General features: G+C 54.1%; 50 protein-coding genes (2 of these 50 cut by a window edge). 21 read left to right on the top strand and 29 right to left on the bottom strand.

Features of this window, described 5'->3' with window-relative positions:
* The 7 genes from SPI6313_RS20845 to SPI6313_RS20880 form a co-directional block, all read right to left on the bottom strand.
* Positions 1 to 976: the 5' portion of a glycosyltransferase gene (locus SPI6313_RS20845; protein WP_072622726.1), read on the bottom strand. The gene continues 182 nt to the left of window position 1, outside the view; the window shows 976 of its 1,158 coding nt (coding positions 1-976); it begins with the start codon at positions 974 to 976; the stop codon falls past the left edge of the window.
* A 284-nt stretch (positions 977 to 1,260) separates the two neighbouring features.
* A complete protein-coding gene (locus tag SPI6313_RS20850) occupies positions 1,261 to 2,424 on the bottom strand; it encodes a GuaB3 family IMP dehydrogenase-related protein (RefSeq protein ID WP_072622727.1) in 1,164 nt (387 codons plus the stop codon).
* Positions 2,425 to 2,550: 126 nt separating this feature from the next.
* On the bottom strand, positions 2,551 to 2,979 hold the full coding sequence (locus SPI6313_RS20855) for a DUF5615 family PIN-like protein (protein WP_072622728.1): 429 nt from the start codon (positions 2,977 to 2,979) through the stop codon (positions 2,551 to 2,553).
* Positions 2,976 to 3,674, bottom strand: coding sequence for a DUF433 domain-containing protein (locus SPI6313_RS20860; protein WP_072622729.1), 699 nt, complete (start codon positions 3,672 to 3,674; stop codon positions 2,976 to 2,978). The genes SPI6313_RS20855 and SPI6313_RS20860 overlap by 4 nt, the downstream gene beginning before the upstream one ends.
* Positions 3,675 to 3,750: 76 nt before the next feature.
* Entirely contained in the window at positions 3,751 to 4,539 is a 789-nt protein-coding gene (gene hypB, locus SPI6313_RS20865) for a hydrogenase nickel incorporation protein HypB (protein WP_072622730.1), read from the bottom strand.
* Positions 4,540 to 4,667: 128 nt separating this feature from the next.
* Positions 4,668 to 5,438, bottom strand: a complete 771-nt coding sequence (locus SPI6313_RS20870) for a class I SAM-dependent methyltransferase (RefSeq protein ID WP_072622731.1) — start codon at positions 5,436 to 5,438, stop codon at positions 4,668 to 4,670.
* 627 nt (positions 5,439 to 6,065) lie between these two features.
* Entirely contained in the window at positions 6,066 to 7,217 is a 1,152-nt protein-coding gene (locus SPI6313_RS20880) for an NAD-dependent epimerase/dehydratase family protein (protein ID WP_072623262.1), read from the bottom strand.
* Between the two features lie 212 nt (positions 7,218 to 7,429).
* Between SPI6313_RS20880 and SPI6313_RS20885 the strand changes: the two genes are divergently transcribed.
* The 4 genes from SPI6313_RS20885 (at position 7,430) to SPI6313_RS20905 (ending at position 11,591) form a co-directional block, all read left to right on the top strand.
* The gene (locus tag SPI6313_RS20885; RefSeq protein ID WP_072622733.1) at positions 7,430 to 7,726 is read left to right on the top strand and encodes a hypothetical protein; all 297 of its coding nucleotides are present in this window, start codon (positions 7,430 to 7,432) and stop codon (positions 7,724 to 7,726) included.
* A 3-nt stretch (positions 7,727 to 7,729) separates the two neighbouring features.
* Positions 7,730 to 9,043 carry a glycerol-3-phosphate acyltransferase gene (locus SPI6313_RS20890; RefSeq protein WP_084669137.1) on the top strand — a complete coding sequence of 438 codons (1,314 nt, stop codon included), beginning with the start codon at positions 7,730 to 7,732 and terminating at the stop codon, positions 9,041 to 9,043.
* A 59-nt stretch (positions 9,044 to 9,102) separates the two neighbouring features.
* A protein-coding gene (locus SPI6313_RS22555; RefSeq protein WP_139276489.1) for an IS1 family transposase occupies positions 9,103 to 9,931 on the top strand; the annotation gives its coding sequence in 2 pieces (ribosomal slippage) (positions 9,103 to 9,453 and positions 9,455 to 9,931; 828 coding nt in all).
* Positions 9,932 to 9,962: 31 nt separating this feature from the next.
* Positions 9,963 to 11,591 (top strand): PEP-utilizing enzyme, encoded by a 1,629-nt coding sequence (locus SPI6313_RS20905; RefSeq protein ID WP_072622735.1) that lies wholly within the window; start codon positions 9,963 to 9,965, stop codon positions 11,589 to 11,591.
* 21 nt (positions 11,592 to 11,612) lie between these two features.
* Here the strand turns inward: SPI6313_RS20905 and SPI6313_RS20910 are convergent, their stop codons facing one another.
* On the bottom strand, positions 11,613 to 12,491 hold the full coding sequence (locus SPI6313_RS20910) for a rhomboid family intramembrane serine protease (RefSeq protein WP_072622736.1): 879 nt from the start codon (positions 12,489 to 12,491) through the stop codon (positions 11,613 to 11,615).
* 255 nt (positions 12,492 to 12,746) lie between these two features.
* Between SPI6313_RS20910 and SPI6313_RS20915 the strand changes: the two genes are divergently transcribed.
* Both SPI6313_RS20915 and SPI6313_RS20920 read left to right on the top strand, forming a co-directional pair.
* Positions 12,747 to 13,928: a glycosyltransferase family 4 protein gene (locus SPI6313_RS20915; RefSeq protein WP_084669138.1), complete on the top strand. Its 1,182-nt coding sequence runs from the start codon at positions 12,747 to 12,749 to the stop codon at positions 13,926 to 13,928.
* Positions 13,929 to 14,042: 114 nt separating this feature from the next.
* Positions 14,043 to 16,142, top strand: a complete 2,100-nt coding sequence (locus SPI6313_RS20920) for an ABC transporter ATP-binding protein (protein WP_072622738.1) — start codon at positions 14,043 to 14,045, stop codon at positions 16,140 to 16,142.
* A gap of 175 nt (positions 16,143 to 16,317) precedes the next feature.
* Here the strand turns inward: SPI6313_RS20920 and menA are convergent, their stop codons facing one another.
* Positions 16,318 to 17,244 (bottom strand): 2-carboxy-1,4-naphthoquinone phytyltransferase, encoded by a 927-nt coding sequence (menA, locus tag SPI6313_RS20925; protein ID WP_084669139.1) that lies wholly within the window; start codon positions 17,242 to 17,244, stop codon positions 16,318 to 16,320.
* A 299-nt stretch (positions 17,245 to 17,543) separates the two neighbouring features.
* Between menA and SPI6313_RS20930 the strand changes: the two genes are divergently transcribed.
* A complete protein-coding gene (locus SPI6313_RS20930) occupies positions 17,544 to 18,959 on the top strand; it encodes an isochorismate synthase (protein ID WP_072622739.1) in 1,416 nt (471 codons plus the stop codon).
* Between the two features lie 333 nt (positions 18,960 to 19,292).
* On the opposite strand, the gene SPI6313_RS20935 is transcribed toward SPI6313_RS20930, so the two are convergent.
* The 8 genes from SPI6313_RS20935 to SPI6313_RS20975 all read right to left on the bottom strand — a co-directional run bounded on the left by SPI6313_RS20935 (position 19,293) and on the right by SPI6313_RS20975 (position 26,276).
* Complete coding sequence (locus SPI6313_RS20935; protein WP_072622740.1) at positions 19,293 to 21,080, bottom strand: ABC transporter ATP-binding protein; 1,788 nt, start codon at positions 21,078 to 21,080, stop codon at positions 19,293 to 19,295.
* A 226-nt stretch (positions 21,081 to 21,306) separates the two neighbouring features.
* Positions 21,307 to 21,636, bottom strand: coding sequence for a type II toxin-antitoxin system PemK/MazF family toxin (locus tag SPI6313_RS20945; RefSeq protein ID WP_072622742.1), 330 nt, complete (start codon positions 21,634 to 21,636; stop codon positions 21,307 to 21,309).
* The gene (locus tag SPI6313_RS20950; protein ID WP_072622743.1) at positions 21,620 to 21,817 is read right to left on the bottom strand and encodes a hypothetical protein; all 198 of its coding nucleotides are present in this window, start codon (positions 21,815 to 21,817) and stop codon (positions 21,620 to 21,622) included. Before SPI6313_RS20950 ends, SPI6313_RS20945 begins: the two co-directional genes overlap by 17 nt.
* 263 nt (positions 21,818 to 22,080) lie before the next feature.
* The gene (locus SPI6313_RS20955) at positions 22,081 to 23,139 is read right to left on the bottom strand and encodes a HaeII family restriction endonuclease (protein ID WP_072622744.1); all 1,059 of its coding nucleotides are present in this window, start codon (positions 23,137 to 23,139) and stop codon (positions 22,081 to 22,083) included.
* A complete protein-coding gene (locus SPI6313_RS20960) occupies positions 23,129 to 24,124 on the bottom strand; it encodes a DNA cytosine methyltransferase (RefSeq protein ID WP_072622745.1) in 996 nt (331 codons plus the stop codon). Before SPI6313_RS20960 ends, SPI6313_RS20955 begins: the two co-directional genes overlap by 11 nt.
* A 377-nt stretch (positions 24,125 to 24,501) precedes the next feature.
* Positions 24,502 to 24,846 carry an endoribonuclease MazF gene (gene mazF, locus SPI6313_RS20965; RefSeq protein ID WP_072622746.1) on the bottom strand — a complete coding sequence of 115 codons (345 nt, stop codon included), beginning with the start codon at positions 24,844 to 24,846 and terminating at the stop codon, positions 24,502 to 24,504.
* Positions 24,840 to 25,082 (bottom strand): AbrB/MazE/SpoVT family DNA-binding domain-containing protein, encoded by a 243-nt coding sequence (locus SPI6313_RS20970; RefSeq protein WP_072623264.1) that lies wholly within the window; start codon positions 25,080 to 25,082, stop codon positions 24,840 to 24,842. The genes mazF and SPI6313_RS20970 overlap by 7 nt, the downstream gene beginning before the upstream one ends.
* A gap of 144 nt (positions 25,083 to 25,226) precedes the next feature.
* Positions 25,227 to 26,276 (bottom strand): NAD(P)-dependent alcohol dehydrogenase, encoded by a 1,050-nt coding sequence (locus tag SPI6313_RS20975; RefSeq protein ID WP_217650694.1) that lies wholly within the window; start codon positions 26,274 to 26,276, stop codon positions 25,227 to 25,229.
* Positions 26,277 to 26,403: 127 nt separating this feature from the next.
* On the opposite strand from SPI6313_RS20975, the gene SPI6313_RS20980 reads away from it, so the two are divergent.
* The gene (locus tag SPI6313_RS20980; RefSeq protein WP_072622748.1) at positions 26,404 to 27,066 is read left to right on the top strand and encodes a TetR/AcrR family transcriptional regulator; all 663 of its coding nucleotides are present in this window, start codon (positions 26,404 to 26,406) and stop codon (positions 27,064 to 27,066) included.
* Positions 27,067 to 27,178: 112 nt separating this feature from the next.
* Here SPI6313_RS20980 and SPI6313_RS20985 read toward each other — a convergent pair whose 3' ends face one another.
* Genes SPI6313_RS20985 through SPI6313_RS20995 form a run of 3 tightly spaced genes read right to left on the bottom strand, consistent with a single transcriptional unit; the run spans position 27,179 to position 30,522 of the window.
* Positions 27,179 to 28,048: a PhzF family phenazine biosynthesis protein gene (locus SPI6313_RS20985; RefSeq protein WP_217650695.1), complete on the bottom strand. Its 870-nt coding sequence runs from the start codon at positions 28,046 to 28,048 to the stop codon at positions 27,179 to 27,181.
* Between the two features lie 46 nt (positions 28,049 to 28,094).
* Complete coding sequence (locus SPI6313_RS20990) at positions 28,095 to 28,970, bottom strand: ABC transporter permease (protein WP_072622749.1); 876 nt, start codon at positions 28,968 to 28,970, stop codon at positions 28,095 to 28,097.
* 31 nt (positions 28,971 to 29,001) lie between these two features.
* Positions 29,002 to 30,522 (bottom strand): bifunctional ADP-dependent NAD(P)H-hydrate dehydratase/NAD(P)H-hydrate epimerase, encoded by a 1,521-nt coding sequence (locus SPI6313_RS20995; RefSeq protein WP_072622750.1) that lies wholly within the window; start codon positions 30,520 to 30,522, stop codon positions 29,002 to 29,004.
* Positions 30,523 to 31,094: 572 nt separating this feature from the next.
* Between SPI6313_RS20995 and SPI6313_RS21000 the strand changes: the two genes are divergently transcribed.
* Positions 31,095 to 35,234: a PAS domain-containing hybrid sensor histidine kinase/response regulator gene (locus SPI6313_RS21000; protein WP_084669140.1), complete on the top strand. Its 4,140-nt coding sequence runs from the start codon at positions 31,095 to 31,097 to the stop codon at positions 35,232 to 35,234.
* On the opposite strand, the gene SPI6313_RS21005 is transcribed toward SPI6313_RS21000, so the two are convergent.
* The 4 genes from SPI6313_RS21005 to SPI6313_RS21020 form a co-directional block, all read right to left on the bottom strand.
* A complete protein-coding gene (locus tag SPI6313_RS21005; RefSeq protein WP_084669141.1) occupies positions 35,212 to 37,962 on the bottom strand; it encodes a CHAT domain-containing tetratricopeptide repeat protein in 2,751 nt (916 codons plus the stop codon). The two genes, SPI6313_RS21000 and SPI6313_RS21005, sit on opposite strands and share 23 nt — an antisense overlap.
* Before the next feature lie 99 nt (positions 37,963 to 38,061).
* Entirely contained in the window at positions 38,062 to 38,724 is a 663-nt protein-coding gene (locus tag SPI6313_RS21010) for a class I SAM-dependent methyltransferase (protein ID WP_072622752.1), read from the bottom strand.
* A 10-nt stretch (positions 38,725 to 38,734) separates the two neighbouring features.
* Positions 38,735 to 40,411 (bottom strand): GTPase HflX, encoded by a 1,677-nt coding sequence (gene hflX / locus SPI6313_RS21015; protein WP_072622753.1) that lies wholly within the window; start codon positions 40,409 to 40,411, stop codon positions 38,735 to 38,737.
* 411 nt (positions 40,412 to 40,822) lie between these two features.
* Positions 40,823 to 42,052, bottom strand: coding sequence for a glycosyltransferase (locus tag SPI6313_RS21020; RefSeq protein ID WP_342751659.1), 1,230 nt, complete (start codon positions 42,050 to 42,052; stop codon positions 40,823 to 40,825).
* A 287-nt stretch (positions 42,053 to 42,339) separates the two neighbouring features.
* Here SPI6313_RS21020 and SPI6313_RS21025 point away from each other — a divergent pair, with 287 nt between their 5' ends.
* The 3 genes from SPI6313_RS21025 (at position 42,340) to SPI6313_RS21035 (ending at position 46,369) form a co-directional block, all read left to right on the top strand.
* A complete protein-coding gene (locus SPI6313_RS21025) occupies positions 42,340 to 43,521 on the top strand; it encodes an RNA-guided endonuclease TnpB family protein (RefSeq protein WP_072622754.1) in 1,182 nt (393 codons plus the stop codon).
* Positions 43,522 to 43,670: 149 nt separating this feature from the next.
* Positions 43,671 to 44,525 carry a class I SAM-dependent methyltransferase gene (locus SPI6313_RS21030; RefSeq protein ID WP_072622755.1) on the top strand — a complete coding sequence of 285 codons (855 nt, stop codon included), beginning with the start codon at positions 43,671 to 43,673 and terminating at the stop codon, positions 44,523 to 44,525.
* Between the two features lie 188 nt (positions 44,526 to 44,713).
* A complete protein-coding gene (locus SPI6313_RS21035; RefSeq protein WP_072622756.1) occupies positions 44,714 to 46,369 on the top strand; it encodes an ABC1 kinase family protein in 1,656 nt (551 codons plus the stop codon).
* A 190-nt stretch (positions 46,370 to 46,559) separates the two neighbouring features.
* Here the strand turns inward: SPI6313_RS21035 and SPI6313_RS21040 are convergent, their stop codons facing one another.
* Positions 46,560 to 48,122 (bottom strand): SpoIID/LytB domain-containing protein, encoded by a 1,563-nt coding sequence (locus tag SPI6313_RS21040; RefSeq protein WP_072622757.1) that lies wholly within the window; start codon positions 48,120 to 48,122, stop codon positions 46,560 to 46,562.
* Positions 48,123 to 48,369: 247 nt separating this feature from the next.
* Positions 48,370 to 48,891: a pentapeptide repeat-containing protein gene (locus SPI6313_RS21045; RefSeq protein ID WP_072622758.1), complete on the bottom strand. Its 522-nt coding sequence runs from the start codon at positions 48,889 to 48,891 to the stop codon at positions 48,370 to 48,372.
* Positions 48,892 to 49,279: 388 nt separating this feature from the next.
* Here SPI6313_RS21045 and uraH point away from each other — a divergent pair, with 388 nt between their 5' ends.
* A complete protein-coding gene (uraH, locus tag SPI6313_RS21050; protein WP_072622759.1) occupies positions 49,280 to 49,639 on the top strand; it encodes a hydroxyisourate hydrolase in 360 nt (119 codons plus the stop codon).
* A 166-nt stretch (positions 49,640 to 49,805) separates the two neighbouring features.
* The gene (locus SPI6313_RS21055) at positions 49,806 to 50,177 is read left to right on the top strand and encodes a VOC family protein (RefSeq protein ID WP_072622760.1); all 372 of its coding nucleotides are present in this window, start codon (positions 49,806 to 49,808) and stop codon (positions 50,175 to 50,177) included.
* 54 nt (positions 50,178 to 50,231) lie between these two features.
* On the opposite strand, the gene SPI6313_RS21060 is transcribed toward SPI6313_RS21055, so the two are convergent.
* Entirely contained in the window at positions 50,232 to 50,675 is a 444-nt protein-coding gene (locus tag SPI6313_RS21060) for an Rrf2 family transcriptional regulator (RefSeq protein WP_072622761.1), read from the bottom strand.
* Positions 50,676 to 50,924: 249 nt separating this feature from the next.
* Between SPI6313_RS21060 and SPI6313_RS21065 the strand changes: the two genes are divergently transcribed.
* From SPI6313_RS21065 to SPI6313_RS21080, 4 genes are all read left to right on the top strand, one after another.
* Positions 50,925 to 51,320: an AbrB family transcriptional regulator gene (locus SPI6313_RS21065; RefSeq protein WP_072622762.1), complete on the top strand. Its 396-nt coding sequence runs from the start codon at positions 50,925 to 50,927 to the stop codon at positions 51,318 to 51,320.
* A 275-nt stretch (positions 51,321 to 51,595) separates the two neighbouring features.
* Positions 51,596 to 52,378 (top strand): radical SAM protein, encoded by a 783-nt coding sequence (locus tag SPI6313_RS21070; RefSeq protein WP_072622763.1) that lies wholly within the window; start codon positions 51,596 to 51,598, stop codon positions 52,376 to 52,378.
* Between the two features lie 68 nt (positions 52,379 to 52,446).
* On the top strand, positions 52,447 to 53,040 hold the full coding sequence (gene recR / locus SPI6313_RS21075) for a recombination mediator RecR (protein WP_072622764.1): 594 nt from the start codon (positions 52,447 to 52,449) through the stop codon (positions 53,038 to 53,040).
* A 99-nt stretch (positions 53,041 to 53,139) separates the two neighbouring features.
* Entirely contained in the window at positions 53,140 to 53,721 is a 582-nt protein-coding gene (locus tag SPI6313_RS21080) for a Uma2 family endonuclease (protein ID WP_072622765.1), read from the top strand.
* A 69-nt stretch (positions 53,722 to 53,790) separates the two neighbouring features.
* Here SPI6313_RS21080 and SPI6313_RS21085 read toward each other — a convergent pair whose 3' ends face one another.
* Positions 53,791 to 54,324 (bottom strand): TolB family protein, encoded by a 534-nt coding sequence (locus SPI6313_RS21085; protein WP_072622766.1) that lies wholly within the window; start codon positions 54,322 to 54,324, stop codon positions 53,791 to 53,793.
* Positions 54,311 to 54,589: a photosynthetic electron transport-dependent transcriptional regulator PedR gene (gene pedR / locus SPI6313_RS21090; RefSeq protein WP_072622767.1), complete on the bottom strand. Its 279-nt coding sequence runs from the start codon at positions 54,587 to 54,589 to the stop codon at positions 54,311 to 54,313. The genes SPI6313_RS21085 and pedR overlap by 14 nt, the downstream gene beginning before the upstream one ends.
* A 197-nt stretch (positions 54,590 to 54,786) precedes the next feature.
* Here pedR and SPI6313_RS21095 point away from each other — a divergent pair, with 197 nt between their 5' ends.
* From SPI6313_RS21095 to SPI6313_RS21105, 3 genes are all read left to right on the top strand, one after another.
* On the top strand, positions 54,787 to 56,058 hold the full coding sequence (locus tag SPI6313_RS21095) for an RNA-guided endonuclease InsQ/TnpB family protein (RefSeq protein ID WP_072622768.1): 1,272 nt from the start codon (positions 54,787 to 54,789) through the stop codon (positions 56,056 to 56,058).
* Between the two features lie 97 nt (positions 56,059 to 56,155).
* A complete protein-coding gene (locus tag SPI6313_RS21100) occupies positions 56,156 to 57,127 on the top strand; it encodes a carbohydrate kinase family protein (protein WP_072622769.1) in 972 nt (323 codons plus the stop codon).
* Positions 57,128 to 57,235: 108 nt separating this feature from the next.
* Positions 57,236 to 57,671 carry the beginning of a dihydrolipoyl dehydrogenase family protein gene (locus SPI6313_RS21105; protein ID WP_072622770.1) on the top strand. The gene runs 1,001 nt beyond the window's last position, so 436 of the gene's 1,437 nt are visible here — the first part of the coding sequence; the start codon lies at positions 57,236 to 57,238; its stop codon lies off the right edge, out of view.

The following is a 57,671-nucleotide window of genomic DNA, read 5'->3' on the forward strand; positions in this document are numbered from 1 at the left end:
CATCCCGCTCTGGGGTGAGGAATCCCGTTTCACCGTGAATCACCGCCTCCGGAATCCCTGCATGGAGGGTACTCACCACGGGCAACCCCATCGCTTGCGCTTCGACGATCACCGTGGGCAATCCTTCGGAATCGCCATTGGCGGCGGTGACACTGGGGGCGGCAAAAATACGAGCGCGATTCATCCAGGTTTTCACCATTTCCGGCGGCTGCATCCCTAGGAATTGATAGCGTTTTAATTGTTGCTGGGCTTGGGTTTCCAAGGACTCACGGAGGGGGCCGTCACCGATGAAAATCAGTTCCACATCCGGCGCTTGGGCTTGGACGGCGGCGATCGCTTCGATCAACACATCACACCCCTTTTTCTCCGCCAATCGCCCCACAAACAACACCACCCGCTCCCGTGCCACGGCGGGATCAGCCTGGAACCGCTGCACATCCACGCCGCCGTAATGGGTGATCGTGCGATCGGCGGGGAAGCCTTGATTGAGCAACCGTTGGCGGATGAAGTCTGAAACGGGCAGAAAGAGCGTGGCCCGCGCTTGGAGTGTTTGCAGGCGACGGTGATAAATCCAATGGTTGAGGGATTGGTAGCGGGCTTGTTTGGGGTCGATGGTGGCATCAGCGCCGCGATAATGGACAAGGAGCGGGATGTTGAGGCGTTCGGCCCAGGGGAGAATTAACGCGCCACTGAGGCCGAATTGAGCGTTAATCAACACCGGGTTGAGGCGTTGCAAGTGGCGATAAAAATCGGGAGCGATCGCACTCAATTTAAACAACTGTTCAATCACCTTGCCGCCGGGCTGGCCGTGGTTGATCACGAGGGTGCGATCGTTCGGTAACTCTAGCCCCTCCACCCGCCGCGACCCCACATAATAGGCCGTAAAATCTTGAATCTGTTCCGCCAAATCCCGCACAAAAGTTTGAGACGGCGGCAAAAGCAGACTATTAAAAATCAAAACCGTCGGATGAGTCATAACAGATCGAACCGATTGCCAACAAGAGGAACATCAACCACAAAAAACGGGGGTTTGAACACCAAACCCCCTCAATCATACGGTTTTCAATCTGGATCAAAAACCCTCTACCTTAGCGGGAGCATCCTGCTCCCTGTTTTGTCTAAATCCCAGCGGGCAAGATGCCCACACTCCAGAGGCTGAATGTTGCTGGAGCCTGTGGGGGTTCGCGATGACCCGACCTAACCGACGCAATAATAAGGGTTTCAGCCTCAGCCTGATTTTTTGTCCTGTACTCAGACCCTCTACTTACCCATGCCCAACTGTTGAGCCTTTTGGTACACCTTCCCTTCTGTCAGCAGCGACGGCGCGATCACCACTTCCACCTGTTGCATTTCCTTGATGTTCTTCGCCCCCAAGGTTCCCATACTGGTTTGCAACGCCCCTAAGAGGTTATGGGTTCCATCATCGAGCCGGGCCGGGCCGCGCATGATTTCTTGAATCGTCCCCGTCGTGCCCACATTAATCCGCGTTCCACGGGGCAGCACCGGACTCGGCGTAGCCATCCCCCAGTGATACCCCCGGCCCGGTGCTTCCGCCGATCGCGCAATAGGCGACCCAATCATCACCGCATCGGCCCCACAGGCGATACATTTGCAAATATCCCCCCCGGTGACAATCCCGCCATCGGCAATAATCGGGATATATTTCCCGGTTTGGGCGTGGAATTCATCACGGGCCGCCGCACAGTCCGCCACCGCCGTCGCTTGGGGAACGCCCACACCAAGCACGCCGCGAGAGGTACAAGCCGCACCGGGGCCAATCCCCACCAGCACCGCCGCCGCGCCCGCCTGCATCAGTTGCAGCGCCACATCGTAGGTGACACAGTTCCCCAATGCCACGGGCATGGGCATTTCGGCGCAGAATTTCGCCAGATCCAGGGGTTGAATAGTTTCGGGGGAGAGGTGGGAGGTGGAGACGACGGTGGCTTGAATTAAGCAGAGATCCGCACCGGCTTCGGCCACGACGGAGCCGAATTTAGCCGCGCCTGCTGGGGTGAGACTGACGGCGGCTTTACCGCCTTGGGCTTTAATCTCCTGGATGCGTTGCCGAATCAGATCCGGTTGGATTGGTTCGGCGTAGAGTTTCTGCATTAACCCGACGAATTCGTCTTTGCCCACTGAGGCGATCTGATCGAGGATCGGGTTAGGGTCGGCGTAGCGGGTTTGAATGCCTTCGAGGTTGAGAACGCCAAGCGCACCGAGTTCGGAGAGGAGCGCGGCCATCTTGACATCCACAACGCCATCCATGGCACTGGCTAGGATGGGGATTTCTAAATCAATCCCACCAATGCTGAAGCGGGTATCGGCTAAGGCGGGGTCTAGGGTACATTGACCGGGGGCTAGGGCGATTTCGTCGAACCCGTATGCACGCCGTGCTGTTTTCCCTCGTCCAATTTGAATGCTCACTACTGTTTTTCCCTTCCCAAAGCGTTTAGGATAGGCTATCAGATTTGGGGGGTCTTCAGCTAGGCGATCGCGCCTCTCGCGGGCCAACCGATGGCAGTAAAACGTGCCACTTCATAGGCTAACCCTCTACGGTGATACATTTTGCTGCATAGTGTTAGCATCACGCCATCGTGTTACTGAGCCATCCTTATAAATTTTGAAGATAAAAGGAGCAGCTTCTTGCTGCACGATGTTTTCACATTTTCCAATCACATTGGCAAAGACTTGGGCGGTCTCAGCAGAGCTCATATTGCCCGATACAAGGGTAAAAAGCCGGGCGTTTGAGTTGGCGACGGCTCCCAGTTCAATCATGCGCTTGCCAATATTTTTATCCTTGGTCAGGACAATCCAGCCGCGTTGACTAACGACAGGAAGCCAATCTACATCTTGGGTATTAACCGGAAAGTGGTCTTGGAGTCGTTCAACGGTATAGCCCAGATTGCGGAGAGTGGCGGCGACACTTTTGGGGAGTGCGTGGTCAAGAAAGTAGGTATAGGAAGGTTGCGGGTGGGTCATGCCGCTTGACGCGAGGACTCAAACCGGATGGCGGCACGGACTTGGGCGGGGGTGCATTCGTAGTCTGCGGCCAGGTCTTCGATAGTATCGCCTGCGTTGTAGAACTCAGCGAGAACATCGGTGGGAACTCCTGTGGCGGTGATGATGGGCTTACCAAAAGAGTAGCGGGGGTCAATGCTGATGATTTTGTCGGCGGGATCGGTGGGGCTGATGAAGGGGTAGAGTCGGACGGCAATATTGTCTTCCCACTCAATGCGCTTGAGTAGGTCTTGGATCACTGCACGGATGGCAAGTTGTCCAGCCCGCGACACGTTAATCAGAAGATCGGCATGTTCCATGAAGAGGTCTACGCCGTCGGTTTTGAATTGGTTATGGATCAGGGGGTGGGATGTGTTGAATTTTTGGCCAAGGTAGTCGATCGCGCCCCGCACGTTGGAGAGCGGTATACCGTGAGTTTCGCGAATGACGCGCAAGATATGACCTTCAAGGAGGTTATTGAAGCTGAGCAGGGGAGTTTTGGGGTTGGGGCGTTGGATGAGGGGCGGGCTTTGCCGTTTGCCGTTTTGAGTGGTGTAGGTGCGTCCGTTGAGCCAGGTGCTGAGGGTGACAGTGGGCACACGAATATAATGGGCTGCGTCGGCAACCCTATAGGTCGGTGTGTCGTTGAGATTCGTAAGCCACGGTGTTTCAGGCATTGCGGGTGAGCGATCCACTGAACTCCAGAATATCAATGTTGCTGGCGGTTGAGGGTGTGATGCTGAGAGACTTCCGCTAGACGATCGCACCCACTCCACACCGTTCTTCGAGGTATTGATACCAATCCGTTAGGCCGAGGCCGGTTTTGGCGGAGACGCTGAAGATAGTGGCGGTGGGGTTGATGGCGCGGATATTGGCGATCGCTTCCCCATGATCAAACCCCACCGCCTCGGCAATATCGAGCTTAGTCAACAGCACCACATCAGCGGATTTAAAGAGAGTGGGGTATTTCAGGGGTTTGTCTTCGCCTTCGGTGGTGGAAAGCAGGACAATGCGCAGGGTTTCGCCGAGGTCGTAGGCCGCCGGACAGACGAGATTGCCCACATTTTCCACGATCAGCAGTTGGATCGCGTCGAGGTCGAGGTGTTGAGCCGCCGTCAGTACCATATCGGCTTCGAGGTGGCAGAGGGTTCCGGTGGTGATTTGGACACTGGGAACGCCCGCAGCGCGGAAGCGTTGGGCATCATTGTCGGTTTCCAAATCTCCCACGACTACGCCGCAGCGCAGGCCGCCTTGGCTCGCGGTGGCTTGGAGGAGGGTGGTTTTGCCGGAACCGGGGGAGGAAATGACATTCAACACCAGCAGATTTTTGGCGAGGAAATAGCCGCGATTGCGTTCGGCGAGGCGATCGTTTTTGGCGAGGACAGATTCGGTGAGGTGGAGGGTACGGGTGGCGGGGGCGTGGGTGTGGTAATGGTTGTGGGCATCGTGGGCATGATCGTCGCTGGGGTGATGGTGATGATCGTGATCGGCGGTGAGAATCGTCACGCCGTTTTCGCTATGGCAGCCGCAGGTTCCGCACATGGTTAAGACCCCTCTAGTAATTTAAGGTTGCTCGTCTTTAGCCTAGAGGCGATCGCCCCCTCTCACCCAATTACTCACAATTTTTTTAGCCCACACCACCCCATACGGAAGATATTTTGAGGACAGCTTCACGGCTGACAGAGGTAATAGAGCCATTGCGCAGTGTGGGTGGCGAGGTCTTGGGGGGTGGACAGTTCGCGGCCTGTTTGCCAGGCGAAGACGCGGATGGTGTTAAACCAAGGGTGCAATTGTTGAAGCTGATGTTGGGGGCGGATGTAGTAGTGAGCAAGGCGAAAATTGTGGGATTCGTCGCGGACGATCGCAGTCTCCATGGTTTTGAGCCGCGCCGCTGTGATGCCTCGATTCTTCAGACGAAGGCAGAGCCACATCACCAGGTTAATGTAGGTAGTGAGGGGATTCCAGCTGACTTGTTGAACGGCATTAAAGGCGAGTTCGAGGCCTTGGAGATTGTGGCTTGAGAAGCAAAAATAGCCCCCTGGTCGTAAAACGCGATGAATTTCCTGGAGCATCTGGAGGCGATCGCTCTGTCCCACATAGTCCAACCCATTGAAGCTAAACAGCACAAAATCAAAACTGCGATCGCAAAACTGCCCCAAATCCCGCCCATCCATCCGCTCAAACCGATAGCTTGGGAACCGTTGCCGACACCCCTGAATCATCACCTCTGAATAATCAATCCCCACATAGTCCGCCACCACAGGCGCAAAATATTGCGTCGTGCGCCCACCCCCAACGCCAATATCCAACAGTCTCGCCCTCGCCAGATCCTCTCGTAACTCGTCTAAGATTGCCGATTCAGCCCCTTGGATCTGGTGAATCTGTTGATAATATCGAGCGATCGCCGGGTCGCAATAGGTTTCATAATTAGAATCAGCCATATTTTCCTGCTGACCAGAAATCCCTGGGTTGCCTGTATTATGGAACGTTAATCGCAGTCTGACCCTGTAAGCTCCTGTCTCAGGGCAAGGGACGAGATTGGGGCAGTCTGACCCATTTTAGGATGAAGAGTTATGCCCAAGGGCAAGAAAACGGCGAAGAGTTCAGACTCTCTAGAGCACTGGAAAGCTACGGATAAACTACTATTTGTTTCTCTACCTGCCGCGATCCACAACCGGCGATGGCCTCTCGCTCACAGCATGAGCAGCGTTCCCATCGCTATCGTCTTGAGCTCCAGGTTCGTACTTTTCGCTACCCCCCTGACTAAACTTTTGTCAGTCAATCAGACAGTCGCCTCAGACGATGTTTGCTGCTGAGGAACTGTGATTGTTAGGTTTACTTTCGGGTCATGCGGTTGACTCTCTAGGACAGGCTACCTTGGCCTTGGCGAAGTTAGTGGGTTTTGCCCCTTCTCCGAAGCAACCCTTGCCAGGGGTCAAAGTTCTGGCTAATGCGATTGAGCGTTTCTTTTTTTTCAGGCAAGGTGCTCAAGGCTACGTCCAAACCCCTACAGAATTAGGTTGGGAGAGGGGTTTGGGGTGAGGGTAATGCGTGAAAAAGCTCGTCTCCTAACGCCGCCAGGAAACCTTCGGGAGAATTTCTTGCTTATCTACCCGATCTTGATATTTCACCGCAAAATTCAACAGGGAATCCAACAGAGAATCCGAGAGGAAGTGAGGCTCTAAACCGAGATCTAAGAGCTTGGTATTTTTGGCGTTGAAATAATGTTCTTCGAGTTCGACGCGGGGGTTATCCACGCTTTGAATCTCTATTTTGAGACCGAGGGTGCTGCCGGCTTTTTGCACCATTGTTGCTAAATCGCTGATGCTAAAGAGTTCCGTGAATTGGTTGAAGACGCGGAAATCACCGGGGTCGGCGGGATTATTGATCGCAATTTCAATGCAGCGCACGGTGTCGCGAATATCGAGGAGGCCGCGGGTTTGGCCGCCTTTGCCGTAGACCGTGAGGGGATGCCCGATCGCGGCTTGAATACAAAATCGATTTAAGGCCGTACCAAACACACCGTCATAGTCCAAACGGTTCACCAGCAGTTCATCCATGCCGGTTTCTTCGGTTAACACACCGTAGACAATCCCTTGGTTAAGATCCGTGGCGCGGAGTCCCCAAATTTTACAAGCGAAGTGAATATTATGGCTGTCGTGAACCTTGGATAAGTGATAGAAACTCCCCGGTTGTTTGGGGTAGGGCAGGGTATCTTTGCGGCCGTTATGTTCGATTTCGATGTAGCCTTCTTCGATGTCAATATTGGGGGTTCCATATTCACCCATGGTGCCCAATTTCACGAGGTGACAATCGGGAAACTCATCGCGCATGGCAAAGAGAATATTGAGGGTTCCAACGACGTTATTGGTTTGGGTCATGACGGCATGTTCGCGGTCAATCATGGAGTAGGGGGCTGATCGCTGTTCGCCAAAGTGAACGATGGAGTCGGGCCCGAATTCTCGGAGCGATTTAATCAGAAAATCGTAGTTATTAATATCACCGATGTAGAGATCAATCTGTTTGCCTGTTAAATCTTTCCAGCGTTGCAGTCGTTGCTGAATCGGTGCAATGGGGGTGAGTGTATCAACACCCAGTTTGGCATCCCAATGACGGCGGATCAGGTTATCAAGAATGCCGACCTCATATCCTTTATTGGAGAGGTGGAGTGCTGTGGCCCAGCCGCAATACCCATCCCCACCGATGACTAAAACTTTCATATTGCCTTTTTTGTGATTGTCTTTACCGATACTCGCTAAATGTATCAGGTATTGGGGCATTGTTGGGGATCAAGTTTAGGGGGAGATTAAGGGCGAAATGGGGGGCGATCGCAGCCTGGCTCTGGCTCCATTCTGACGGATTGATCGGGGAATGACGGCGGCGGGAATGAGATTCGCTAAAATAGCGGCAGTGTTGGCTAACGAGGCTCCCTATGCGATCGCGATTGGTATTGATGGTTGGACTCCTCCTGCTGGTGTGGCCCTGCGGGATGGCCGGTGCGATGCCACCGCCGGAGGATACGCCGGAGGAAGTGTTACGCACGGAAATTATTTTGGAGGCGCGATCGCCTCAAACCGGGGAACGGCTCACGGCGGCGGACTATGCCCAAGTCGAAGCCGCCCAAGGAGAACGGGCCTACGATCCAGAACTTGATCCCCAAGTGCGTCACTTGATTTTCCTCCTGCAACTGCGCAGCATGTTAAGGCCGATTATCCCCTTCCTGCCATAGCCGATGCGTGAACTGTGGGGGTCGGTGATTATCTTTTTAATATGCCCCGTGCTAGGGGGCTTGCCCGTGGTGGATTGGCTCGTGCAGCGGGGAACGGGGAAACGGTTGCGGCAGTTGGGGACGGGGAATCTCTCGGTGTCGGCGGCGTTTTATCACGGCGGGCGCACAGTGGGAATTTTGGCGGTCTGTTCTGAGGCGGCGAAGGGGGGGATCGTGGTGCTGTTGGCGCGGTGGTTTTTTACGACGGAACCGGCGTGGGAGATTGTGGCCTTGATTGCCTTGGTGATGGGTCGCTATTGGATGGGCGGCGGGGCGGGGACGACGAATGTATTTTGGGGGATTGTCGCCCATGACCCGATCGGGGCGGTGGTGATTGCCTTTTTGGGGTTGATGAGTTTTACCCTGGTGCGGGAACGGCGGGCGGGGCGCTATGTGAGCCTGTTTTGGCTGGTGATGATTTTAGCCGTGCGGCAGTCGGGGCAAGATTATGCGATCGCCGTTGTGATCCTCGCGGCCCTAATGGCTTGGATTTACACTAAAATTCCGGATGATCTGGAGTTGGTTGAACCGACGGATCAAACGCAAGATACGCGCACCCTGTTTCGATTTTTTCGCGGAGATAATGCTGTGTTGACCCTACGCGATCGCTTAGAACCCCAGAAAGTCGGGGCCAAGGCGGCCACCCTGGCTACCCTGAAACGTTGGGGTTACGCTGTGCCCGAAGGTTGGGTCTTGCCGGCGGGGGATGATCCCCAGCCCTTAATTTTGTCCTTGAACCCATCCCCAGAGCAGCCGTTGATTGTGCGATCGTCGGCGATCGGCGAAGACTCCGCCTCCGCCTCCGCTGCCGGTCAATACGTCACCCTGCCCAACATCACCACCCCTCCCCAACTCGAAGCCGCTGTCCTCCATTGCCAAACCTCCTATAATTCGCGCCGTGCCGTCGAATACCGCCGCCACCACCACCAGCGCGACCAATCCCTTGCCGTCCTCGTTCAACAGCAAATCACCGGGCAATATTCCGGCGTTGCCTTCAGCCGTGACCCGGTGGATCAATACCGGGATGTGGTGGTGATTGAGGCTCTGCCGGGGGGCGCGGCGGCGGTGGTGTCGGGTCAAACCACCCCGGAACAATACAGCGTCCATTTTGCCGCTGATTCCGTCACGCCACCGGATCGCGAGCATCCTGACGGCGATCGCCCGGAACTGGATGATCCCGCCGCCTTGGCGATCGCTGGCGAGGGTTCCACCCCCTCCCACGTCTTACAACAGGTGGCCCGTCTCTGCCGTGACCTTGAAGCCCGCTATCATGGGTAGTGCGTCAAAATGATGTGGGTTTGGTAAAGTAGAGGAATCGTTACCACTGCACTAAAACTATGGAATGTCGGCTCTGCGGTCATCCCAAAACCCACAAACACGGCAAAATGCCCAATGGTCATCAACGCTACTTCTGCCCTCACTGCCAGCAAACCTTTGCCGAGAGTTTTGACACCCTCTACTACTATCGCCATGTTACTCCGGAGCAGATTGAGCAAGTACTTCAAGCCCACAGTGAAGGCACTAGCTTGCGAGGAGTCAGCCGCATCAGCGGATTAGCCTATAACACCGTGGTCAGTATTATTCGTGCCGCCAGTGCTAAAGCTTTGCTGGTTCATAACGACCAAGTGCAGGGCGTGGAAACGGAGGACGTGAGTGCTGATGAGATGTGGTCATTCGTGAAAAAAAAACAAACAATGCTTGCCCGAAGAAGTTGAAGTAGGCGATTGCTGGATTGCGATGAGTTTGGCAGATTCGAGCGGGTTAATCTTGACAGCACGAGTGGGGAAACACACCGATGAACTGATTGAAGAACTGGTGGTGAGCACGGAGGGAAAGACCCATTGCCAGCAATGGAATAGTGACAACTGGGGAGGATATGAGCGGGTACTGCCGCTGGAAATTGAGCACTACATTGGCAAAGACCAAACGCAACGGTTGGAGCGTACCAATGGAATTATCAGGCAGCAGACGGGTAGGTGGCATCGACGACAGAACAAGTTTGGCAAACTGTGGCAGCAGACAAAGGTGACGGTGCGTTTAGTGGTGAGTTATTTCAACTGGATCTGGCAGCACAGTCGCTACAAGAGCACGGCGGCACAACGAGCAGGATTGACTGACCATCGCTGGAGTTGGCAGGATATCCTCTCCTTCCCCACAATAATCTAATGCACTACCCTATCATGGCATTCCCCAGGATATGGAATGGACCTACGACGGTGAAACCCTCTGGATTTTACAAACGCGCCCGATTACCACCCTTGCCCCGATTTGGACGCGCAAAATTGCCGCTGAGGTGATTCCGGGGGCGATTCGGCCCCTGACTTGGTCGATTAACCAACCCCTCACCTGTGGCGTGTGGGGAAAATTATTTGAGATTGGCCTGGGCGATCGCGCCGCCGGGTTGGATTTTGATGCCACCGCCACCCTCCACTTCTCCCACGCCTATTTCAACGCCACCCTCCTCGGTGAAATCTTCCGGCGTATGGGTCTCCCCCCCGAAAGCCTCGAATTCCTGACGCGGGGCGCACCGATGACCAAACCCCCGATCCTCCGCACCCTCAAGAATTTACCGGGACTCTGGCGATTGGCGCAGCGGGAATGGCGACTGCCCCAAGACTTCGCCCGCGATCAGCAGAAATGGTTTATCCCCACCCTCCAGCAGGTGCAAACCCCCGCCACCCACCTATCCCCTGATGAACTGTTAGCGCGGGTGGATTTGATCCTGTCCACATTGCAGCGGGCCACCTACTACAATATTTTGGCTCCCTTGAGTGCGGCGATCCGTCAAGGGATCTTGCCGGTGAGTGAGGCGGAATTGGATACCCAAGCGATGCCGGAGGTGGCTTCGGTGCGGGCCTTGATGCAGTTAGCCGAAAAAAGTCGAAATTTACTGCCTATGGGCCAGTTGAATTTTGATAGTTGTCCGTCGTTGTTTGCCTATTTGGCGGATATGCCCGACGGTCAGCCGATTTTAGACCAGTTCAATCTGTGGCTCAAGCAGTATGGCTATCTGAGTGAGGTGGCGACGGATATTGCAGTGCCGCGTTGGTCGGAACAGCCGCGACCGATGCGCGAACTGTTTACCCGCTGTGTGTTTGATGATGTGCAGCGATCGCGCCTCTCCCAAACCCCAGACCCGCCTGAATCCCGTTCCGCCTTTGCCAAACTGGTGCAACACCGCCTCAACCTCAAAGGGAACGTGGCGGAACTCTATAACCGGCTGCTGGCACAGTTACGATGGACGTTGCTCGCCCTCGAAAAGCAGTGGCTCCAGGCGGGCCTGCTTCCGGAAGCTGGGGATCTGTTTTTTCTCACCCTGGCGGAAATTGCCGAGCAAGTGGAACGGGATGCCGGCCGCCTCGACCCGGTGCTGGGCGATCGCCTCGCCTTCCGAAAACAGGCCTATACCCACCATCAAGCCCTGTCCCATGTGCCCCCGGTGGTCTACGGCCAACCCAGCGCCGATCGCCCGCCGCCGCCCCCCTCTCGCCCGGTGGGGCAAACCCTGAAGGGCATCGGGGTTAGCCCTGGGGTGATTGAAGGTCGCGTCCAGGTGGTGCGATCGCTCCAAGACTCAGGCACCCTCGCGCCGGATACCGTTCTGATCGTGCCCTATACCGATGCGGGGTGGTCGCCCCTGCTGGCTAGCGCCGTGGGGATTGTGTCGGAAGTGGGGGGCCGTCTGTCCCACGGGGCAATCTTGGCGCGAGAATATCAGATTCCGGCCGTGTTTGATGTGGCGGGGGTCATGCAGCTTCACGATGGCCAATGGGTGCGGGTGGACGGGCAGCAGGGCACGATTGAACTGATTGACGAAGCGGAGTAGCTGCCGCCCCAGGTTGGGGGATTATCCCATGGGGGTCAGGATGGAGGCGAGAACGGCGGTGATCGCACCGCCCCCGATGATCACCGCCCCGATCAGGTGATAAAACCGTTCTGGGGATTGAACCCCCATCCCCGGCAATCGGGAACAGAGCCAACCCCCCAATAAACCCCCCAGATGGGCCCAGTTATCCACTTGCACCGAAAACAGACCAAACCCAAAATTGAGCAGGGCATAGGTCCAGGCCATCCGTTGCAAATGGGGCGAAGGCACGGAAAGGAGCGCACCGAGGAGACCGAAAATTGCTCCCGACGCGCCCACCGTATAGTTAGCCCCGTGGAGAGCGGGGGGCAAAACGGCAAAATCCGCCGCTGCGATCGCACTGGTGAGCACACTGCCTGCGATCGCACTGCCCCCATAGATCCACAACAACCGCCCCGCTCCGTAAAACTGCGCCACCGCTGGCCCCAACAACCGCAGCCACATCAGATTCAACAGCAAATGCAGCGCCCCCCCATGGAGCCACGCCGCACTTAACACCGTCCACCACCGCCCCAACTCAAACAGCGGCACTGCCCCCGTTGACCCCAACGCCAACAGACTCCGACTGCTCGGCGACAACCACCGCATCGGCCCCCCGTGGCGAATCCCCGGCAGATCGATCGCCAAACTCACCCCATACACCACCACACAACTCCAGATCAGCACCGTTGTCATGCCCCAATCCACCCCCCGTTCTTGCAACAGGCCGCTATAGCCCCACAGCAGCGGCTGAGACACCCGACAATGGGGGCATTGCGTCGTTTCTTGGGGCACAAATTGATGGCAGGCAAAGCATGCGCCCCCCTTCGTCTGAGGCTGGGGCAACCGCGCCAAGAGAGCCCGCACAGCAGTTTTCAGCATTAATAATTTCTCCAAGGATTCGGCCCGGACTTGCTCGCGTTCCGTCGCCAGTGGGGTTTGTTAAAATGGCAGAGCAAACGGGATTTTCCTGCGTTTGCTTCTAGCCAAGGTTAATGGTGTTCCAGAATCGGGATTCACCCGGTTGTTTTGCCCCGTGCCGTCGATCGCGATGTCTCCTGTCGCCCGTGGCAACGTGGGGGCATGGCCAACCCATTTGTTCAATGTGATTGATTGCGACCTTTGCACCATTCTCCCTTGAAAGTTTCGATCCTGTCCCATGATCTGTCCGGCAGTGGTGCGGCCCGCTGGGCGGCGAGTCGGCCTTTTTTACTCTACCAAGCCCTCCAACAGTTGGGCTACGAGGTGGAGATTCTCGGCTTTAACTTTGGCGATCGCCCCCCCAACCCCGCCGTGCGCGATCGCTTTCCCCTCACCCTGATCCCCGGCCAACCCCTACCGCAGTTTTGGCAGTCCGCCCACCGCCTCCGCCGGGCGATCAGCGGTGATATTGTCTACGCCCTCCGCCCCTACCTCACCACCCTCGGCCTCGCCCTCTGGCATCGCTGGCGCACCCGTACCCCCGTCGTTTTGGATGTGGATGATTGGGTGCTGGGCTGGTGTGGTGGTGATGACCTGCGCTATCCCACCAGCCTGAAACAGGTGGCGCGGGACATCCTCAAACCCAACGGAGCCTTGCGCCATCTGGATCATCCCCTCTATCTGCGTTGGGCGGAAAAACTCGTGCCCCGCGCCGATGCCGTCACGATCCACAGTCAATTTTTACAGGATCGCTTTGGTGGGGCCTATGTGCCCAATGGTAAGGATGTAGACCTGTTCGATCCGGCCCGGTGCGATCGCACGGCCAGCCGCGATCGCTACGGCCTCAGTGATTACCGTGTCCTGATGTTTCCCGGTGCGCCCCGCCCCTACAAAGGCATTGAAGATGTTCTCTTGGCACTGGATCAACTGGATCAACCGGATCTACGCCTCGTCATCGTCGGCGGCAGCCCCTACGACGACTACGATCGCCACCTCCATCACCGCTGGGCCCGCTGGCTCATTCAACTCCCGATCCAACCCGCCCACATCATGCCCGACCTCGTCGCCGCAGCGGATATCATCGTCGTCCCCCAACGGGACACCCCGATCACCCGCGCCCAATTTCCCCTCAAACTCACCGACGGCATGGCCATGGCAAAACCGATCATCGCTAGCCGCGTCGGGGATATCCCCACCCTCCTCGGTGATACCGGCTTTTTAGTCGAACCGGAATCCCCAGCCGCGATCGCCGCCCAGATTCAATGGATTTTCACCCATTACGATCGCGCCCTTACCCTCGGACAGCAGGCCCGCAACCGATGTATTGCACAATATAGTTTTGCGGCAATGGCCGCTAGACTAGCAGAGGTATTAACCCCCTTGACCCCGAACAGATAACCAACCCTCAGCACCCAGCCGACCGCCCCCCGCCCAACCAACCCATACACATCCCATTAGCCATCGGAGTTCAGCACTGTTCTGGGTCACTCCGCCTCCCTGTGGAAGGAATCAATGTCTACCAATAAACTACTCCTTAAGTTTGCCCTCCGTTACCCGTTTTTAATTATCGCGACTGTTGTTTTAGGGTTTTCTGGCGCGTTATTTAATGGCATTAGTACCGCCTTGATTGTCCCCCTCCTGCTGGGGTTTTTGGGTCAGGATACCGGGCTATTAACGAAGGGGCCCGCTGCCCTCCAAGCCGTGATGCGGTTCTTTGAACGGTTTCCGGGGGATACGAAGTTTTTTGCCATGATTGGGGCGGTCATTTTAGCGATCGTCCTCAAAAATACCGCCATGTATTTTACGGCGATTGTCTCTAACTATTTATCGCGATCGCTCGTTAATGGCATGCGTCTTGAAGGGGTCAAACTTCTCCTGCGGTTTGACTTGGACTATTTCTCAAAACAAAAAATTGGCAACATTATCAACACGGTTAATAATGAGGTGGGACGAACCGCCAACGCGGTGAAATTGGGGATTTCCATGTTCACCACCTTAACCACGGTGTCGGTGTTTATCGGCATTTTAATCATGCTGTCCTGGAAGCTTACCCTTGCGGCGGCGGTGTTGCTGGTGCTGATGTTTGCCCTCAATCAATGGTTTATTCGACGGGCTAAGCAGTATGGCCGCATTCTGTCGTTAAAATCCCAGGAATATTCCAATAAATTACTCGAAATTCTCACGGGAATTCGACTGATTAAAACCGTCAGCAATGAGCAATTTGAATATCAGAAGTTAGAGCAATGTATTCGGGAACGAGAGCAGGCAGAATTTGCCTCCCAAAGTAATTACGCCGTGATCGCCCCGATTAATGAAATTTCAGGCATTTTCACGATCCTCGGTATTGTCGTGATCGGGCGCTATATCTTCATCGATCAACTGCAATCTCTTTCGACGATTCTATTAATTTATTTGGTGACGCTGTTTCGCCTTCTTCCCTTTGTGGGACGGCTGAATGAGGAGCGGAGTAAGTTTGCCAATGTGTCCCCCAGTGCGGAAATTACAGCCCATTTCCTCCGTGAAGATGATAAGCCGATCATGCAGTGGGGCGATCGCGCCTATACACCCCTTCAGGAGGGGATTCACTTTGAAGGGGTGAGTTTCCACTATCCCGGCTATGCGGAAAATACCCTGAAAACCGTTGATCTTTGGATTCCCCAGGGGAAAACCACCGCCCTGGTGGGGTCATCGGGGGCAGGAAAATCAACGTTGGTGGATCTTGTGCCCCGCTTTTATGATCCGGTGCAGGGACGGATTACCCTGGATGGCGTGGATTTGCGGGATTTGGAATTGCGATCGGTGCGTCAGGCGATGGGGGTGGTGAGTCAGGATACCTTCTTGTTTAATAATTCGATTCGCTACAACATTGCCTATGGGCTGGAGGAGGTGAGTGATGCGGAGATTGAAACGGCGGCCCGCCGCGCCAATGCCTACGACTTTATCCAAAATCTGCCCCAGGGCTTTGAGACGGAAATTGGCGATCGCGGTGTGATGCTCTCCGGGGGGCAGCGGCAACGCCTGGCCATTGCCCGCGCTCTGCTGCGTGACCCGGATATTTTGATTTTGGACGAGGCCACCAGTGCCCTCGATACGGTGTCGGAACGACTGGTGCAGGATGCGATCGATGAACTCTGCCGCGATCGCACCACCCTTGTCATTGCCCACCGCCTTTCCACCATCCGCCAAGCCCATCAAATCGTCGTCCTCGATCAAGGAGCCGTGATGGAAGTGGGAACCCACGCCGAACTCCTCCAACGGGATGGCCATTACGCCAAACTCCACGATTTACAATTCGGCAAAAAACAGAAAAAATTTGCCCTGCCCACCAATGCGGCGTTGATTCGCGCCTCGATTCGGGCCTCGTTGGAACTGCGCACCTGTTTGTCCTACGAAGTCCGTGCCCGTCTCAATGCGATGCTTGGCTCTCTCCAATTAGTCACTGATGATTTAGTCGATACCCCAGAAGAACGTCAAGAATTGATTCAAGAATCCTACGAATCTGCCCTAGGACTCTTGAACACCCTTTCCTTTTTTGAAGATCACGGTGCTCGTTTGGACTGGAATGGGATCAATGTGGCCAAAGCCTCAGAACTCCCCAACTCCTCAGGGTGAGGGCAGATTCGGGTAAATTCAAACCAGGTTATAGCTGATCTCAAATTAGGCCCAAAGAGTGGCTTAAGAGGCTGTTTGAAAAGTTAAACTCAGATCCAAATCATGAGCCTCACTCCATGAAAACAAGGTGCTTAAGCCCATTGCCTCTCTATTCAAAACACTTTTTAAACAACCTCTAACCCGTGGGTAAAAATACACCCAGAATGAGCAAAAGACCGCTCCAAAAATGCAGTTTGATGGCGATAAATTTACAGTTTTGGACGCGCTCCGGTTGGTCATGATTCGCCCGCACATGGCGCACTAGCCCCACACCAATCGGCAAACTCAGCAGAGTGAAGAGGGTGGCGAGGGGCAACAGTCCCAGCCCAACGCCGATGGGGAGACTGAGGCCAAACAGGACGACGCTGAAGGTGAGGAGATCAGCCCCCCGTGCAGTGCCGAGGCGGACAATGGGCGATCGCTTCCCGGCGGCGAGATCGTCGGTTTCTTGGTGAAAGTGGGAACAGAATAAAATCAGGGTGGTGGTGAGGCCGATCAGGGTGGCGAAGGCCCAAAAGCGGGGCGTGAGTGTGCCGGATTGGGAATAGATGGCGGCGGCGATCGCCATCGGGCCGAAGGTTACAAAGCAAATCGGTTCACCGAGTCCCAAATATCCCAGGCGAAAGGGTGGCCCTTGATAGGTATAGCCCAGAAAACACGCCGCGATAATTAATCCTAAAATGCGCCAATCTTGCACCCAATAGGTGATCGCCACAATACTCAAAATCCCCACTCCTAAACAGCCCAGACTGAGCCAAAAAATCAGTGATTTATTTTGGGTGAGGTTGACAATGGAATGGGCTTTATTGCGATCAATGCCGGTATCGGCATCAAAGACATCATTGCTTAAGTTAATCCAGGCTAAAATTGCGATCGCCCCCGTCAAAAAACCGCTCAAAATTCCCCCGTTGATCTGCCCAGTTTCACCATAGGCGATCGCGGTTCCCATCAGAATCGGCATCACCGCAACACTGTACATTGGTAGCTTGATCGCAGCTTTCCACAGTTGTTTTTGGGAGGGAGGGGAGGGTAATGAAGGCGAAATCGGTTGAGGGCTGGTCATAGAATTCAGTGTCAAATGTCACAAAGCACGGGCAAACAAAGAGGGGAATTGCTGTCAATTCAAAATCAACAAAGACAGCCCACAAAACCCACAAAATAGGCATTCAATGAGTGGGGGATTAAAGACGAATGAATCCACAATTTTGGCATTCATGATCCTACGTGAGTAGGGGATTGATGCCGAGTTTTTAAGAGTTCCGCTACCATAGGAGCATTGTCATCTAGACGGCTTCCCCTTCTTAGACATACCATTGAGTCCTACTCAAAATTAAAAATTTATAAGAAATTTTACGTTGTTCCATGCCCGTTCTTCCCTATCGTTTTTCCCCGGCATACGATGCGCGAGAACTCCAGTCCCTTTTTTCCTCGGTGTCAGTCCGGGCGCGGCAACGGGGTGTAGCTCAACTGCTGAGTCTGTCGTACCCTCTAGACCCAGCGGTTGATCCGCTGCTGCTGTTGCAGTGCAATCCGTTTCTGAATCAGCCGTCGGCCTATTGGGAGCATCCGAGTCATCAGGTGGCGATCGCGGCCATTGGCCAAGTGGACGGGGCCTGTTTTACGGGGGAGGAGCGTTTTCTCCGGGCGCGGCATTGGCTCACGACCCAGCACCATCACCTCACCGAAGCGGGCGATCGCGATCGCCCCTTCGCCGGCCTGCACGCCTTTAGTGCCTTCACTTTCACTGCCCACGCCGCCCCCCCCGGCTACGCCCCCGCCATGCTGATCATCCCTCAACTCCAAGTTGCCCGCCACGGCCAGCACGGCACTTGGAGTTTTAACTATCGCATTGAACCCAGCACCACCCTCGCCACCTTCCTCGCCCAATGGCAGCGCAGCGAAGCCCTGGTGCAACGCCTCAGCACCATTAGCCTAGCGGCAAAACCCGCATCGCCGGCCCCGCCGAGTTTTGACCCGGCCCATCAGTTCGCCCCTTTCACCACAGCGGTGCAGGCGGCGTTGCGGGCGATTGAGCGGGGGCAGTTGTCGAAAATTGTCATCGCCCATGCGGTGGATCTGCTCAGTCGGCAACGGTTTTCGGTGGTGTCAGCCCTCGATACCCTGCGTCGCCATCATTCCGACTGCTACACCTTTGCGATCGGGAATGCCCAGGGCCATGCGTTCATTGGGGCGAGTCCGGAGCGGCTGATTCGGGTGCGCGATCGCTGTCTCCACACCGATGCGCTGGCGGGATCTGCCCCCCGTGGTGATGATCCCCACACCGATCGGGAATTGGCGCAGCAGTTGCTCACGTCGGATAAGGAACGCCGGGAACATGATGCGGTGGGGGACTATATCGTGGCGCAACTGCGAGCATTGGGGCTTGATCCGGTGCGATCGCCCCGTCAACTGCTCCAACTGCGCAATATTCAACACCTCTGGACTCCGATCACCGCCCCGATTCCCCCAACGCTGCACCCCCTCGACATTGTGGCGCAACTCCATCCTACGCCCGCAGTGGCGGGGGTTCCGATGGCGGTGGCCTGCGATCGCCTCCAAGAGTACGAAACCTTTGATCGCGGTCTCTACGCTGCGCCCATTGGTTGGCTCGATGCGGCGGGAAATAGTGAATTTATCGTCGGAATTCGGTCGGCGTTAATTTGCGATCGCCAAGCCCGTCTCTACGGCGGCGCGGGCATCGTCGCCGGTTCCGACCCCGATCGCGAACTGCGCGAAATCCAACTCAAACTCCAAACCATGCTCAAAACCCTGCAATAGTTAGCCCCTGAGCCAAAATGAGATGCGATCGCCCGTGAGCAGTGGAAGGAGGGTGGTGGAATGACCCTCGGCAACCCTCGATCCCAACGGAGAAACCTTGACGTACTCCCCCGCATAAATGACGGGGGATTCTGGGTTCAGACAGCAATTGCAGGCGTAGCCCGTCTTACTATTGCCTAGCCCAATGGACAACGCCCTGCCCATAGGGTGCTCACCCCGGAATTTTACTTCGCGCTAGCGAACGCTTTTATTGTATAACCACCGAATCAATTCGGTTATTCGCTTATATCCCCCGAATAAAATTCAGGGGGCTTTACGCATCACGCTCGTAACTTATAAACCGGCGGGAATGGCGGCGATTAACTGGCGGGTGTAGTCGGTTTTGGGGTTGGAATAGATGGCTTCGGCGCGGTCGATTTCTTCGATTTTGCCCTTGTTCATTACCATGATGCGATCGCTCATGAACTTGACCACGCTTAAATCGTGGGAAATGAAAATATAGGTGAGGCCAAAGTCTTTTTGTAAATCCTTGAGCAGGTTCAACACTTGGGCTTGTACCGAAACATCCAGGGCGGATACCGATTCATCACAGATGATAAACCGGGGATTGAGGGCCAAGGCCCGCGCAATACAAACCCGCTGCCGTTGACCGCCGGAAAAGGCGTGGGGAAAACGGTTCATCATCGTGGCATCGAGGCCCACCCGTTCGAGAAGATCCACGGCGCGATCGCGCTGTTCGGCTTTGGGTTGATTCGGATTGTGAACCCGCAACGGTTCCATAATGGCATTCCCCACGGTCATTCGAGGATTGAGAGAATTGTAGGGATTTTGGAAGACAATCTGCATTTTGCGGCGCAGTTTTTGCAGTTGGCGGGGGGTGTATTGGGTGATGTTTTCCCCTTCAAAATAGATCTCGCCAGCCAGTTCTGGCATCAGGCGCAGCAGGGTATAGGCGAGAGTGGATTTACCACAACCGGATTCCCCCACGAGGCCCAGGGTTTCACCGGGATACACCTCAAATGACACATCATTCACCGCCAGAAAATGCCGCTTTTCGAGGCCCAAACTATTTTTAATCGGAAAACCCACCCGCAGATTTTTCACCTGTAAAAGGGGTTTTTCCAGCGTGCGATCAGCCGGGGGGGTGGGGGTGGCTGGGGGTTCCGGCGTGGCAGCTTGACCGTTGCCTGCGAGGAAGTCGGCAACAGTGGGGAGATAGGTTTGGATCACGTCGAGGCGGGGGCGACAGGCGAGAAGACCCTGAGTGTAGGGGTGTTGGGGGGTTTGGAAGATGGCCCCGACGCGATCGCGCTCGACAATTTTGCCCTGATACATCACCGCCACTTGATCCGCCACTTCCGCGATCACGCCGAGATCGTGGGTGATGAAGACGAGGGACATTTGGCGCGATCGGCAAAGATCGGCGAGGAGTTTCAAAATGCTGGCTTGGACGGTGACATCCAGGGCGGTGGTGGGTTCGTCGGCGATTAGCAGGGTGGGGTTACAGGCGATCGCCATCGCAATCATCACCCGCTGCTGTTGGCCGCCCGATAATTCGTGGGGGTAGCGATCGAGCATGGCGCGTTTTTGCTGGTTGACCCATTGGGAACAGGCGCGATCGCCCGCCTCGGTTCCTAACTGTTCGGCGGCTTGGGTCATTAGGTCATCATCAGCCGCGACTAAGCGCACTTCTTGCAGGGACGCGATCGCCCGCCGTCGCGCCTCCGCATCACCCACCCCCTGATGCAGCCGAATCGCCTCGGTAATTTGAAACCCAATCGTATAGACCGGATTGAGGGAACTCATCGGATCTTGAAAGATCATCGCCACGGCTCCCCCCCGATAGCGGCGGCGTTCCTCTTCGGGCAAACGGAGTAAATTCACCGGCTCCCCGTCCGCCTCACAAAACCACACGTCCCCCTGAGACACGCGCCCCGGCCGCGGCACCAGCCCCAAAATCGCGAGGGAGGTGACCGATTTCCCCGATCCCGATTCCCCCACAATCCCCAAGGTCTGACCCCGCGCCAAGGTGAAGCTAATGTCATCCACAGCCGGCCGGATCGTTCCGTCGGTCACAAATTGAACGCAGAGATGGCGAACGTCAAGCACAGGGTGATTCATGGGCGGGTGGGCGGTGAAATTTGACCGATTTTAACAAATTTCCCGTTCGGGATAGAGCAATGCAATGGCACATTGGCGTTCTCTGTAAATCGCGCCCCATGCTCACCCTGAACGAACGCGAACAACTCCACCCCAAATAATCTACTACTGCGATCGTCACCGACCACCCCATCGCCCAATATTTCAGCGCCTAACCGTTGAAGTTGGGCTGTGTTGCTGAAGTATCCTACAAACCTAACCATCCTCGCAAGGATTGCCCAAGTTGATCAGCATCGACCTTAGCCAACTGACCAATTACTTTGATCACCAAACTTTCATGCACTGTATACATGCCTCTTTTGGTTGCGGTTGCTACGTTCAATCCGGCTGCTGCCCACTCAGACAACACAAACTCCCCTACCATTAAGGAACCTGTTTTGCTGGTCAGAGGCGTAATGAGAATATCTTGAGATGGATGTGACGTACTCACAACAACAGCAGGTCTTACCTTTGAAGTCGATAGATCTGAGAATGGGTAGCGCACTAGAATAACGTCATGCTTAGAGTAGCTGGGCATACACATCATCCTCAGCATTATCCCAGACTGCATCAAGTGAGGGTTGGCTTGCGCTCAACCAAAACTCAGCTTCGTCATCGGGTAAAACTGTCACTAACACTCTTACCCCTTCCGGTAATTCTGCTGACTCCAATAGCTCAATTTTTCCTTGCCGAACCGTAGCCCAAAGCGTTTTTAGCATATCTGTTGCATGAAACCCTGTCTTGATTTTATGCCCTAATTCCTGTTTATGCGTTCGGCTTTGTCGTCTCGCAGAGAATCGCCTCACTAACACCCTCAAAGCAATGCTACACAGAACCTTAAGGCAGATCAACCTTTGACACTCACAGATACCTTTGATGTACTGTCTCCACCAGGATATCAAGCAGCCCAACGACCAAGCTCACCGGCGGCAATGGAGCGTAGCGGAATTGCCGTCCGGTGCAGCGCATTGTTAGGCATTTTTCATTCCCATATTTTATCTTTCAGGCTTAAATAGCCTCGATTGTTAATAAATTCCAGTATGCTATCATTATTGGACGCTGGAAATTCAACCACAATTTCGTCAGTAATATGTTTGAGTACCTTCTTGCCAATTACTTTGGCAAACTTCCCACGCATAGCTTTTTCATACCATGCAATCAAATCAGTTTCTGTTATTATGCTCTGTATTTTTGACTTCCAGCCTATTTGGTTTAGAATTGACACTATCAAATTCCGTTCCGCCTCTTTACAAACAATAACTATGCGATCAGAAGAGACCGAGGACACAATATTTTCAGCTAGTTCTTCAGTCAAAGACAAATGCTTTATTTGAATAGCAAGACCAAAATTAGCCCACATATCTAACCCTCTATCAGACGCATTTGTAACTCCAACTCGATTGATGCGTGCCTTCATTTTTAGTATTGGTTCTTTCTCAGACAGAAGCATGACTTTCTTAGCAAAATCCTCAAACTCTGCTAAAATATCGACTTTTGATTTATTGATGCTGACCTCAACACAAACGTCAAGAACTTCCACCAACGCTGAGAATAAAGAATAAACAACAATTTCGTATATCTTATCAATGCTTCTCCTAAGGCCCGGTTCGTGCCAAAATAAACCAAGAAACTCTGCGACATCAAAATTACTAATGTTGTGATTTACGCAATAATCGACACCAGTTGACATTTGCGAATATCGCTGAGCGAATTTTCTGTAAATGTAGGCCTCAACAATACCATTTTTTCTTTTATTTTCCTCACCAAGTAAGAACAAAACATTAGGCGGTGTGGCGTTGTCATTAAAAACATCATCTTGATAACGTGCAGATGATGTACTGGTTCTACCTAAAAAATCTAAACAAACAATATCGCGCCATTTTCGTGATTGTGTTCTGTATGTTGAAAGGTCTTTTAAATCGATGTCTTTTTTTGTTCTATCTCGATAAAGTATTTCAGCAATTTGAATTGGCTTGTACAGGTGGACTCTTGCTTTATCAATTACCTTGTCTAAATATTTCTTTGCTTCTTCAATATTCATTTGGAACCTCCACCTCTTCAAGCATATCAAATAGAGTTGCTTGTATAGCAGGCACTCTAGCGGGTTGCCTTTCATTTAATGCTTTGATTATTTCATAAGCGATAGATTTTATCACGGAGACAGTAACAGAATTTCCGGCAACCTTCCTTACTTGTGAATACGGAATGTTTATTACAAAATCATCAGGAAATCCTTGTAGTCTGAGCATTTCCCTTCCTGTTAGCCTTCTTACTCCATTAACGACAAGATAGTTATAGCTTCCGCCTGCTCTTAAGGCACATGAATATGGTAGTGCGGAAATGTTGCCGCCAATATTTTCATGCCATATGGACGGATACGGAGGGGTTCCTTTTACTGCTTGGAATCTTTTTTGTTTTAAATTTTCAGAAATAAAGTAATTTGCTGGGACATCCTCATCTTTTTCGAGAAATTCTGAAAGGGGTTTATAAAACCCAAGTGGTTTAGGAAATTCAAATTGAATTTTGTCTTTAAAGCCCACAATGTAAATACGTTCCCTTTTTTGAGGGATGCCATAGTCAAGTGAATTTAAAACCTTATGATAAACAGTATATCCTAATCCGTTAAGCTTATCTAAAATTACTTTAAATGTTCTGCCAGAATCGTGTGTTGTTAACCTCTTCACATTTTCAAGTAAAAATACTGTCGGATTTTTTGCTTTCAAAATCGACTCGATATTAAAGAACAATGTTCCTCTTGTATCAGAAAAACCCAGTCCTTTACCCGCTATGCTAAATGGCTGGCAAGGGAACCCAGCAAGTAGAATATCATGGTCAGGAATGTCTTCAGGCTTTATCAAATTAATGTCACCGAATAATTTTTCATTGAAATTTACTTCGTACATAGCCTGCGCATGTTTATCCCATTCAGAAGAAAATACATTTTCACAACCATAATATTGAAATCCTAATCGAATTCCCCCAATGCCAGCAAAAAGGTCTATCGTTTTAAATATATTCGTCACCATTTTTTCCTTTGGTCTATTCTGCCTAACTATGAATTATATGGATTTTTTCCATATAATCACCCGATATAGGGGTTTTATTAAGATTTTATCCGTATAACATCCCCATAGAGGGCGTTATACAGAAATTTTCCGTATAATTCCCGTCTCAGCGTTTTATACGGATTTTTTCTATGACTGCCCCCAACCACCAAAGAAGCGGCTAGACAGGGTGTGAGAGGCGATCCGCCGCAAACATCCGATCGCACCAACAGACAGCGATCGCAGATAGACGGGAAATTGAAGGAGCGCGATCGCATCAACTCCACCCCGAACAATTCACCACTGCGATCAGTACCTACCACCCCATCGCTAAATATTTCAGCGTCTGTTCATGATTGTTACAGCAACAACGGCTCGATTTTAGCTTGCACTTCCTCAATTACACTTTCCGGTGCAACCTCGACAAATTGAATACGACGAGCTTTCCAGTCTAAACATTTGATTTGATCTGCAAGAATAACCCCTTGGATGCGCAAGACAGATGGCAAAAGAACCTCAAAAGGGTATCCTTTTTGTTGTTTTGTAATAGGCATCAACAAAGCCAGAGAGCTTTTCTCATTATAACCGAGAGGCGATATAACAAAGGCTGGTCTATGTCCCCTCTGCTCATGCCCCTTGGTTGGATCAAAGTCCAGATAAACGATGTCTCCCCGGCTCGGAATATGTATTTCTTGTGCTACCAAACTTCATTCCCCACCGCTATGCCGCTATCAATTTCAGTATGGAGATTCTCCGGTGTGATTCCATTGATAAGCTCATCCAGCGAATACCGCTTGCGGTTTCTAGGCTTCATGACTAGCGTTCCATCTACTACACCAAGATCTATTTCAACACCTTCGGTTAAGTGGATCTCCTTGGCCAAATTCTGCGGGATACGAACAGCAAGACTGTTCCCCCACTTTGCAACAGTCGCAACCATAGTTTGAATCTCCATCTAGCGCAACGAACTTGCAGACTCTGCCCGTTTTTAAACAAACATATATACAGAGTATCTACAATATAGCAATGGATCAATTTGTTGGACAAGCATCCTACACAAAGTCATTGGCGACAGTGGGATCAGCTACGTTAGCGGTGTTGTTTCAGCAGGGTCATTATGAACTGCGATCGCAACTTTGCCGCAGATTTGCCGCGCTTCTAATGCCCGGATCGCTGCTGGAGTCTCAGCGAGGGGATAGGTGCGATCGACCCAGGGCACAACTTGACCCGCTTCGACCAGATCCGTCAAACGCTGCAAATCTTCAGGATTCGGCTCGGATACCAGACCTTTGATCGGGTGGCCTGTCCATTTTGCGATCGCTGATCCCAAGAGCATCACCTGAAAAAATCGCGCCGTGGAACCGCCCACGAGGACATAGGTTCCGGAGGGGGTGAGGGCGGGGAGCCAGTCGAATACCGATCGATAGGCGGCGGTGTCGAGGATGAGATCGTAGGGGCCATCTGCGATCGCGGCTTCACCGCTGGCGAAAATGCGATCGTAGCCGTGCGATCGTACCTGTTCCACCTTCGCCGCATTACAAACCCCCGCCACCTCCGCCCCCAACGCTGCCGCGATCTGGAGCGCGAACGACCCCACGCCCCCCGCCGCCCCGTTAATCAGGACCCGTTGCCCCGGTTGCACCTGTCCCACGGTCTGCAACCCTTGCAACGCCGCCAGCGCCGACACCGGAACCGTCGCCGCCGCCTCAAAACCCAGATTCACAGGTTTCAACGCCAACGATGCCGCCGGTACGCAAACATACTCCGCAAACCCGCCAAACCCAGATTCCGACAAGTCCCCATAGACCGCATCCCCTGGCTGAAACTCCGTCACCGCCGTGCCCACGGCTGCCACCCGCCCCGTCATGTTGGAGCCGAGAATCTGGATTTTGGGCGTGAACAAACCACCATAGATCAACCGCACGAGCCAGGGTGTACCGCGCATCAAATGCCAATCCCCGGCATGGACAGAGGTGGCATAGACCCGCACGAGGACTTGATCCGCTGCGGGGCTGGGCTTGGGGACGGTTTGCAACGAGAGGACATCGGGACCACCGTAGCGCGTTTGGGCGATCGCTCGCATCGTCACGGGTTGCTCGGTACGGGATTGAGACGGTGTGAACGCTGGAGCCATAGGAACCTCAAAAATCTAGGGATGGGTAATGGGGACGATGAATCGTGACCCCCTTACGCTTACAGTGTAAGTTTAACTTACGACGTAAGTTTGTCAAGATACAGCTTAGGCAACCCACCTACATCCAATGTCCAACCCTCCATCCTCCCCAACCCAACCCCTCAGCCGCGATCGCATTCTCCACACCGCCCTCCACCTCGTAGACAATGGCGGCATCGCTGCCCTTTCGATGCGTAAACTTGCCGAAGCCCTGGGGGTCAAAGCCATGTCCCTCTATAACCACGTCGCCAACAAAGACGACATCCTCGATGGCATCATCGATCGCGTCATCGGCGAAATTGACCTGCCCCCCCGCGATACCGACTGGCAAACCGCGATGCGCCACCGGGCTTGCTCCGCCCATCGGGTTTTGATGCGCCATCCCTGGGCCGCGTCGGAAATTATGGCGCGGGTGAATGTGGGGCCGGCGATGTTGCGTTACATTGATGCCACGTTGGGCTGCTTGCGGGCGGCGGGGTTTTCCTTTGAATTGGCTGATCAGGCGTGGAATGCGATCGATAGCCACATCTACGGCTTCACCCTCCAGGCGTTAAATTTTCCCTTCGAGGCCGCCGACTACGCCACCGCCGCCGAGCAATATCTCGCGATGATTCCCCCGGAACAATACCCCCACATGAACGCCCTCACCCACCAGGTGATCGCGGGACAGTACGACGGCATTCACTCGTTTGAATTCGGCTTAGATTTAATTTTGCAGGGGTTAGAAACACTGCGCCAAACGGCTCCGTAGGGTGTCGTTCACGAAGCGTAACGCACCGTTGGCTGTGATGCGTGCGGCTCAACGCGATCGCACAATTGTGATCGGGCCGCCACAACGAGATCAAGCGCTGCGGTTCAGTCCCCTACGCCATTAAACGGGCCGTGCCAGAAATGCGGATCGAACTGCCGGGAATGGGGGAAATTTCCGCCCTGAGGAGCGATCGCATCCCCATATCTTCCCCCTGCACCACATCGATCGCGCCCTGATGGGGCCAGCCTAGATCACGAAGATACCCCCCCAATGCTGCCGTAGCCGCCCCTGTGGCCGGGTCTTCATATACGCCCCCGGAGGCGAACGGGTTGCGGGTGTGAAAGCGTTGGGGGGTTTCGGCATAGGCTAACAGAATGGTGATGATCTTGGCTCGCTCCATGAGGACGCGACCGGCTTCGAGGTCGTAGGCCATGGCGGCGAGGGTGTCCCGGCGTTTGAGGCCGAGCAGGAGATGATTCGCCCCGCCGTGGATGTAGGCCGGGGGGAGGTTGGGATCGAGGTCGTCGGGGGTGTAGCCCAAGAGGTGCAGGGCTGCGGCGACCAGTGGCGGCGCGGCGGCGGTGCTGTGGGTGGGGGGAGATTGGAGGGCGGCGGCGATAATGCCGTCCTGTTGATGACCGTCTACGGTGATTGCTGCGTCGTTGAGGATGAGTTTAAACGTGCCGTTGCCCCGTTCCAGGGCTAGGGCTGCACCGAGGGCGATCGTGGCATGGCCACAAAAAGGAACTTCTGAGGCGGGGGAAAAATACCGGACGCGGAAGGCATCGCCTATGGGGGCGGCAAAGGCCGTTTCTGAAAAACCCACATCAGCGGCGATCGCTTTCATCTCCGGTTCGCTCGGATGCTGCGCTGTAATTAAAACCCCGGCAGGATTTCCCCCGATCGCGCCATCGGAAAACGCCGCAATTCTTTGCACCAGGTTTGACAGGGGAATGGGTTGCATATCTCGATGGGTAATCATTGGGTGTGATCGATGGGTTGGGGTTGAAATACTCTACCGCGTGGGACTAACTGCCGCGATCGGTGGGGGGGTTGAAAATTTCGCTGAGGCCTTCTCCCATGAGCGAAAGGCCGGTGACAAGGCAGGTCATCGCTAAACCGGGAAAAAGGGCTGTCCACCAAATCCCCGTCGGCAGGGCATCGAGGGCGAGACGGAGATCGTAGCCCCATTCCGGGATGTCGGGAGGAAGGCCTAAGCCGAGGAAGCCGAGGCCGCCCAGGATCAGGATCGCATCGGCGGCGTTGAGAGTGAAGAGGACGGGGACGCTTTGGATGACGTTGAGGAAGAGGTATTTTGAGAGGATGTGGAGGGGGGAAGCTCCCATGGCGCGGGCGGCTTCGATGAAGAGTTCGGTTTTAACGCTGGTGGTATGGTTGCGAACGACGCGGAAATATTGGGGAACGTAGGAGATACTGAGGGCGATCGCCGCATTAAACACCCCACGCCCCACTACAAACGCCAACGTCACCGACAGAAGGAGACCCGGCAGGGTATAGATCGTATCCATCAAAAAAATCAACAGACGATCCACCCGTCCCCCCAGATAGCCACTCACCAACCCCAAGGGCACACCGATCAGCAGCGAAAGGGTGGTGGCGATCACCACCACATGGAGGGCCGCCCGTGACCCGAAGAGGGTACGGGAAAACACATCATACCCTTGGCGGCTCGTGCCGAACCAATGGGCGGCGCTGGGGGGTTCGTGGAGGGGGTTAGTGAGGAATTCTTGGGGGTCGGCGATCATGCCCCACTGGGCGAGAAGGGGGGCGGAGAGGGCGGTCAGGATAAATAGACCCGTAATCACAGCCCCGATCACCATCAGATGTCGGGAGAGGGAGGGGCGTTTAAAGAACTGCAACCAGCGTGCATTCGAGGCTACCATCGGCAATCCAAAATCATGGGCAAGAACGGCTTTATTCTCCCATTGCTGCGATCGCTTTGGGTACTGTTTGGGCCAGGGTGAGGGGATCGACGGCGAGTTCACTCTCGCTGTGGGCGATGAGGCGACCGGCTTGGGCGTGGCAGGTGGCGGCGGTGGCGGTGATGTGATCGAGGGGGGCGGTGGGTTGAGCGAGGAGGCCACCGAGGAGGCCCGTGAGCACATCGCCGCTGCCGCCACGGGCAAGGGCGGGGGTACTTTCTGGGATGAGCCACAGGTTTCCGTCGGGATGGGCGATCGCCGTGCGTGCCCCTTTGAGCAGGACGATCGCCCCCGTTTGAGCAGCGGCAGCGGTGGGGGCCGTGAAGCGATCGCCCCCGTCCACATCGGGAAACAGGCGGCGAAATTCTCCCAGGTGGGGCGTGAGGATCGTCGGGGCGGGGCGGGTTTGGAGGGTGGCGATCGCGTCGCGTTGGGCCAGCAGATTTAAGCCATCGGCATCGAGGAGCAACGGCACAGGAACTGAGAGGAGCGCAGTGAGGAGATCGGGGACATCCTGAGTTAAGCCGGGGCCGAAGGCGATCGCATCATAACGGCTCAGGTCACAATCCGTCGGCAGCGAGGCGATCGCCCCCGTGGCTGTCTCCGCACACCCGATCACCAACGCCTCCGGAACCTGCGCCACCAAAAGCACCGCGAGGGACTCCGGTACTGCGATCGACAGCATCCCCACCCCACTAGCCCGCGCCCCCAACGCCGCCAGCATCGCACTTCCCCCATAGCGCCGCGACCCACAGATTAACAAAAGATGCCCCTGTTGATATTTATGGGTGACGGGGGGACGGGGAAGGGGCAAGCTAGCGCGGGCCTGGGTTGTCGTCCAAATTTGATGGGGCGGAGTGGAGCCGAGTTCAGCGGCGATCGCCTGGGGGGGAATGCCAAACTCCACCAACTGCACCGCCCCCAAATAGGGCAAGGCCGCCTCTTGAAAACAGGCCCGCTTCCACAGTCCTAAACAGAGCGTCTCCGTAGCCCGCACCGCCACCCCCAACACCGCCCCCGTATCCGTATGAATCCCCGACGGCAAATCAATACTGATCACAGGGGTTTGGCTCTCGTTGAGGGCGGTAATCTCAGCCGCGAGATCCCCCGCGATCGCCCGCGTCAAACCGAACCCAAACAGCCCATCAATAATCAGATCACAATGGATCAACTCCGCCAGGCTTGAGACGGTGGGAATCTGTACATAGGCGGCATAGGTGCGATGCTGCGCGGTCAAGGGCTTGCAGCGCGAAAACGGGCAATACAGCAAAACCGAACGGCCCATTAATGCCAATTCTCGCGCCACCACGAGAGCATCGCCGCCATTATGGCCAGGGCCGACGAAGATACCGAAGGACTGCGATCGCGCCCCCACCGCACTGGCTAAAATGCGTTGCACCATCAGCCCGCCCACCTTCTCCATCAACGCCGCCACCGGCATTTCTGCCCCAAACAGTTGCAACTCAATTCGGCGCATCTGGTCAGCCGTTACAATGGGATACTGTCGATTCATGGGGTTTATTGATAGCTCAGCACCTAACGCAATTCTTGTAGCACAGGATCAGCCTCAAGCATCACAACTCAGAGTTATTTCAGGCACGCCTGTATAATAGTCACAGTCTAGGCTTAATCCTTTCAAGTCACCCATGTATCGAGCCGGAATCGCTTCGGCAACGTGAGCCAGCCAGAAGATCCGGCAGGCTGAAGGATTTTGAGTCTTTTGCGGCAGCAACGCGATCGCAACCCAGCCCTTTTTGATCGGATTCAAACCACTTTAGTCCATTGTGGCTATTTTGAATTTTGTTAAAAAATAAAAAAAATTATGAACATTTAACAATATTCAAATCAGGTCAAAAGTCTAGAAGCTAAAGGGTATCACCGAATACGATACGATGGGATCTTACCCATCCCATAGATACTGATTTCGTCATTCGTCGATTTGCACGTTCTCTGATTGTCATTTCCAAATGTCCTATCAATCAAGTCTAAAGCAGATCAGCGCCCACAAAACACGCCAGGTTGCTCTATTTTTGTTAATCTTTCTTGATCAAGTCACGATCGGTAGACCTCCCTCGTCAAACAAACATGAGTCTTGAAAAAAAATCCCAGTTATCCCATGCCAAGCAATGGAATTCAAAAAAGGTATTCGTACTGATTGCCTTAATTGTTTTGGGATTTTTGGGGAACTACTATAAGATTTCTTTATTTTTTGGTGTTGATTTTATTTTCGGAGAAATTGCAGTTTTTCTCGTTCTGTACTTTTATGGCTGGATGTGGGGCAGTCTGGCCGGACTGGTGGCTGGTTTTTGTACCTATATTTTGTGGAATCATCCCTATGCGGTGATCATTTTTACCCTTGAAGCTATTTTTGTGGGATGGGGGTTACAGCGCCGCCAGTGGAACATGGTTTCCTTGGTTTTATTCTATTGGCTATTGATCGGCATTCCACTGGTGGTGATTTTTTATGGTGGCCTCTTGCCGATGTCCACCAATGGTGTCATTTTAGTGGCCCTAAAACAACCCGTTAATGCGATCGCCAACGTCTTAATAGCGCAATTATTCATTTATTTACTGCCCCTCTTTCCTTATTTTAAATATCAACGTTCCCATGGCACTCGCCTCTTTCAGGAATTATTGCTCACTGTTTTTATAGCCTTTGTCTTTTTCCCATCTCTCTTTGTGATGGTCCTTAATGCTCAACAGTCTTTGACGAACTTAGAAACTGAAATTCAAACCGAATTAGACGTAGCATCCTACCCTTTAATTAATAATCTTAATTTTTGGTACGACCAGCATGAAGATGCGATCGCCAACCTCACAACCGCTAGCCAAACGGCCACCCCAGAACAACTGCAACTCGCATTGAGAACAACGCAACAAAACCTACCCTCCCTCAGCCAAATCACACTGTGGGATGGCAATCAAAACACCATCGCCAGCACCTCCCCCCTAGACACCCCCAACCTCACACCGTTCACCCCCCCCCTAGACACCCTCAAGCAACCCCAAGCCCGTTTAGAGCTTGGGACGAGCGATCGCCCCCCCCAACTGCACTTTTACTATCCCGTCCTCGCGGATCTCGACCCATCCACCACCGCCCCCCCCGTCATCCATGCCCGGCTCAACCTCCAGCATGTCACCGAACTCCTCCGCAGCAAAAACAGGATCGGGAACCTCCAAGCCATTCTCCTCACCCAAAGCAACGAACTGATCACCACCAGTTACCCCTTAGCCGAAGCCCAAAAAATGATCTCCGAAGGGGAGATTCGCCAGGTTAATGAGCACATTGTTCACTGGCTGCCAGAACCCCGTCCCAACGTCCCGATCATGACTCGATGGCGGCAGTCGTTCTACAGCACAGACTTAACCATGGGCAATCAACTGCCCTGGATTTTACGGGTACAAATCGCCACCACCAACCATATCAACGGCCTCGAGCGCATCTACATCCGATCTTTGGCAATGATTTTAGCGATCGTCGGAATTGCCCTCGCCATTGCCACCCTCCTCAGCCGCCGTTTTAGTCGTCCCCTCCTCAACCTTGCCAAACTGACCACCAACCTCCCGGCCAAACTCTTTGACACCTCAACCCCCCTTCAACCTTTCGGCAGTCAGACCACCTACATCCACGAGATCAAAATCCTCACGGAAAATTTCAACCTGATGGCCCACGCCCTCCGGCAAAAGTTTGACGAACTACAACAAACCAAAAGCAGCCTCGAAGACCGCGTCCAAGAGCGCACCCATGAGCTTGTCAAACTCAACGCCGACCTCATCGTCCAAATCCACGAACGGCAGCGCATTGAAAATATTCTCCGCGAACGAGAAGAACGCTACGATCTCGCGATTTCAGGCACCAATGATGGGATTTGGGATTGGGATTTGCGAACCAATTCCGTGTATTATTCGCCGGCTTGGATGCGCATTCTTGGCTATGCGGATCACCCCTTACCCCATACCGTAAAAACCTGGTCAGAACGGGTGCATCCTGATGATCTTGATCTCGCATTTACAGATATTCAACGCCACCTTGACGGTCAAACCTCGCTCTATCAAAATATCCACCGTTTGAAGCATTATGACGGGGAATATCGTTGGATTGAAGCGAAAGGCAAATGTATTAAAGAAACCCACAGTAAACCCCATCGTCTCGTCGGAACTATCACTGATATTACCAAACGAAAACAGGCCGAAGAAGCCCTGTATTTAGCCAAAGCAGATGCAGAATTAGCCAACCGCACTAAAAGTGAATTTCTTGCCATGATGAGCCATGAAATTCGCACGCCGATGAATGCGGTCATTGGCATGACGGGCCTGTTACTCGATACACCGTTAAATCATCAGCAATATGATTTTGTGGAGACGATTCGCACCAGTGGTGATGCGTTGTTGACGCTGATTAATGACATTCTGGATTTTTCTAAAATTGAATCGGGCAAACTTGAACTAGAACAGCAGTCGTTTCAACTGCGGAGTTGTATTGAAGAATCCCTGGATTTGTTGGCTTCCCGTGCGGCGCAGAAAAATCTTGAGTTGGCGTATTTAATGGAGTCGGATGTCCCGGAACTGGTGGTGGGAGATGTGACCCGGTTACGGCAAATTTTGGTGAATTTGGTGAGTAATGGGGTGAAGTTCACGGAGCAAGGTGAGGTGGTGGTGAAGGTGTCGGTGAATTGGCCGGAAATGGTGCCCATCGCGGATCGTGATCAGACTGTGGTGACGTTGCATTTTCAGGTGCAGGATACGGGGATTGGGATTCCGAGCGATCGCCACCATTGCCTGTTCCAAGCCTTTAGCCAAGTGGATGCTTCAACGACCCGTCATTACGGCGGTACGGGTTTAGGCTTGGTGATCAGTAAGCGGCTCACTGAAGTGATGCAGGGGACGATGTGGGTTGACAGTGAAGTCGGCATCGGCTCGACGTTTCATTTCACCATTCCGATCCGCACTGATGGGGTAGATCCACGTTCTCACGACTCCCCAGATACTAATCCGCTCCAGGGGAAACGGGTGTTAATCGTTGATGATAATGCAACCAATTTGCAAGTGTTATCGCTCCAACTGCGCAGCTTTGGCATGCAGTCCTATGTGGAACAGTCGGGGGTGATGGCGCTGGACTACTGCACCCATCATCCGGTGGATCAAGAAGTGGATGTGATGATTCTGGACATGAATTTGTCGGATTTTGATGCTGAAACCCTGGCGAAACGGGTGCGATCGCAATGGCCGAAACTGCCGATCGTGATGTTGATGTCGATTAATGCGGTGAGAACGGTGAAAACATTCGATTCATTCAGTCCCTTGGTGGGGTATCTCCATAAACCGATTAAACAATCGCAACTGTATAATGCCCTTGTGAAAGCCCTCTATCCGCCGTTAGATGATATTGCCCAGAAGATTATGAACCAGACGAATGAAGTGCCGCTGGCCCAAACGGTTCCCCTCAGAATTTTATTGGCGGAAGATAATGTGGTGAACCAAAAAGTCGCGTTGAGCATTTTGCAAAAGCTGGGCTATCGGGCGGATGTGGCGGCGAATGGCTTGGAGGTGTTGGAGTCGTTGGCGCGGCAGTCCTATGATGTGGTGCTGATGGATGTGCAGATGCCGGAAATGGACGGCCTAGAGACGACGCGCCATATTTGTAGTGAATGGCCTGAGGCCCAGCGTCCGTATATTATTGCGATGACGGCGAATGCGATGCAGGGCGATCGCGCCGCTTGCCTGGATGCGGGGATGGATCATTATTTGAGCAAGCCGATTAGCCTCCCCGCCTTGATCGAGGCCCTTGGCACGGTGCATCAACATCACCTGGATACCCTGCAACAACGTCCGGAACCGTCGGCTTCGGTGTTGGATGGGGCGGTGTTGGATGAGTTGCGGATGATGGGGGGTGATGGGGCCAATGCGTTGATGGTGGATCTGATTGATTCCTATTTAGAGATTGTGCCGGATCTGTTGGCCAAGATTGAGGCGGGGGTGATGCACTGGGACTATGACCAGCTTCAGCGGGCGGCCCATTCGCTGAAGTCGAGTAGTGCTTCGTTGGGGGCGAGTTACCTGGCGGAACTGTGCCAAGCGTTGGAGCGGTTGGGGCGATCGCGCATTAGCGATGGGGTGGCTGAGTTATGGTCGCAAATCCAAGGGGAAGTGGAGCGCGTCCAAGCGGCAATGGCCCAAGAACGCCAAAAATACGCCGCCCCGGCTACCCCGCCCCAACCACTGTAAATCCGGCCCAATCTTTCGCGGCGGGATAGGTGGCGCGGGTGGTGAGCATGGCATGGCGTAGGGCGATCGCCGGATCAGCCTGACCCTCCCACTGGCGATAAAACTCCGTCATCAACAGAGCCGTAGGTTGATCGGGCACGGCCCACAGGGAGACGATCACCCGCTGCGCCCCTGCCCCTAAAAATGATCGCGCCAACCCCACCACACCATCCCCCGTCAATTGACCGCGCCCAGTATTGCAGGCACTGAGCACCACTAAATCGGCGTTGATCTGCTGCTGGAGGATGTCGAGGGAGGTGAGCAGGCCGTCATGGTGGTCATCGGGAGCGAGGGCGATCGCACCGGGGAGCGATGACCACAGGGGGATTTCATCCAGGAGGCCATGGGTGGCGAGGTGGATCATGTCGGCCTGCTGAAGGCGTTGCAGCACGGTGGTTTCGGTGGCGGCGTTGCCCAAAAGAGGGGCAGTGTTGAGGAGGGCGGCGATCGTCTTGGCTTCCGCTTCTGTACCGGGGAGGGCGGCGAGGCTTTGGGGGGGTTGATTCAGCCCCGCGCTGAGGCTGGGCATGGTGGGATTCCCGACGATCAGGGGATGGTGGGGCGGGCGATCGCGCCGCCCCCGCAGCAGGGCCAGGGTCTGAATCGAAGGGGCGGTGGTGATGGTATGGCGGGCGATCAACGGCTGTCCGGTTTGATCCACCAGGGCGGCGAAGGGCACTAAAAACAGGGTGTCTTGGGGGATAATCGCCACGACGTGATTCGGGTCGGTGGGGAGTTCGGCGGCGATGGGGGCGATCAGGGTTTGGTAGAGGGTGGTGAGGGCGGTGGGGATGCGATCGCCCCGTTGCCCCAACACTTGATTGCGCGTCCGCACCACCGTATCGCTGACCGTATCATCGGGGTTCGCATCGAGGGGGGTCAGGGTTTGGGCGTGAAATGCGATCGCTCCCGTCGGCTGCACCGTCCAGATATAGAGGGTTTGCTGATCAATGAATGAATATTCCACCAGGGTGGCCTGGGTGGTGCGAGCGATGGCGCGAATCCCGGCTAAGTCCGGCGCAGTTTCCAGCGAGGGGCGATCGCTCCGGTCTCCCAACAATTCCAAAAACGCACGAGCGCGGCCCTGTTCTGCCACCACCAAGGCCGCCTCTGGGTCTTGATGAGCGATGTAGGCCCGTTGCAAGGCTTGGTAGGCGGTGCGGGTTTGGTCAAACAGGGCCACTTGGCTCCCATCGCTGAGGCCCGGTTGCAAGGCTTCGAGGGTTTGGATCGATCGGTGTAACAGGGCGATCGCCTCATCTCGCTGACCCTGGTTGAGGCGCAATTGACCCAAATGCCGCTCGGCAAAGGCCAGGGCGATCGCATTGCCCGTCTTCGGCCCCTTCACCACGGCCTGATACCGATGTTCCGCCGCCGTGAGATCCCCCTGTTGCTCGTAGTGATGGCCCAAATTACTCAAGGCCACCGCGATCCCCGCTGCGTCCCCCGTGGCTTGATACTGTTCGAGGGCTTCGGTTTGCAGGGCGATCGCTGCCTTGTAGTTCCCCTGTTCGGCATAAATCTGCGCCAAGCTGCTACGGGTCAAGGCCCGCGCCGCCTCATTCCCCAACGCCGTAAAAATCCTCTCCGCCTCCCGAAACAGATTCAGCGCCGTGGTGAGATCCCCCTCCCGCTGATACATCCGCCCCAAATTAAGCACCGTCAACGCCTGCCCCGCCTGCTGTTGATCCGTGGGGATTGTGCGCCCCAAGGGGGCCCGCACCGCTAATTCTTGATGGATAATCACCGGACTGAGAAGGGATTGCCCCAAGGTATCCCGCAACAGTTCCAATTCCAGGGGCGGCGGCGTGTCGTCGGTTTTCGATAACCAGGTTTGATGCAGTTGGTACGCCTGTTGTGCGGTTTCGAGGGCATCGGAGGCCTGGCCCAAGCTAAAAAAGAGGGTGCTTAAATTGTTTAAAATTGCCGCTTCTTCGCCCAAATAGCGCACCCCCGCCTCGGCTAACTCATGAATAATCCCTAAGGCATCCTGATAGGCCCGCAGGGCGGCGGCGGGTTGGTTGGCGTTGGCATAGACGACACCGATGTTATTGAGGGTATAGGCGGAGCCGATTTTGTCGGTTTTGGCGATTTGGAGGGCGAGAACGGTTTGATAGTCCTGGAGGGCGGGGGGATATTGTCCGGCTTGAAAATGCAGGGCCGCGATCGCCGTCCGGGTGTAGATCTCGCTGGTCTGTAAGGCGCTGATATCTTGGCCCGGTTCGGATTGGGATTGTTGAAACCGATCGAGGGCGGTTTGATAGGCCTGAAGGGCGCGATCGCGCTCCCGCAAATCGCCATAGGCTTCGCCTAAATATTGGTAGGTATAGCCTTGATACAGGACATTTTGATCGCGTTCAAACAGGTCTAACGCCGTTTTGAATTGTTCTAGGGCTTGCTTCGGTTCGCGGCGGGCCAGATGCACTTCACCAATGCCATTAAAACTATTCCCCATCCCCCCATAGGCATCATGGGCGCGAAAGAGGGCGATCGCCTCGCGATAGGTGGCGATCGCCCCGTCCCCATCCCCATTGCGGTATTGATCGTAGGCCTGCTGATTCAGATAAACCGCTGTGGTAATCTCCGCCTGCGCCGCCTCGGACAATTCCTGCGCATGACCAGAGGGTAAGGCAAGCACCATCCCCACCGTCAGCATTACCAGACAACAAAACCCTAAAACGCGCTTCATCGTGCCAGCCTACCCAACGCAAAATAACGTTCATTTTAACCGCGCCCGCTGCAATACTCTCTGGTAGGGGGAGCCGTATCCATCACTCCAGAAATCGTTTTAAGCGGGCGAGGGTGGGGCGATCCGCTCAAACACCGTCAGACTCTCCACCTCGCACACACAGCGAAATTCGGGATCAGGACAGATCACCGCTTCCATATAGTGCTGGCAGGCGTGGCGGCCACCACGGGTGTCATGGAGGGCGACGATGCTGCCGGGGCTGAGGTGCGATCGCCACGCTTCCCAATCTCCTTTTAAACCCTCGTAGGAATGATCCCCATCGACAAACAGAAAATCCACCGGTGGGAGATCCTGGGCCGCTTCCACCCCGGTTTTCTGCACCCAAATGACGCGACCGGCGGCGCGTTGGCTCACTTCCCGCCGGGCGATCCACTGGTGAAAATTAATCCCCAACTTGCCGGGAAAATAGGGGTCAATGGCGTAATACACCCCCGCCGGACTCATCACCTGGGTTAAGTCTCGCGCCGTCACCCCTTCATGCACCCCGATTTCGGCTAAACAGGTTTTTTGGGTGGCCAGTTCCACCAGGGCAGCCCGTTCGGCGGCGGACGTTTCAGTGTGGGCGCGGCGAAGTCCTAATTGATAGCGAACCCAATTGAGAGAGGAGCGATTTTCAAACATTGTGACCGTCACGGGTGAATCTGAGGCATGGGGGTGAATGGCCCTGGCCACATCGACGATATCACACCCAATTGATCCCATCTCGCCCTCGCTACACTTGGGCGACGAGTTCCCCCAGGCGTTGGCGGAGGGTGGTGAGGCCGATGCGATCGCGGGCGGCAATATACACCGCATCAGGATAGAGGGTTTGGGCTGTTTCAAGGGTATCACTCCCCACCTGATCGAGCTTGTTAAAGGCGATCAAGCTCGGCCCCGGTACGATTTCCATTTCAGCCAAAATCCCCTCCACGGCGTTGATCTGATTCTGCCAGGCCGGATGGGACAGATCCACCACATGGAGCAGCACATCAGCTTCGGTGACTTCTTCGAGGGTGGCACGAAAGGCATCAATTAACGACGGGGGCAGTTCGTGGATAAAACCCACGGTGTCGGTGAGGAGGATGGTTTGGATGTGGTGGCTGTCGGGGTCTTCGAGAATGAGGCGGCGGGTGGTGGGGTCGAGGGTGGCGAAGAGTTGGTCAGCGGTATAGACTTCGGCGTTGGTGAGGGTGTTGATCAGGGTGGATTTACCGGCGTTGGTGTAGCCGACGATCGCAACGGTGGCGATTTCTCGCTGTTGGCGTTGGTGGCGCATCCGGGAGCGGTGGGCTTGGAGTTGGGTGACTTCTTTTTGTAAGCGGGTAAGGCGGCGTTGGATTGTGCGGCGTTCGGTTTCGAGCTTAGTTTCACCGGGGCCTCTTGTCCCGATTCCGCCCCCTAAGCGGGACATGGCTTGACCGCGCCCGGTGAGGCGGGGTAGTTGATATTCCAGTTGAGCGAGTTCCACCTGTAGTTTCCCGGCTTGGGATTGGGCCCGCTGGGCGAAGATATCGAGGATCACTTCGGTGCGATCGACAATGCGCACGCCGATTTGTTTTTCAAGGTTGCGGCCTTGGGCGGGGGACAGATCCCGGTCAAAGACAATTAAGGTTGCGCCGAGGGTTTGGGTGGCGATCGCAATTTCCTGCACCTTCCCCGCTCCCACCACGGTTTGGGGATGGGGTCGCGCCCGTTTCTGGATGATGGTTTCCAACACATCCCCCCCCGCCGTATCAATCAACCGCCCCAATTCGGCCAGGCGGTCCTCCACTGTTTGCCCACCGTCCCCGGTATCCAAACCAATCAGCACGACGCGATCGTGATCGCTGTCCACCTGCTGAGCAGTAAACTCCCGCTCAAACTCCGCCTCTAACCCCTCCACCAGGTCTAAAAAGTCCTGCTCGGCGAGGTCTTCAATTCGGGTCGCGGCAGACACGGCCCAAGGGTCGCCATCGGGTTGCGGCAACAGATGCGCCACATAGGCCGCCTCAACATAGCCCGTCACGCCCCCGCCCCGCCGCTCGAACCCATCCCCCGTCAGGGTCAATTCCACCAAGGCATCTAATCGCTGCACCACCATCGCTGTCAGGTGTTCCTCGCTGGGGGGCGTGTCTTTCAAGCTGGTGGCGACGCAGCGAATCCCACACAGCCGCTCTGCACCGTAGCGGGGTAATTCCGACGGCGGGATCTGGGTTTGACGAGGGGAGCCGATCCCAACCCGGATCACCTGGCCGCGTCGATTCACGTAGGCGCAGAGGGGTTGGCGAATTTCGGTGCTGATGGCGGCGAGGCGCTGGGCAAAGTCGGCGGTGGTGAGGCAGTCTTGGGGGAGCCGCTGTTGATAGAGTCGCCGCAATTGTTTGATGTGGCTGGATTTTAGCCCTTGGGTGCTGCCGTAGATTGTATCGATGGTGGGTTTGGGGTAAGTGAGTATAGATCAGCCATCATTGTAATCAGAGATGCCCACGGAAGATCAAGACAGGACGCGATCGCACCTTGGCCCTAGTGTCTTGTCTAGCTTAAAAAGGTGAGTTGTTATCCAGAGGGGTGAGGGTCGTCGAACCCCGGAGCACCAGACTTCGACTTCGCTCAGTCTTCAAGTTACTTGCCATCTGAGGCTAGACAGTCCACTAGGGCAGCGTCAACGCCAAGAATTAGGCTGCTTGTAGGGTGCTGTTAGCGCAGCGTAACCCGCCGTCACCATGAGCTTTGGCTATTCAAGACGATCCGAATATCACGTCTTGACTCTGCCCCAGTCTTGCCGCCGCCATCGCTCAAACCCTCGCAGCGTTGAGCCTCCAGGGGCTAGCGCTGCCTTGTCTCACGGGACTTTCTGCAATTGATTGTAGGTGGCGGCCAGGGTTTGGCCGCGTTGACTCCAACTGTAGAGGGTTTTAACCCGCTCTTGACCCGCTTTCCCCATTTGCTGCCCTAATTCCGGTTGGGTGGCTAACTGCTGTAGGGCTGCGGCCATGGCTTGCACGGCTTGCTCTGGATTTAGGGCCGGAATCTTAAACCCGGTTTCTGGGACAACTTGGCGATCGGGCCCCCCTAGGGCGAGGCAGATCACGGGCCGACCGGCGGCCATGGCTTCTAAACAAACCCAGCCGCCGGAATCGTGGAGGCTGGGATGGATGAGGGCGTGGGATTGGCTGAGATAGGCGATCGCTTGATCACGGGGCACGCGGCCGGTGAATTTCACCTGGGACCCCACACCCAAGTCTTGGGCCAGTTGGGTGAGGTGCGATCGCTCCGGCCCATCCCCCACAATCCAATATTCCGCCGTCGGCACCTGAGCCGCCGCAAAGGCACGAATTCCCAAATGAATCCCCTTCCAATGCAACAGCCGCGCCATCGTAATCGCCCGCAACGGCTCCGGCGCGGGCCATTCACAGGCCGCCAAGCGTTCAATTTCCGCCGCCGCCATCCCCGATTCCGGCGCAAGCTCCACCGCCGGACAACCCAGTTTTTTGAGGCGATCGGCGGTGTCGGTGGTGGTGGCCTGTACCCGCTGACACCGCCGCGCCGTCATCCCCGTGAAGGGGTCAAGCTCACCAAGGCGATGGGCCAAGACCCGCACCCATTCGTACACCTTGGCCCGCAGGCTGAAATCTTGCCAAAACGCCGCCGGAGCCATTTCGCCACCCCCCACCGGCCCCCAGAGCATCGGAATCGGCAACAACGATAAAAAGCTCGGTGTGGAATAGCGCACATAGGTGACGTGATGGATCGCATCAAACATCACCTCTTGATGGCTCTGTTTGGCAACAAAATAGGCGCGAATCTGCCAGAGATAGTAGTGAAGATGAACCCCGAAGAGCGATCGCTTCCACACCCCCTCCCCCCACACCGGACAATCAATCACCTGCACATTGGGAATCGGATTCTGCGCCAACTCTTCCCGAATCAGCGCCACATTATCCTGACGGGTCAGCAACCACACCTGATGATACTGCGCCACTTCCCGCATAATATTCCAACCCACTCCCGGTTCAGACCCCATATGCGGGCGACAGGCATAGGCAGAGATGAGAATTTTCAAGGGTTTCATCAAAACACGCCTCTTCATGGATCAACCTTGGCAAAGTTTAACCCATCCCCTCAATCCTTGAAATGATCCATGGGGCCTTTGAATGGGGTTAAAGGGCTTGACGTGAGAGATGCGATCGCAGCACCGCAAATCCATCATGGCACCGCCCAGACAGGCAGAAGATGCGAGAAATCATTACGAAAATACTCGATAGCTTGAAAGCCCTGAGGTTTTAACCCAGGGATGAAAAGCAACGGCGAATTTATTCGCCTTTACCCAGATAGGTAACAAGCTGCTAAAGTAGTCCAATGCCACAAGTCACGACTACCCTCAAGCTCAAGTTCCTTGACCTCAACCAGGTCAAGGCCGACTTGTTTGCCCAGACGACTGCGGAATGTACCGCTCTGGCAAACAGGTTGCTTAAGATGCCCCTGACTGAGCGGCGCAAGCTAACCACGGCAAAAGTTGTCACCGCTCTATCTTCGGCCCTGGCTAATCAGGTGATCCGCAATGCAACGTCTAAGTCTGCCAAAAAGGTTAAACAGTATCGACTGATGCTGCCTGAGGTTAACAAGCAGAACTGGAAAGTGGCCAAGGTGGGTGATACCTACTCGCTCAGTTTCCCCACAATTAAAGGGGTGAAGCGAGTGCCCTTAGAGATAGCGCATCCCCATCACGCAGCAGTGCTAGACAGGCTGTTGGTGAGGGATGAAGCCCTTGAAAAGGGGTCACTCAAGCTAGCCAAGCGCCGGGGTCAGTGGTATGCGCTGTGCAGCATCACCCAGGATGTTCCTGAGGTGAAATCAGTGCATCGGGTGGGTTGTGACCGTGGACAGAACAACGTCGCCGTCGTTGCCACCCCTGAAGGGAAGTCAATTTTCTTCAAGGGTGGTGAGGTCAAGCATCGGCGCAGGCGGTTCCAAACACTGAGGACTGAGCTACAGAAGGCTGGCAAAAAGCGGGCTATCAAAAAGCTCAACAATAAAGAGTCTCGTTGGATGCGTGAAGTTAATCACGCCATCAGCAAGGCGATTGCTCGGTTTGCGGACTACCATAATGCCGATGTGGTCATGGAGGATCTGTCCGGATGCCGGGGTACGATGCGGCAGTCCAAGCAACAGCGGGCTGATGCTGGCAATAACCGCCATCGATGGGCCTACTATGACCTACAGCTAAAGACGGCGTACAAAATGGAGTTATTGGGTAGGCAGCTAATTCTGCGCCCTGCTCCGTACACTAGTCAATCAGACTCACGCAACGGCATTCTAGGGAAGCGAAGTGGTCACACCTTCACGGGGTTTGACGGCTGGCAAGCGAACAGCGATTGGAACGCTGCCCGGAATATCGCTAAGTGGGATGGATTTGCATGTCCTCTGGGGCTATACGTTCCAGGGGATGGGGTCTTTGACAGCCCCCAGGACTCCGGTTCTCCCTCGGCTTCAGGTCGTGCAGAAATGCAAATGGGAAACTCAGTGAATACGCAGCGGTAAGCGTGCTGCTGTGGGCTAGAACTGAGAATCCCCGCTCCTTTTGGACGGGGAGTGTCAACAATTATTAAAATTGATTTGATTGCCTAAAAACATCGTTATGATCCTAGGCCATACAGTATTCACATCAACTCGCCACAGCCCGAAATGATATGACGACCACTCAGGACAAGTACAATCGCACGTCAGAACAGATCCGTCTGCATTACGAAACCGAAAAGCGTCTTGCCCAACGTTTGCGGCAGTCCACGAAGGCAGAACGCCAACATCTCTATAGTGAAGTCTACGATGAACTGTATCGCACCATCACCTTTGAGCCTCTCGTTGAACGCAGCAAAAACGCAGAAGCACAAGCCTGGGTCGCTAACTATCGCATGGATCTGCTGCGTCCGTTTCTCAGCCCCGAAAAAACCTATGGTGAAGTGGGACCGGGGGACTGTTGCGTCGCGCTAGCCGTGCAGCCTTTAGTGAAGAAAGTGTATGCTATTGATGTTTCGGCGGAAATTTCCAAGTCCGTGACCTTTCCTGAAAACTTTGAATTGGTGTTATTTGATGGCTGTAATATTCCCTTACCGGATAACAGTTTAGATGTGGCCTATAGTAACCAAGTGATTGAGCATCTACACCCCGATGATGCCGCCGACCAAATCAAAAGTATTTATCAAAAAGTGGCTCCTGGCGGCTATTTTATTTGCATTACCCCGAATCGGTTATCGGGTCCCCATGATATTTCCCAATATTTTGATCAAGTGGCGACCTGTTTTCATTTAAAAGAATATACGACCACTGAGTTGTATCATGTGCTGCGGGATGCAGGTTTTCAGCGCGTTTGGCTGTATAAAAGTCGCAAAACGCAGAATATTAAAATCCCCCTCAATGGGGTGACGTTGCCGATTATTAGTCTGTTGGAATCGGTCACGGATTTGCTGCCGTTTGCCCTGAAGCGTAAAGTGGCGAGTTTGCCGTTATTGTTCCGGAGTATTACGTTGGTGAGTCAGAAACGTTAAGCAGTTTGCAGGGTACGGGGCGAAGGATGCAGCGCGGATCAGGGTTGTGGGTGGGGTGATGGGAACGTTGCTGATCCGATGGGTGCGGGGCTAGTCTGTGTGTCACCCTTGGCGGAGTGTGGGATAATTCAGGGCGTATTGCTGGGATTTTCCCCGTGTTTTTGCTCTGCATCTTTCGCTGATTTCGTATGAAAGCCCCCCGTTGGCAACGCAAAACCTATTCGCCCTGGTCTCGTCAGCTTGATATTTTTGCGTTTATGGCGCAGTTTTTGCTGATGTTGGGGCGCGATCGCCTACTGGGAAATCGCTCGATCCAAACCACTCGCAAGCGAGCACAATGGCTCACCCGTCAACTCCTCGAATTGGGCCCCACGTTCATTAAACTCGGTCAAGCCCTTTCGACGCGGGCGGATTTAATCCCCGTGGAATATACCGAGGCGTTGAGTGAACTCCAAGATCGCGTGCCGCCCTTTGGGTCGGAGGAAGCGATCGCCGTCATTGAAGCAGAACTGGGCAAACCGGTGCAGACTCTGTTTGAAGAGTTCGATCATTTTCCCCTGGCGGCGGCGAGCTTGGGGCAAGTGCATCGCGCCAAACTCCACAGCGGCGAAGACGTGGTGGTGAAGGTGCAACGACCGGGCCTTGAAGCATTATTTAACTTAGATATTGAAGTGTTGCACCGGGTGGTACGGTTACTGAATCAATATTTTCCCAATATTCGTAAATACAATTTAGAAGCACTGTATCATGAATTTTTTGGGCTGCTCTATCAAGAAATTGACTACCTCCAGGAAGGGCATAATGCGGAACGGTTTCAACTCAATTTTAAAGGCTATTCTCATATCTTAGTGCCAAAAGTATATTGGCGATATACCTCAAAAAAGGTGCTCACCCTTGAATATTTACCAGGGATTAAAATTGACGATCGCCGCACCTTAGAAGATTGCAACATTGACCCGGATCAAGTGATTCAATCGGGGGTTTCCTGTTATTTAAAACAACTACTAGAAGATGGCTTTTTTCAGTCCGATCCCCATCCGGGCAATATGGCGGTGCAGCGGGATGGCCGCTTGATTTTCTATGATTTTGGCACGATGGCAGAGGTGAAATCCCTGGCGAAGGATCAGATGATTAATACCTTTTTTGGGGTGCTGAGAAAGGATACGGATGCGGTGGTGGATAGCCTGCTGTATATGGGGTTGATTGAGCCGGTGGGGGATATGGCTCCGGTGAAGCGGGTGGTGGGGTTTGTGTTGGAGCGGTTCCGAGAAAAGCCGGTGGATTTGCGGGCGTTTCAGGAGATGAGTGATGAGGTGTATGTGCTGTTTGAACAGCAGCCGTTCCGCTTGCCGGCGCAGATGATGTTTATTGTGAAATCGATTTCAACCCTAGACGGGATTGCTCGGAGTTTGAACCCCCAATACAATTTAATTGCGGCGAGTAAACCGTTTATTAAAGAGTTAACCCAATCGGTGAATAAAGGGAATTTAGTCCGCAAGGCAGCGAAACAGGCGGCGGCGTTTGTGCAGTATCAATTGACGCGACCGAGTGCAGCCGAAGAAGCGATCGCGCTCTTAGAAAAACGCATCCAACAGGGAGAACTAGAGTTTCGGATTCGCTCCGATGTGGGCGATCGCCTCCTGCGCCGAATTAATCTCGCCCTGAAATGTTTAATCTATGCCTGCATCAGTGGTTCGACGCTGGTGGCGGGGACGGGGTTATTGGTGGGGGGCTATGGGAATTGGGCGATCGTATTATTTTGCGTATCGCTCTTTTGGTTTTTCCTCCTCAGTCGTAACCTCCTCCGCCTCCTCGCCCGCGAACGGATTGAAACGCTGCTGTAATGTTGTTTGACTCTACGATCCCAGTTGGGGGAGCAAGGGACTTTATGAACGTTAAAAATTTAATCCGGTAATTGTGTAGGGTGGGCAATGCCCACCACAAGCCAGTTTTGGAGATCGCGTCTTACCGGATTATTTTCTTAAGCTCCATCAGCCCCTTGTCTTTGCGGTGCGGATCAGCCAGCCGATGCGGTTAATCGGGTTGATAGCGGATAATGTTGGGGGTGAAGGGTTGCAGGGTTGTGCCGGGATAGTAGAACTGGAGGATGCGGCGATAGTCCCAACCCTGGTTTGAGAGGGTATAGGAGCCGTATTGATTGAGGCCAACGCCATGGCCAAAGCCACCACCCACGAAACGATAGCCGCTCAGTGCGCCCTGGGCATTGAGGATCGGGTCAATGTAGAACAGGGTGCTGCGGGGTGGGCCGAGGGCGCTGCGGGCTTCGGTTTTGTGGAGTTCGATTACGCCACGATTGGTGGTGATCGCCAGGGTGCGAATCCGACCGGAGGGCGATCGCTCCGTTACCGCCATGCGGATAATCTGCTGCACGGGGCCAAGGGGATGCTTGGTGACGGTGAGATAGCGATTCAGATCGGCGGTGAGTTCCGGTAAGGTGCTGCTGCGATCCCAGCGAAACACGGGACTATCGGCACCGTTGAAGCCTTGGCGTTGGTTGAGAAATTGACGAATGGCTGGCTCGTTATCCAGGGGCATTTGGGCGAGGTTCCAGGTGGGCGCGATCGCATCGACTCGCGCCCGTAAATACTCCCGCATTTGCCCATCCCAAATATCCTCAAACTGCGCCGTCACCCCCCCCGTATGGGCCGAATAGAGCGCATCGACCAATTCATCTTCATAGGTCAACACCTGGCCCGCTGTGGACTGAATCGCCTGATCCGCCCGCGCCACCGTCCCCGTCAGCCCTTTATAGACCTGACAATGCACCGTTGCACAGAGTTCATAATCGTCCGCCTGAAACCGGCGCGTATTCCGGAGGGCATAGGTGCGGGCGATCACGGTTTGGGCTTGTACCGCCGTGTAGGGAGCTTGGGGGCCAATTTCATGGGGAACCACGCCCCGCAGATAGGTTTCAATATCTACGGTATTCACAAGGGTGAAATTGCCGTAGGCATTGGGTTGAATGCGCATTTGGCCGCCGTAGAGGGTGGTGCCGTCCTCGGTTTGGACGCGGATGCGATCGCTGGGCGTAGTGATCTCGATTTCCTGACGGTTGTAGCGAAAATTGCCCACTTGGAACGACACAATCGGCACTGCATCGAGCACCTCACTTTGGAGATAGGGGTCAGTTTCTCCCCCCTCCCGCAGACTTTCGAGAAGTTTGCGCCGCAGCAATGGCGTGGAATACACATCCCGCTTCGCCCACACTTGCCAGCGTCCCGGCTGGGTCACTTCGACGGCAATGCCCCGCGCCGCCCACTGTTTTGAGGCATCTTCGGCGGTTTCAAAGGTGGCGTGGTCACTGAGGACGATCCATTCTTGGACGACGGGGGAGCCTTGGGGTTGGGGGCGCACCTCTAGGGTGAGGCTGGCGGTGGTTAGGGTTTGGCGATCGCCGTTGGGACTAGGGAAGGAGAGGGTGAGGGGTCGATTGTCGCCGCTACTGAGGGTGAGGCGATCGCCCTGCTCATCACCAAACCGCTGCACCACCCCCACATCCAATTCCGTGACAGCGATCGCAGGCATCGCCCAACCCGTTAACAACGCAGGGATCAACAAAAGCAGCGGCTTAATCATAGAATTCTTCGCTCAAACAGATTACTCAATCCCAACCGAATCGGGATGGTTGTATTGTATCGACTCCCTTCCCACTCCCAACAGTTCCCACCCGACTCCTGCTCCATAGGAAAAACAGTGGCACACATCCGAAGATGTGACCACTGCCAATCTATCCATCCCAAATCTGTCAATCTCTCACGATCAATCGCATTGATCAGGGTTCAAAACGAATCCGAAGAGATGGGACTCGTGACCCTTTTTACGGCTATTCTGCCATCTCTGGTAAGAGATCCGGATTAATTTCGCCATCTTCCCCGCCGATCCCAATCGGCGTATTTTCGATCGTTGCATCGGTAATCACTAAATCAGTGATCGTAGCCCCGGCTAATTGCACATCATTGAGGGTTGCCGCTGTGAAGTTTACCCCATTGAGAATTGCACTATTGAGATTCGTCGCAAACAGCGTTGCATCGGAAAGATCGGTATTGACTAATTCTGCATTAATCAACAGGGTCAGGGTTAAGTCAGCCCCGGTTAAGTCAGCCCCGGTTAAGTCAGCCCCTTCGAGGTTGGTGGCGGTTAAATTTGCCCCTTGAAGATTGGCACTGCGTAAGTCTGCACCAATCAAATGCAGTTCCGAAAGATCGGCGTTAGACAGGTCACATGCCTCGCAGGCCCTGGTCTCTAGAAGTTTTTGCACATCAGCGGGGTTTTCTGCATGACCCAGGCCGGCAAGCCCAAAAACGGTAGCGATGGTGAGTAGCGATGCTGTATATAGGCGACCCATAATAATCCTCCAAAATAATCTCTAATCCTCAACACCATAGGGATTTTTATGCAACCCAATCATCAGAGTCCGCCTGGCAGCAATACCAATTTTCAAAGTTCAGTTCAATGAGATGATCATTGAAAAATCGCCGTTTACGGAACGCTTCGATGGAATGGGATTAATAAATGGCGTGGAACGATTTAACTCTTCTTTAATCATAGCAATCGATGGGAAACCGCACCTCCACCCTGAGGAGGAAATCCCGGAAGTCTTACGAAACGTTGCATAACTTCAAGGGGATGGCCCAAAGTGTTACATTTTGTTGTGCTTGAGTGGGGGGATTCTGCCGCTAAAATGAGGTCGCTAGACTACGCTGGCATGTTATTTCAATCCCTGACTTCAATCTATGGCCGGTTTTCTTACCACCCATGTATTAGATACAGCGAATGGTTGTCCTGCGGCGGGGATGGTGATCGAATTATGGGCGATCGCACCCGATCGCACCCGACACCACCACGCCACCTTCACCACCAACCGCGACGGGCGCACCGATACCCCCGTTCTCCCCCCCGAACACTTTGCGATCGGACAGTATGAATTGATCTTTGCGGTGGCGGATTATTTTCGCGATCGCGCCACCCCCCAAAATGATCCCCCCTTTTTAGACCGCGTGCCCCTTGCCTTCGGCATTGCCGACCCGACGAGCCATTACCATGTGCCGCTCCTCGTTTCCCCCTGGGCCTACAGCACCTATCGCGGCAGCTAACACCCAAGGGCTGTGGACAACACACCAAATCCCGGCGTTGATGATCGCGATCGGCCTTGCAACCTGGATCATCAACCGTGCAAACCCTGACGCGACCCACCCAACACAATCCAACCTCGATCGTTGACTGCGGTAGAATCGTCAACTGTGGAATGAGGAGACGATCATGATTCGAGGGTATTTGCATACGGCGATTGTCGTTCGAGATTTGGCCGCAGCACGGCAGTTTTATGAGGGAATTTTAGGGTTAATTCCCGTGGAGCGATCGCTAAACTTCCCCGGCATCTGGTATCAAATTGGCAACAGCCAACTGCATCTCATGGCCACATCTGCCCCCCAATCTGCCCTAGTCAATGCCGAAAAATGGGGGCGCAATCCCCACATCGCCTTTGCTGTTGACGACATTGCTGCCCTCAAAACCACCCTCACCGCCCAGCATTATTCCTTCCAAGTCAGCGCGTCCGGGCGAGATGCACTCTTTGTCCGCGACCCCGACGGCAACGTCATTGAATTAAGTGCTGCTCCATCTTCAACGTAAAGGATGCGCAAGAATCCCCGGAGTGAATCCCCCTTAATCGTTGTGCAACCTCAATCAAACCACAAAATTATGGTCGTTGCGTTGAATGGTTTGTTGGCTGCGAGCATCGTAATATAGATCTGCCAAGGTAATCTCGTAGAGCACGGCTTTTAGTTTCTCATGGAGACGTTGCCACAGACTATACGTCACCCAATCTTCTGCTTGATCTTGATCCGGTTGGTGGTGCGGCAGGGGATTGATCGTCTCTCCGACGGCGGCTAAGATTTGTCCCAATGAAATTTGAGTGGGTTTGTGGGCTAGGCAATAGCCCCCATGGGCCCCTCGAACGGAATAGACTAACCCCGCTCGGCGCAGTTCGATCAGCAGTTTCTCTAAATAGGGAGCGGAGATCCCTTGGCGTTGGGCGATCGCATTAACCGAAGCGGGTTTATGGGTCGGCTGTAAGCTTAGATCAAGCAATGCTTTAACGCTGTAATGAGCACGAGTTGTCAGTTTCATTGTTACTAAATTAACTATGCTTATGAGGATTGTTGTTGAGCCAATCAAGAAAGAATAGAGATCGAAGCCGACAACTCCGCTTAAATTAGTGGAAACTTGATTGACTAACTATGATAGATTGTAGTTTGATGGGTTTATTAAAACTAAATTCTCAAATAACACCATTGTCCTTATTGGGTATCATTCACTGATGGAGCCAGCCTCAGTGACGATACCTAAAGGTTGTCGTCGAATTATCACGAGACATTAATGAGCAAAAAGACTATTCCCACCCCCCTGACGGGCGAAGAGCTTGTCAAAAAAGTCAAGGAACTCGGAAACTCTAGTAAAGATGAAAAGGCGAAAGCCTGCGGTTACTATACGCTCACCAAAAACGGGGTTGAGCGTGTCAACATGATGAAATTCCTCAAGGCCTTAATTACGGCTGAGGGAATTGTGTTAGATGGCGCTGGTAATGGTAACGGTCGTGGTGGACGGTCTGCAAGTTACCGAATTACCGTTCAGTCCAACGGCAATTTGTTAATTGGTTCGGCCTACACAAAGAAAATGGGGCTTGAACCCGGTGATGAGTTTGAAATCACCCTCGGTCGAAAACATATTCATCTCAAGCAAGTCAACGGTGGCGCTTTCGATGAAGAAGAATAAGCTCCTCTAGCAGTCTGTCATCATCATCTATTATTCCAGGATCAATGCTGCTTCTGAATCCGTAAAGTGTTAAGTCGCTTAACACTTTACAGCATTAGTAAATCACATTAAGTTAACGAACTGTTTGTTGACCTAATGTGATTTTTTTTGAGGGAGTGAATCGGGACTGGGGAACCATCGGGGACATTCTGGGCATCGCACCGGGTCTGGGAAGGCAGACAAATGCCCGACGGGGCTGCCATGATGGAAGATGATGCAGGCAGGAGAAGGACAGGATGACCCCACAAGCGTTTTCGACCGTGTACGGGCCGGTGCGATCGTGGCGATACGGGCGATCGCTCGGCATTGATCCCATTGGTACGGTGTCCACTTGTTCGTTTAATTGTGTCTATTGCCAATTGGGTTGTATTGAGCACCTCACCCCCACGCGCTCGGTCTATGTGTCCACGGCTCGGATTGTTGATGATCTCCGCGCTGTGGATCGCGAGGGGGTGGATATTGTCACCCTAAGCGGCAGCGGTGAACCGACGTTGGCGTTAAATGTGGGTGAAATTTTACAGGCGGTACGCGACCGGATCGGGCGACCGAGTTTGGTGCTTACGAATGGGACGCTGTTGGGTGATGCGGCGGTGATCCAGGATTTGGCGGCGGCGGATCGGGTGGCGGTGAAGTTGGATGCTTGGACGGATGGGGCGTTGCGCCGGATTAATCGACCGGTGGCGGGGTTGACGGCGGCGGATCTATGGGCGGGGATCTGTCGGTTTCGCCAGGCTTACCCAGGGCAGTTTGAACTGCAAACGATGGTGCTGCGGCCCTGGTCGGCGCAACAACAGGCTGATTACATCGCTAAACTTCAGCACTTACAGCCCACGGTGGTCTATTTGAATACGCCGTCTCGGCCGAAACCCCGCGAGCGATCGCTCGCGGGGCGGGGTAATGAGGGGGGCGATCGCACCCCTGCCCAGCACTTCCATTGTGTCGATGGCGAGACCCTGGCCGCCCTCGCTGAGACCCTCACCACCGCGACCCAAATTCCCGTAAGATGGAAATCCCCTTGAGCTTGGCCCCATCCGGAGGCTTGGCTGTTGCTGAACGGACGTATTCCCCGACCGAAAGGAGTTAAACCATTTATACGCCTCCCCTTGCCCGGTTAATTGAACAGTTACAAAAACTGCCCAGCGTTGGCCCCAAGACGGCCCAACGTCTCGCCTTGCATATTCTCAAACGGCCAGCGGCAGAGGCGGAGGAGTTGGCGGCGGCGATCGTCAATGCCCGCCATCAGGTGGGCCTGTGCCAAACCTGTTTTCATCTGTCGGCGGAGCCGGTTTGTTCGATTTGTAGCGATCGCACCCGTGACCCCCATACCCTCTGCGTCGTCGCCGATTCCCGCGATGTGATTGCCCTCGAAAAAACCCGCGAATATCGGGGCCGCTACCATGTCCTCGGCGGCGTGATTTCCCCCATGGACGGCATCGGCCCCGATCAACTCAGCATCCAACCCCTGATCCGTCGCGCCAGCAAAGCCGACATCACCGAAATCATCCTCGCCATTAGCCCCAGCGTCGAAGGCGAAACCACCACTCTCTACATCAGCCAACTGGTGAAACCCTTCGTCAAAGTCACCCAAATCGCCTTTGGGCTGCCCATGGGGGGTGACCTGGAATATGCCGACGAAGTGACCCTAGCGCGAGCCTTAGAAGGACGACGCGAACTTCTTTAAATCAACTCCTCCCCCATCTTCCTGTGAACAGGCTGCCAAATATGTCAAGGTGAGAGCGTAACCCTTAACTATCAATCCATATCCCGGAGGTCTAGCACCATGGCGATCGCTACGTCTGAACCTAAAACCTACACCGCCGAAGCCTATCTCGCATTAGAAGTAGCATCCGAACACCGTAATGAATATCGCGATGGAAACATTATTCCCATGACCGGTGGAACCCCTACTCACAACGAATTGAACGCCATGTTGATTTTTCTGTTGAAATCGGCATTACGCAAACAGCCCTACTGTATTTTTGTGACCGATCAGCGGTTGTGGATTCCAGACAAAAATATCTACACCTATCCCGACACCATGGTGACCCCGCGTCCGGTGGAATTGAAACCGGGTCGCACGGATACGGTGGTGAATCCGATTGTAGTGGCGGAAGTGTTGTCACCCTCTACGCAACAGTACGATCGCGCCGAAAAATTCGCGGCCTATCGCACCATTCCCAGCATCCAGGACTATCTCCTCATTGCCCAAGATCAACCCCAGGTTGAACAATATGTGAAACAAACGGCAAAGGAATGGTTATACATTGATCACCAGGGCACAAACGCAACAATGACCCTGCGATCGCTCAATGTGGAGATTGCCTTAGCGGATTTGTATGAGGCGATTTTTCCACGGGATTAATCGCCTAAACAGGCGGCGGAGCCACCTATGGACATGGCCCGGCAGAGCCAGGTCACGAGGATCAAGGATTCAATTTTGGGGTGGGAGTGAGGCGGGGGCTTCAACACCGCGATCGAACACTTCAATATCCCATTGGCCGGTGCGGTTGGTGCTGTAGGCGATGAAACGACCATTGCCGCTGATCGTGGGGTGACGGGCTTCGCCGGGGCGATCGCGGGTGAGGGGTTCGGCGCGGAGACTTTGGCGATCGTAGAGAAATACATCGGGTTTGCCGTATTGTTCCGACACGTAAACGAGATAGCGACCATCGGCGCTGATGTCGGGTTGGTCGGTGAAGATGCCCTGTTGATTCAGGCCGGGGAGGGGGATCAGTTGGCGACGTTGGAGATCGTAGAGAAAAACGCGCTGTTGGCCGCGCCGGTCTGAGGTGAAGACGAGGTATTGACCGCTGTAGGAGAGGCGGGGCTGTTGATCGGCGGCGCGACTGTTGAGGGTGGCTCCAAAGGGGACGGGCGGCGGGGCGATCGCAGTGCGATCGCGACAACCACTGATCCACAGTATCCCCAGCAAACCCACGCGAAAACCCCCGTTAAGCTTGACCATTCACCGACTGCGATGTGGGCAAAACACAACAATTCACCTCATCTAAACAGACCTTGCCCCATTGCAACGCCCAGCGCACCAAGGCAACGCGATTGCCCATCGCTGTTTTGGTCAAAATATTACTGATATGGTTGTCTACCGTTCGTTTACTGATCGCGAGTTTTTCCGCAATATCTTGATTGGTCAGCCCATTGGCGACCAGTTCAATGATTTGCACTTCCCGCTCAGATAATGTTATGGGAGTGGAAGGGTGAGACTCTGTCATGAAAATGTTCCTAAATAGTGATTTTTACTTACTCTATCTTAAGTGTTGCCAGAGGACTCCCGTTATACCGACGACAGGAGGTTAACGGTGAGATGAATGGAAACCCCCAACGAAACCGACCAACGGGAGACAGCTTACACAAATCGACATATTGTGTAGATTGAGCTAAAGTCAGAGAAGTATTAGCAGTGGAACGAATGCTGACCTTGACTTACGAGTACAAGCTCATCCCAGATAGACAGCAAACTGAGGTAATCGAGCACACCTTGACTGTTTGCCGTTCGGTCTGGAATTATGCGTTGCGTGAGCGTAAAGATTGGTTAGCGTCTCGGAAATCCCCAGTTAACGCTTGTTCATTAAAACAGGAGTATATTGTCCCGCCTGATGTCCCTTATCCCAATTATCACAATCAAGCCAAAGCCTTAACAAAAGCCAAGCATACCAATGAAATTCTCAAATCAGTGAATGCTCAAGTTCTACAGCAAGTGCTAAGAACATTAGATAGGGCATTTGCTGAGATGCAGTCTAAAAAGTTAGGATTTCCTCGCTTTAAGAATAAGTACAGGATGCGATCGTATGTGTATCCTCAAATGCTAAAAAACTGTGTTAAAGGCAATCAAATTAAGTTGCCCCAATTAGGATGGGTAAAATTCAGAAAGTCCAGAGCAATACCGGATGGGTTTGCATTAAAACAAGCTCGGATTGTGAGGAGAGCATCAGGCTACTTTGTGATGCTTTCTCTGCAATTCGATGTCAGTATTCCTGACGTTCCGTTCCATGGACATCCATTGGGGATTGACTTGGGCTTAGACAAATTCCTGGCGACAAGCGATGGCGAACTTGTGGATAGACCAAGATTCTTAAACCCGCTACAACGCAAGCGGAAGTTGCTGCAACGTAGATTAAGGAATAAGCAGAAAGGGTCTAACAATAGACACAAGTTAAACCAAAAAATAGCGAGATTAAATCAACGAATTTCTGACACTCGTAAAGACTGGCATTTTAAGTTAGCTCATCACCTTTGTGATCAATCCCAATCAATATTTATTGAAGATATTGATTTTAGGGCATGGGGTAGAGGGATGCTTTCTAAGCACTGTCTTGATGCTGGCTTTGGACAGTTTGTCACTATTCTCAAATGGGTGGCATGGAAACGAGATGTTTTTCTCTGTGAAGTTGACAAGAACTTTACCTCGCAGATTTGCCCTAATTGTGGTTTTCATACTGGCAAGAAAACCCTTGATGTTAGAGACCATCATTGTCCAGACTGTGGCTATCAAACTCATCGAGATGTAGCCGCAGCACAAGTGATCCGAAATCGTGGGGTAGAAGCATATGCGCTAGGGCATAGCGTATCGGAAAATGCCTGTGGAGATGGTCTGACGGGGGTGGTAACGCCTAGTCCAGAATCTGTGAAGCAGGAAATCTTGAATGTGAATTTAAGAATCCCCCGTTATAGCGACGTATGAGCTTAACGGGGGGAATGCCAATCTAAGGAATGTTGACTGTCTAAATGGTGGTCTCGATTCAGAATGTTGTAGTTTTTATACTTTGCCGAGTAAAAGTATGGTGCGTGTGATCGGGATTGGCGAATTGCTGTGGGATGCCCTGGCCGTGGAGGCGGGCATCGCGCCTGAGGCGGTGACGCACTGGACAAAACAGGTGGGTGGGGCCCCGGCGAATGTGGTGTGGGGTTTGAATCGCTTGGGAACCTCGGCGGCGCTCCTGGGGTGTGTTGGCACCGATGCGGCGGGCCAGGAGTTACTGCATCGCTATCGGGCGGCAGGGTTTGAGATGACAGGGATGCAGTCTCACCCCACGGCTCCCACTCGTGAGGTGTACGTGGCACGCACGGAAATGGGCGATCGCACCTTCGGCGGGTTTGGCGATCGCAATCCCGCCGATTTTGCCGATGCCCAATTAGACGGAAATCAGTTTCCCCTCGCGCTGTTCCAAGCTGCTGATGTTTTGGTGTTGGGGACGATTGCCCTCGCCTATCCCACCAGTCGGGCGGCCCTGTGGCGGGCCCTGGATTTGGCGGATCAGTATCATTTGCGGATTGTGCTAGATGTCAATTGGCGACCGATGTTTTGGCCCGATCCCACCGCTGCCCCGGAGTTAATCGCTGAACTCTGGCCGCGGGTGGATTTTGTCAAACTCGCCCAGGAAGAGGCGCACCTCTTTTTCAACACCACCAATCCGGCGGCGATCGCGGAATATTTAGACAGTGTCGAAGGGGTGATGGTTACCCAGGGGGGTGAAGGCGCGATCGCCTATTGTCTCTCGGAAAATGTCGGCCAGGTTGATCCGTTTGCTGTGCCCGTCGTGGATACCACGGGCGCGGGTGATGGTTTCGTGGCGGGCTTCGTCCATCAACTTTGTGCCCAAGGGGTGACCAGTTTAGGTGATCCGGACAAAGCGAAAGCGATCGTTACCTATGCCGCTGCGGTCGGAGCGTTGACGACCCAAAAATTAGGTGCGATCGCCGCCCTCCCCACCGCCAACGATGTCCAAACCTTCCTCCATCGTCACCATTAACCCCCTCTCAGCAAAGATTCAGTATCTTTTCAGTTCTTCTGCCGGAATTCCTGACTACACTGACGATCAAAGCGAGCTTACAGATCTGAGCGTTGGGAGGAGAATAGCATGGCAGTGGATTATGATTTGGTGATTATTGGTGGCGGTTCCGGTGGGCTGGTGGTGGCCAGTGCCGCCGCCCAATTAAACGCCAAAGTTGCCCTGGTGGAAAAAGACAAGCTCGGCGGTGATTGCCTCTGGCATGGCTGTGTACCGAGTAAATCCCTGATCCATGCGGCCCGCGTTGCCTACGACACCCGTCACGGTTCCCGGTTTGGGGTCTATGCTGACCCGCCCCGGATTAATTTCCGCGAAGCCATGGGCCATGTCCATAACGTGATCCAAACCATCGAACCCCACGATTCCCCGGAACGGTTTCGCGGCCTGGGGGTGGAGGTGATTTTCGGCTCTGGGCAATTTTGCGATCGCACCACATTCGAGGTCAACGGCCGCCGCCTCACCGCCCGCGCCTTTGTGATTTCCACCGGATCGCGCCCCGCGATTC

Origin of the sequence: Spirulina major PCC 6313, assembly GCF_001890765.1 — a bacterium.
GTDB classification, from domain to species: domain Bacteria; phylum Cyanobacteriota; class Cyanobacteriia; order Cyanobacteriales; family Spirulinaceae; genus Spirulina; species Spirulina major.

Coding starts and splice junctions, on each gene's coding strand:
- SPI6313_RS21060 (WP_072622761.1), bottom strand. CDS start 50,675: ATGAAACTGACAACTCGTGCTCATTACAGCGTTAAAGCATTGCTTGAT.
- menA (WP_084669139.1), bottom strand. CDS start 17,244: ATGACCAGCCCTCAACCGATTTCGCCTTCATTACCCTCCCCTCCCTCC.
- SPI6313_RS21030 (WP_072622755.1), top strand. CDS start 43,671: ATGACGACCACTCAGGACAAGTACAATCGCACGTCAGAACAGATCCGT.
- SPI6313_RS20985 (WP_217650695.1), bottom strand. CDS start 28,048: ATGATTACCCATCGAGATATGCAACCCATTCCCCTGTCAAACCTGGTG.
- SPI6313_RS21000 (WP_084669140.1), top strand. CDS start 31,095: ATGAGTCTTGAAAAAAAATCCCAGTTATCCCATGCCAAGCAATGGAAT.
- SPI6313_RS20930 (WP_072622739.1), top strand. CDS start 17,544: ATGCCCGTTCTTCCCTATCGTTTTTCCCCGGCATACGATGCGCGAGAA.
- SPI6313_RS21040 (WP_072622757.1), bottom strand. CDS start 48,122: ATGATTAAGCCGCTGCTTTTGTTGATCCCTGCGTTGTTAACGGGTTGG.
- SPI6313_RS21080 (WP_072622765.1), top strand. CDS start 53,140: ATGGCGATCGCTACGTCTGAACCTAAAACCTACACCGCCGAAGCCTAT.
- SPI6313_RS20855 (WP_072622728.1), bottom strand. CDS start 2,979: ATGACCCACCCGCAACCTTCCTATACCTACTTTCTTGACCACGCACTC.
- SPI6313_RS21085 (WP_072622766.1), bottom strand. CDS start 54,324: ATGGTCAAGCTTAACGGGGGTTTTCGCGTGGGTTTGCTGGGGATACTG.
- SPI6313_RS20910 (WP_072622736.1), bottom strand. CDS start 12,491: ATGCTGAAAACTGCTGTGCGGGCTCTCTTGGCGCGGTTGCCCCAGCCT.
- SPI6313_RS21100 (WP_072622769.1), top strand. CDS start 56,156: ATGGTGCGTGTGATCGGGATTGGCGAATTGCTGTGGGATGCCCTGGCC.
- SPI6313_RS20975 (WP_217650694.1), bottom strand. CDS start 26,276: ATGGCTCCAGCGTTCACACCGTCTCAATCCCGTACCGAGCAACCCGTG.
- SPI6313_RS20990 (WP_072622749.1), bottom strand. CDS start 28,970: ATGGTAGCCTCGAATGCACGCTGGTTGCAGTTCTTTAAACGCCCCTCC.
- SPI6313_RS20935 (WP_072622740.1), bottom strand. CDS start 21,080: ATGAATCACCCTGTGCTTGACGTTCGCCATCTCTGCGTTCAATTTGTG.
- SPI6313_RS21095 (WP_072622768.1), top strand. CDS start 54,787: ATGCTGACCTTGACTTACGAGTACAAGCTCATCCCAGATAGACAGCAA.
- SPI6313_RS21065 (WP_072622762.1), top strand. CDS start 50,925: ATGAGCAAAAAGACTATTCCCACCCCCCTGACGGGCGAAGAGCTTGTC.
- SPI6313_RS21020 (WP_342751659.1), bottom strand. CDS start 42,052: ATGAAACCCTTGAAAATTCTCATCTCTGCCTATGCCTGTCGCCCGCAT.
- SPI6313_RS21005 (WP_084669141.1), bottom strand. CDS start 37,962: ATGAAGCGCGTTTTAGGGTTTTGTTGTCTGGTAATGCTGACGGTGGGG.
- SPI6313_RS20980 (WP_072622748.1), top strand. CDS start 26,404: ATGTCCAACCCTCCATCCTCCCCAACCCAACCCCTCAGCCGCGATCGC.
- SPI6313_RS20885 (WP_072622733.1), top strand. CDS start 7,430: ATGCGATCGCGATTGGTATTGATGGTTGGACTCCTCCTGCTGGTGTGG.
- SPI6313_RS20960 (WP_072622745.1), bottom strand. CDS start 24,124: ATGGTGACGAATATATTTAAAACGATAGACCTTTTTGCTGGCATTGGG.
- SPI6313_RS21055 (WP_072622760.1), top strand. CDS start 49,806: ATGATTCGAGGGTATTTGCATACGGCGATTGTCGTTCGAGATTTGGCC.
- SPI6313_RS20905 (WP_072622735.1), top strand. CDS start 9,963: ATGGAATGGACCTACGACGGTGAAACCCTCTGGATTTTACAAACGCGC.
- SPI6313_RS20945 (WP_072622742.1), bottom strand. CDS start 21,636: ATGCCCAGCTACTCTAAGCATGACGTTATTCTAGTGCGCTACCCATTC.
- uraH (WP_072622759.1), top strand. CDS start 49,280: ATGGCCGGTTTTCTTACCACCCATGTATTAGATACAGCGAATGGTTGT.
- SPI6313_RS21025 (WP_072622754.1), top strand. CDS start 42,340: ATGCCACAAGTCACGACTACCCTCAAGCTCAAGTTCCTTGACCTCAAC.
- SPI6313_RS21070 (WP_072622763.1), top strand. CDS start 51,596: ATGACCCCACAAGCGTTTTCGACCGTGTACGGGCCGGTGCGATCGTGG.
- SPI6313_RS21045 (WP_072622758.1), bottom strand. CDS start 48,891: ATGGGTCGCCTATATACAGCATCGCTACTCACCATCGCTACCGTTTTT.
- SPI6313_RS20890 (WP_084669137.1), top strand. CDS start 7,730: ATGCGTGAACTGTGGGGGTCGGTGATTATCTTTTTAATATGCCCCGTG.
- SPI6313_RS21010 (WP_072622752.1), bottom strand. CDS start 38,724: ATGGGATCAATTGGGTGTGATATCGTCGATGTGGCCAGGGCCATTCAC.
- hypB (WP_072622730.1), bottom strand. CDS start 4,539: ATGTGCGGAACCTGCGGCTGCCATAGCGAAAACGGCGTGACGATTCTC.
- SPI6313_RS20995 (WP_072622750.1), bottom strand. CDS start 30,522: ATGAATCGACAGTATCCCATTGTAACGGCTGACCAGATGCGCCGAATT.
- SPI6313_RS20955 (WP_072622744.1), bottom strand. CDS start 23,139: ATGAATATTGAAGAAGCAAAGAAATATTTAGACAAGGTAATTGATAAA.
- SPI6313_RS20970 (WP_072623264.1), bottom strand. CDS start 25,082: ATGGTTGCGACTGTTGCAAAGTGGGGGAACAGTCTTGCTGTTCGTATC.
- pedR (WP_072622767.1), bottom strand. CDS start 54,589: ATGACAGAGTCTCACCCTTCCACTCCCATAACATTATCTGAGCGGGAA.
- SPI6313_RS20880 (WP_072623262.1), bottom strand. CDS start 7,217: ATGAAAGTTTTAGTCATCGGTGGGGATGGGTATTGCGGCTGGGCCACA.
- SPI6313_RS20950 (WP_072622743.1), bottom strand. CDS start 21,817: ATGCTAAAAACGCTTTGGGCTACGGTTCGGCAAGGAAAAATTGAGCTA.
- SPI6313_RS20860 (WP_072622729.1), bottom strand. CDS start 3,674: ATGCCTGAAACACCGTGGCTTACGAATCTCAACGACACACCGACCTAT.
- SPI6313_RS21035 (WP_072622756.1), top strand. CDS start 44,714: ATGAAAGCCCCCCGTTGGCAACGCAAAACCTATTCGCCCTGGTCTCGT.
- SPI6313_RS20920 (WP_072622738.1), top strand. CDS start 14,043: ATGTCTACCAATAAACTACTCCTTAAGTTTGCCCTCCGTTACCCGTTT.
- SPI6313_RS20870 (WP_072622731.1), bottom strand. CDS start 5,438: ATGGCTGATTCTAATTATGAAACCTATTGCGACCCGGCGATCGCTCGA.